The 57,671-nt window shown below is 41.4% G+C and carries 46 protein-coding genes, 1 tRNA gene and 4 rRNA genes (1 of these 51 only partly in view); 20 read left to right on the top strand and 31 right to left on the bottom strand.

Features of this window, described 5'->3' with window-relative positions:
- The 8 genes from PQO01_RS07595 to PQO01_RS07630 form a co-directional block, all read right to left on the bottom strand.
- A protein-coding gene (locus tag PQO01_RS07595; protein ID WP_274313424.1) for a YwbE family protein crosses the window boundary here: on the bottom strand, positions 1-134 show its 5' portion. It extends 61 nt beyond the left edge of the window; 134 of the gene's 195 nt are visible here — the first part of the coding sequence; it begins with the start codon at positions 132-134; its stop codon lies off the left edge, out of view.
- 3 nt (positions 135-137) lie between these two features.
- Positions 138-491 carry a DOPA 4,5-dioxygenase family protein gene (locus tag PQO01_RS07600; RefSeq protein WP_274313425.1) on the bottom strand — a complete coding sequence of 118 codons (354 nt, stop codon included), beginning with the start codon at positions 489-491 and terminating at the stop codon, positions 138-140.
- A gap of 82 nt (positions 492-573) precedes the next feature.
- Entirely contained in the window at positions 574-2,142 is a 1,569-nt protein-coding gene (locus tag PQO01_RS07605; RefSeq protein ID WP_274313426.1) for a PQQ-binding-like beta-propeller repeat protein, read from the bottom strand.
- 114 nt (positions 2,143-2,256) lie between these two features.
- Positions 2,257-3,585 carry a DUF1552 domain-containing protein gene (locus tag PQO01_RS07610; RefSeq protein WP_274313427.1) on the bottom strand — a complete coding sequence of 443 codons (1,329 nt, stop codon included), beginning with the start codon at positions 3,583-3,585 and terminating at the stop codon, positions 2,257-2,259.
- A gap of 12 nt (positions 3,586-3,597) precedes the next feature.
- A complete protein-coding gene (locus PQO01_RS07615) occupies positions 3,598-7,074 on the bottom strand; it encodes a DUF1592 domain-containing protein (RefSeq protein ID WP_274313428.1) in 3,477 nt (1,158 codons plus the stop codon).
- An 85-nt stretch (positions 7,075-7,159) separates the two neighbouring features.
- Positions 7,160-9,229 (bottom strand): serine/threonine-protein kinase, encoded by a 2,070-nt coding sequence (locus PQO01_RS07620; protein WP_274313429.1) that lies wholly within the window; start codon positions 9,227-9,229, stop codon positions 7,160-7,162.
- Complete coding sequence (locus PQO01_RS07625; RefSeq protein ID WP_274313430.1) at positions 9,226-9,813, bottom strand: RNA polymerase sigma factor; 588 nt, start codon at positions 9,811-9,813, stop codon at positions 9,226-9,228. Before PQO01_RS07625 ends, PQO01_RS07620 begins: the two co-directional genes overlap by 4 nt.
- Before the next feature lie 120 nt (positions 9,814-9,933).
- Positions 9,934-10,608 (bottom strand): DUF2314 domain-containing protein, encoded by a 675-nt coding sequence (locus PQO01_RS07630; protein WP_274313431.1) that lies wholly within the window; start codon positions 10,606-10,608, stop codon positions 9,934-9,936.
- A 323-nt stretch (positions 10,609-10,931) separates the two neighbouring features.
- Here PQO01_RS07630 and map point away from each other — a divergent pair, with 323 nt between their 5' ends.
- The 9 genes from map to PQO01_RS07675 all read left to right on the top strand — a co-directional run bounded on the left by map (position 10,932) and on the right by PQO01_RS07675 (position 19,754).
- Positions 10,932-11,702, top strand: a complete 771-nt coding sequence (map, locus tag PQO01_RS07635; RefSeq protein ID WP_274313432.1) for a type I methionyl aminopeptidase — start codon at positions 10,932-10,934, stop codon at positions 11,700-11,702.
- 20 nt (positions 11,703-11,722) lie between these two features.
- Positions 11,723-13,132: a signal recognition particle protein gene (gene ffh, locus PQO01_RS07640; RefSeq protein WP_274313433.1), complete on the top strand. Its 1,410-nt coding sequence runs from the start codon at positions 11,723-11,725 to the stop codon at positions 13,130-13,132.
- Between the two features lies 1 nt (position 13,133).
- Complete coding sequence (locus PQO01_RS07645; RefSeq protein WP_274313434.1) at positions 13,134-13,817, top strand: cell division cycle protein 123 family protein; 684 nt, start codon at positions 13,134-13,136, stop codon at positions 13,815-13,817.
- Positions 13,817-15,505 (top strand): AMP-dependent synthetase/ligase, encoded by a 1,689-nt coding sequence (locus PQO01_RS07650; RefSeq protein ID WP_274313435.1) that lies wholly within the window; start codon positions 13,817-13,819, stop codon positions 15,503-15,505. Before PQO01_RS07645 ends, PQO01_RS07650 begins: the two co-directional genes overlap by 1 nt.
- A 13-nt stretch (positions 15,506-15,518) precedes the next feature.
- Complete coding sequence (locus tag PQO01_RS07655; protein WP_274313436.1) at positions 15,519-16,235, top strand: pyridoxine 5'-phosphate synthase; 717 nt, start codon at positions 15,519-15,521, stop codon at positions 16,233-16,235.
- Positions 16,236-16,253: 18 nt separating this feature from the next.
- Complete coding sequence (locus PQO01_RS07660) at positions 16,254-16,688, top strand: hypothetical protein (RefSeq protein ID WP_274313437.1); 435 nt, start codon at positions 16,254-16,256, stop codon at positions 16,686-16,688.
- Positions 16,689-16,759: 71 nt separating this feature from the next.
- On the top strand, positions 16,760-17,422 hold the full coding sequence (locus tag PQO01_RS07665) for a TFIIB-type zinc ribbon-containing protein (RefSeq protein ID WP_274313438.1): 663 nt from the start codon (positions 16,760-16,762) through the stop codon (positions 17,420-17,422).
- Positions 17,423-17,483: 61 nt separating this feature from the next.
- A complete protein-coding gene (locus PQO01_RS07670) occupies positions 17,484-18,758 on the top strand; it encodes a DUF2851 family protein (RefSeq protein ID WP_274313439.1) in 1,275 nt (424 codons plus the stop codon).
- An 84-nt stretch (positions 18,759-18,842) separates the two neighbouring features.
- The gene (locus tag PQO01_RS07675) at positions 18,843-19,754 is read left to right on the top strand and encodes a bifunctional methionine sulfoxide reductase B/A protein (protein WP_274313440.1); all 912 of its coding nucleotides are present in this window, start codon (positions 18,843-18,845) and stop codon (positions 19,752-19,754) included.
- 11 nt (positions 19,755-19,765) lie between these two features.
- On the opposite strand, the gene PQO01_RS07680 is transcribed toward PQO01_RS07675, so the two are convergent.
- From PQO01_RS07680 to PQO01_RS07690, 3 genes are read right to left on the bottom strand one after another with little or no spacing between them, the layout of a single operon-like run.
- Positions 19,766-20,407, bottom strand: a complete 642-nt coding sequence (locus PQO01_RS07680) for an MBL fold metallo-hydrolase (RefSeq protein WP_274313441.1) — start codon at positions 20,405-20,407, stop codon at positions 19,766-19,768.
- Position 20,408: 1 nt separating this feature from the next.
- A complete protein-coding gene (locus tag PQO01_RS07685; protein ID WP_274313442.1) occupies positions 20,409-21,278 on the bottom strand; it encodes a S66 peptidase family protein in 870 nt (289 codons plus the stop codon).
- The gene (locus PQO01_RS07690) at positions 21,275-21,643 is read right to left on the bottom strand and encodes a DUF2237 family protein (protein WP_274313443.1); all 369 of its coding nucleotides are present in this window, start codon (positions 21,641-21,643) and stop codon (positions 21,275-21,277) included. Before PQO01_RS07690 ends, PQO01_RS07685 begins: the two co-directional genes overlap by 4 nt.
- Positions 21,644-21,764: 121 nt before the next feature.
- On the opposite strand from PQO01_RS07690, the gene PQO01_RS07695 reads away from it, so the two are divergent.
- Positions 21,765-22,298, top strand: a complete 534-nt coding sequence (locus PQO01_RS07695) for a shikimate kinase (protein ID WP_274313444.1) — start codon at positions 21,765-21,767, stop codon at positions 22,296-22,298.
- A 180-nt stretch (positions 22,299-22,478) separates the two neighbouring features.
- On the opposite strand, the gene hisD is transcribed toward PQO01_RS07695, so the two are convergent.
- From hisD to aroE, 10 genes are all read right to left on the bottom strand, one after another.
- A complete protein-coding gene (hisD, locus tag PQO01_RS07700; protein WP_274313445.1) occupies positions 22,479-23,765 on the bottom strand; it encodes a histidinol dehydrogenase in 1,287 nt (428 codons plus the stop codon).
- A 2-nt stretch (positions 23,766-23,767) separates the two neighbouring features.
- Positions 23,768-24,409 (bottom strand): IMP cyclohydrolase, encoded by a 642-nt coding sequence (locus PQO01_RS07705; protein ID WP_274313446.1) that lies wholly within the window; start codon positions 24,407-24,409, stop codon positions 23,768-23,770.
- A 123-nt stretch (positions 24,410-24,532) separates the two neighbouring features.
- Complete coding sequence (locus tag PQO01_RS07710; protein WP_274313447.1) at positions 24,533-25,846, bottom strand: DEAD/DEAH box helicase; 1,314 nt, start codon at positions 25,844-25,846, stop codon at positions 24,533-24,535.
- Positions 25,847-26,059: 213 nt separating this feature from the next.
- Complete coding sequence (locus PQO01_RS07715) at positions 26,060-26,470, bottom strand: hypothetical protein (RefSeq protein WP_274313448.1); 411 nt, start codon at positions 26,468-26,470, stop codon at positions 26,060-26,062.
- Positions 26,471-26,600: 130 nt separating this feature from the next.
- Positions 26,601-27,338 carry a biotin--[acetyl-CoA-carboxylase] ligase gene (locus PQO01_RS07720; RefSeq protein ID WP_274313449.1) on the bottom strand — a complete coding sequence of 246 codons (738 nt, stop codon included), beginning with the start codon at positions 27,336-27,338 and terminating at the stop codon, positions 26,601-26,603.
- Complete coding sequence (locus PQO01_RS07725) at positions 27,331-28,662, bottom strand: YihY/virulence factor BrkB family protein (RefSeq protein WP_274313450.1); 1,332 nt, start codon at positions 28,660-28,662, stop codon at positions 27,331-27,333. Before PQO01_RS07725 ends, PQO01_RS07720 begins: the two co-directional genes overlap by 8 nt.
- Positions 28,656-29,393: a methyltransferase domain-containing protein gene (locus PQO01_RS07730; protein ID WP_274313451.1), complete on the bottom strand. Its 738-nt coding sequence runs from the start codon at positions 29,391-29,393 to the stop codon at positions 28,656-28,658. Before PQO01_RS07730 ends, PQO01_RS07725 begins: the two co-directional genes overlap by 7 nt.
- Positions 29,386-30,021: an alpha/beta fold hydrolase gene (locus PQO01_RS07735; protein ID WP_274313452.1), complete on the bottom strand. Its 636-nt coding sequence runs from the start codon at positions 30,019-30,021 to the stop codon at positions 29,386-29,388. Before PQO01_RS07735 ends, PQO01_RS07730 begins: the two co-directional genes overlap by 8 nt.
- Positions 30,018-31,172: a prepilin peptidase gene (locus PQO01_RS07740; RefSeq protein ID WP_274313453.1), complete on the bottom strand. Its 1,155-nt coding sequence runs from the start codon at positions 31,170-31,172 to the stop codon at positions 30,018-30,020. Before PQO01_RS07740 ends, PQO01_RS07735 begins: the two co-directional genes overlap by 4 nt.
- Positions 31,165-32,013 carry a shikimate dehydrogenase gene (gene aroE / locus PQO01_RS07745; protein WP_274313454.1) on the bottom strand — a complete coding sequence of 283 codons (849 nt, stop codon included), beginning with the start codon at positions 32,011-32,013 and terminating at the stop codon, positions 31,165-31,167. Before aroE ends, PQO01_RS07740 begins: the two co-directional genes overlap by 8 nt.
- A gap of 502 nt (positions 32,014-32,515) precedes the next feature.
- On the opposite strand from aroE, the gene PQO01_RS07750 reads away from it, so the two are divergent.
- The 3 genes from PQO01_RS07750 to rrf all read left to right on the top strand — a co-directional run bounded on the left by PQO01_RS07750 (position 32,516) and on the right by rrf (position 37,512).
- Positions 32,516-34,031, top strand: a 16S ribosomal RNA gene (locus tag PQO01_RS07750).
- A gap of 321 nt (positions 34,032-34,352) precedes the next feature.
- Positions 34,353-37,269, top strand: a 23S ribosomal RNA gene (locus PQO01_RS07755).
- A gap of 128 nt (positions 37,270-37,397) precedes the next feature.
- A 5S ribosomal RNA gene (gene rrf / locus PQO01_RS07760) occupies positions 37,398-37,512 on the top strand.
- The 16S, 23S and 5S rRNA genes sit together here, the layout of an rRNA operon.
- A gap of 352 nt (positions 37,513-37,864) precedes the next feature.
- Here the strand turns inward: rrf and dnaG are convergent.
- From dnaG to PQO01_RS07780, 4 genes are read right to left on the bottom strand one after another with little or no spacing between them, the layout of a single operon-like run.
- On the bottom strand, positions 37,865-39,724 hold the full coding sequence (gene dnaG / locus PQO01_RS07765) for a DNA primase (RefSeq protein WP_274313455.1): 1,860 nt from the start codon (positions 39,722-39,724) through the stop codon (positions 37,865-37,867).
- Positions 39,725-39,727: 3 nt separating this feature from the next.
- Complete coding sequence (locus tag PQO01_RS07770; RefSeq protein WP_274313456.1) at positions 39,728-40,585, bottom strand: tetratricopeptide repeat protein; 858 nt, start codon at positions 40,583-40,585, stop codon at positions 39,728-39,730.
- The gene (gene rsmI / locus PQO01_RS07775) at positions 40,554-41,294 is read right to left on the bottom strand and encodes a 16S rRNA (cytidine(1402)-2'-O)-methyltransferase (RefSeq protein WP_274313457.1); all 741 of its coding nucleotides are present in this window, start codon (positions 41,292-41,294) and stop codon (positions 40,554-40,556) included. The genes PQO01_RS07770 and rsmI overlap by 32 nt, the downstream gene beginning before the upstream one ends.
- The gene (locus PQO01_RS07780) at positions 41,291-42,943 is read right to left on the bottom strand and encodes an FHA domain-containing protein (RefSeq protein WP_274313458.1); all 1,653 of its coding nucleotides are present in this window, start codon (positions 42,941-42,943) and stop codon (positions 41,291-41,293) included. Before PQO01_RS07780 ends, rsmI begins: the two co-directional genes overlap by 4 nt.
- A gap of 178 nt (positions 42,944-43,121) precedes the next feature.
- Here PQO01_RS07780 and PQO01_RS07785 point away from each other — a divergent pair, with 178 nt between their 5' ends.
- Positions 43,122-44,513: a S1 RNA-binding domain-containing protein gene (locus tag PQO01_RS07785; RefSeq protein WP_274313459.1), complete on the top strand. Its 1,392-nt coding sequence runs from the start codon at positions 43,122-43,124 to the stop codon at positions 44,511-44,513.
- A gap of 117 nt (positions 44,514-44,630) precedes the next feature.
- Here the strand turns inward: PQO01_RS07785 and PQO01_RS07790 are convergent, their stop codons facing one another.
- A complete protein-coding gene (locus tag PQO01_RS07790) occupies positions 44,631-45,182 on the bottom strand; it encodes a TetR/AcrR family transcriptional regulator (protein WP_274313460.1) in 552 nt (183 codons plus the stop codon).
- Between the two features lie 186 nt (positions 45,183-45,368).
- Here PQO01_RS07790 and typA point away from each other — a divergent pair, with 186 nt between their 5' ends.
- A complete protein-coding gene (gene typA / locus PQO01_RS07795) occupies positions 45,369-47,168 on the top strand; it encodes a translational GTPase TypA (protein ID WP_274313461.1) in 1,800 nt (599 codons plus the stop codon).
- Between the two features lie 136 nt (positions 47,169-47,304).
- On the opposite strand, the gene PQO01_RS07800 is transcribed toward typA, so the two are convergent.
- On the bottom strand, positions 47,305-47,661 hold the full coding sequence (locus tag PQO01_RS07800) for a group I truncated hemoglobin (RefSeq protein ID WP_274313462.1): 357 nt from the start codon (positions 47,659-47,661) through the stop codon (positions 47,305-47,307).
- A 65-nt stretch (positions 47,662-47,726) separates the two neighbouring features.
- Positions 47,727-48,695, bottom strand: a complete 969-nt coding sequence (locus PQO01_RS07805; protein WP_274313463.1) for a bile acid:sodium symporter family protein — start codon at positions 48,693-48,695, stop codon at positions 47,727-47,729.
- A 458-nt stretch (positions 48,696-49,153) separates the two neighbouring features.
- On the opposite strand from PQO01_RS07805, the gene PQO01_RS07810 reads away from it, so the two are divergent.
- The 4 genes from PQO01_RS07810 (at position 49,154) to PQO01_RS07825 (ending at position 54,099) form a co-directional block, all read left to right on the top strand.
- Positions 49,154-50,669: ribosomal RNA gene (locus tag PQO01_RS07810) — 16S ribosomal RNA — on the top strand.
- A gap of 300 nt (positions 50,670-50,969) precedes the next feature.
- A complete protein-coding gene (locus PQO01_RS07815; RefSeq protein WP_274313464.1) occupies positions 50,970-52,418 on the top strand; it encodes a TrkH family potassium uptake protein in 1,449 nt (482 codons plus the stop codon).
- A 2-nt stretch (positions 52,419-52,420) separates the two neighbouring features.
- A complete protein-coding gene (locus PQO01_RS07820) occupies positions 52,421-52,693 on the top strand; it encodes a DUF1294 domain-containing protein (RefSeq protein WP_274313465.1) in 273 nt (90 codons plus the stop codon).
- A 179-nt stretch (positions 52,694-52,872) separates the two neighbouring features.
- Complete coding sequence (locus PQO01_RS07825; protein ID WP_274313466.1) at positions 52,873-54,099, top strand: pyrophosphate--fructose-6-phosphate 1-phosphotransferase; 1,227 nt, start codon at positions 52,873-52,875, stop codon at positions 54,097-54,099.
- A gap of 530 nt (positions 54,100-54,629) precedes the next feature.
- Here PQO01_RS07825 and PQO01_RS07830 read toward each other — a convergent pair.
- The 3 genes from PQO01_RS07830 to aroB all read right to left on the bottom strand — a co-directional run bounded on the left by PQO01_RS07830 (position 54,630) and on the right by aroB (position 57,241).
- On the bottom strand, positions 54,630-55,709 hold the full coding sequence (locus PQO01_RS07830; RefSeq protein WP_274312724.1) for an IS110 family RNA-guided transposase: 1,080 nt from the start codon (positions 55,707-55,709) through the stop codon (positions 54,630-54,632).
- 276 nt (positions 55,710-55,985) lie between these two features.
- Positions 55,986-56,059 (bottom strand) — tRNA-Arg (locus tag PQO01_RS07835).
- Between the two features lie 45 nt (positions 56,060-56,104).
- On the bottom strand, positions 56,105-57,241 hold the full coding sequence (aroB, locus tag PQO01_RS07840; protein ID WP_274313467.1) for a 3-dehydroquinate synthase: 1,137 nt from the start codon (positions 57,239-57,241) through the stop codon (positions 56,105-56,107).
- 218 nt (positions 57,242-57,459) lie between these two features.
- On the opposite strand from aroB, the gene PQO01_RS07845 reads away from it, so the two are divergent.
- Positions 57,460-57,660: a hypothetical protein gene (locus PQO01_RS07845; protein WP_274313468.1), complete on the top strand. Its 201-nt coding sequence runs from the start codon at positions 57,460-57,462 to the stop codon at positions 57,658-57,660.
- The last annotated feature ends 11 nt before the right edge of the window (positions 57,661-57,671 follow it).

Below are 57,671 nucleotides of genomic sequence, written 5' to 3' on the forward strand. Positions count from 1 at the left end.
TGTGGATGTGTGGGAGATTTAGTTAAGATGTTTTTGACGACACCTTCGCAGGTTCTTCCACTAGCTTGGTCTTTTTTTAGAACAAGTTTAATATTTGTACCTATGGAGATATGTGATCGTTTTGTGGGATCCATTTTTTAGTCCTTATTATTTCTGAAAATTCCGAGTTCTAGTTTTAAGGGTGTTCCGAGCCAAGAGGCGAATTCACTATGGTCTTTAAGATTATTTCCCGACAAAGGGTGAATTAAGACAGATAAACCTTTTCTATGCAGTTCTAAGTAAGCTATGAAATCATCATAGTCAGATTTTGTGAAGGCAACCTGAAACATCCACTTTGTATGAGGGCCAAGGAGTTTTTTGTGAAGACGTCCTAGTTGAAGCTCAAATTTCTCATCGATCTGTACATAAAGTTCCGAGGCTACTTTAAGTGTAGGCTTATCAAAATATATATGGGCGTGATATTCATTATGGGGATTTAGAGCAGGTTTCATTATCTAGCCAATTGATTTATAAGTATTAAAAAACCCCTTCAGTTAACTGAAGGGGTTTGAGAAGATCATTTAATAAATGGTACTATTTATTTTCTTCAATACAAATAAGCTCTTTCAAGTTGCGGTGATAGAGTTTGCCATTGGCAAATGAAGGAGTGTTCAGTGACCAAGTTTTACCGGCAGCCCCCAAGTCACTAATACTCAAGAGGGCAGATTGATTAAATTTTTCTGCTTTGGCATCAATCACGTAAACACGACCATTTTGTAGAGTGAAATAAATTTTATCATTAACACTTATGGGATTGCCATTAAAAACCCAGCTCCAACCATCGCGTTGAGACCTTTTGTCACCTGCAATATCGAGGCCACGTGAATTAATTGTACTAGAAGAAATTTTTTCTAACCAAGTTTTCTTATTGCCTTCTAAGCTAGTAGGGAATTGAACATACTCGACTTTATCAGTCTTAAGATCAACGCGAGCAAAGGCATTGATAGGGCCAGCTTTTTTGACGGGGCCATAACGTTCAGGACCAAAGCACATGAAATAGAGCTTATCTTCAATTAGAATAGTACTAAACCAAGCTGGAAAAATAGTGATACCTAAAGATTTAGTAATATCAAAATCTTTGTGTTGAATTAATTTTCTTTGATCTTTGTCGTAGACTTCGGCATCGACATTTTGCGTTATAGAGATCTTTTTAATAAGCTCGCCATTTGTTGAATCTAAGAGGTGGATTACACCATCGTATGTCATCCATATGGCATACTTATCATTCCAAGAAGCTTGGTAGAGGCACATTCCAGCATCTGCCTTGTATTCCCAAATGGATTTACCTGAGGCTGCATCAACCATGCTATAACCACGAGGTGCTTCTGGTACTTTGTGATGACCACCACGGCCAATGAGAATAGCGTCTTTGCCTTCAGGAGTTTTTGAGAGGAAAGGAGTGTTGTAATGAGTAAGAGCACCTTCGGATATCCAAGCTTGTTCACCAGTCAACTTATTGTAAGCAAAAAGGTAGTTCCATCCGTATTTACGAGCGCCATCTTTTTTGTAGTAGGGTTCCACATTGATGATGAGATCACCAGAGATAATGGGTTCATACTGTTTATTGAAGGGGAAATTTACTTTATCTAATTTTTCGATTGGAGCCCAAGTATAATCCCAAACCTTTTTACCTTTTACGGTGTAGCATGCTATCTGACCTGATGCATTAAAAAACCAAACATGTTTACCGTCTGTTATCGGTGTGGGAGTAGTGCTGTCACTAAAACCATAGAGGTAGATTGCTTCACTTTTGCCAGGGAGGGCACAATCCCAAAGAATTTTTTGACTTGAGAGGTCGATGCAAAGGCCTCGTATATTCGCCCCTTTTTTGGTGTGGTTTTCTTTGGTGACGGGCTCGATAATTGTGAGGAAGGCTTTGTTGCCATTTATGGCAATCCCACTCTGGCCAGCTTCAGGAAGCGTCATTTTCCACTTGATATTTTTATTTTTACTCATGCTAAAGTGACTAGGAGCATCTGAATTTTCAGAATTGACTACGTATGAATTGTTAGGCCCTCCAGCTTGTTGCCATTGAGTTGCATTGGAGGAAGAGGCACAAGAAAAACAGAATGCAGCAGCTAAAGGGAAAAGGAGTTTTTTCATATTGGAGCTAAGAAGCCTTATATAATTAATAATGAATTTGTTAAAGAACTAATAAAAAAACTCAGACTCTAAAAGTAAAGCTTTTAGAGTCTGAGAGAGGAATTAAGTCGTGAATTAGCTGAAGATTTCGCCTGGAAGTTTACCAGTGCTGTCAGAGAATTTACTTCTTTGGACACCCGCAGAATTAAGCATGCTAACAAAGAGGTTCGTCATTGGGGTCTTATTTTCAAATCTTTGGTAAGATCCATGTTTGATACCCATGTTTTTACCACCAGCAAGAACGAGAGGTAAGTTACGTGCATTATGTGTATGTGCTTGTGAACTACCGTATAGTACTTGGGTATTATCCAGAATTGAACCGTGTTCATCCTTAACTTCTTTCATACGACCTAAGAAGTAAGCGTATTGCTGTACGAGCCAGTTGTCGTAAGTGGACCAAAGCTTTGGGTCATTTGAGTGCGATATACCGTGATGACCTTTTTTAGCACCAATGGCAAGTTTAGGATAGTTTTCACCAAAGCCCATACCATCTTCACGAGCAATTTGATAAGTCACAACGCGAGTTAAATCCATTTCATAAGCGAGTACGATGAGGTCATACATGGAACGAATATAAGTCTCGGCGTTCTTTGCGGGATCTAAATCGAAGTTCAATTTACTGTAATCAGCTTTCTTGAGTGGTATGTCGAGCCATTCTTCATTTTTTCTAATTTGCTTTTCAACAGAATTAAGTGAAGTGAGATATTGATCCATCTTCTCTTTATCGCTCTTGCCAAGTTTTCTCTGTAGGTCTTTACTATTGCCAAAAACGAGGTCGACAATTTTACGGCCGCGTTGAAGTTCTTTTCGACGTGCCTCTGTCGAACCAGTACCATTGGGATTAAAGTAGCGCTCAAAGATCTCTCTGTGGCGGTGCTCAGTTGGGATTGCGTTACCCATTGAGTCGAATGAGAGTGAAGTAACACGCGATTTGTAGCCGACGCCACCATCTGCGGAAAGCGCAAAAGAGGGATAACGTGTACTTTTACCAATATGTCCTGCAGCGACTTGGTCGATGGAAATATTGTTTTTATAAGTATTACGAACATCGCCACCAGTTAACCAAGTATCACCAGCAATATGACCAAGTAGTTGACGAGAACGCGGGTGAGAGAGTCCACCGAGAATTGTCATATCATCTCTGAAACCATTGAGAGGTTCCAAAGAAAAATTATTTTTATAATCGCGACCCTCTTGGTCAGGGAAAAAACGATACTGTTTGGTTTCTTCTTTGATCTTACCTGGTTCACAAGCACCATTAGGGAAGTAAAGGAAGCACATGCGTTTTGGTGCTTCACCTTTGTTCTGGCTTGCTCCCATTGCTTCCAAGTAAGGAAGTGCGCAAGCTACGCCTGTTCCGCGGAGAAATGTACGTCTATCTAAATGCCATGATTTTTTGCTCATTTGTCAGTTTCCTTATCTTCTAGTAAAAATATCGTGAGAAATAATGTTTTTAACAAGGTCTTTAAAGCCATAGTTTTGCTCCATTGTCTTGTTGACGATTTGATCGATGTCCTCGTTGTCCATGTAGGAGAGGTCGCGACCGAGAGAGTAAGCTAAGAGGTGTTTTGTAACCGACCGAGTTACATTCTCTTGTTTGTTTTCTTTAATGTATTTTTTGAGTTCATTAATGCCATTGAGTTTAGTTCCATCAATGAGTTCAGTTTTTGCATCAGCTTTTGTTTGGAATTTACCAACCGCATCGTAATTCTCGAAAACTACTCCCCAAGGGTCGATTTTTAAGTGGCAGTCAACGCACGATGATTTTTCACGGTGTAGCTCGAGTTGTTGTTTAATAGTTAAACCCTTGAAGCTAGGTTCTTCTGAATCGAGAGCAGGTACATTTGGTGGTGGGGGTGGTGGCTCGTCATCAAGAAGTTTTTCCATGAGCCATACACCACGCTTAATGGGGTGAGCTTGAACGCCATCAGAGTGACCTGTAAGGAAACTGGCTTGAGTAATGAGGCCTCCACGATTGTATTCAGGTTTTAGTGGCACTGGACGGAAGTTAGTACCTTGAACTCCCTGGATACCATAGAATTCTGCTAAGTTTTGATTCAGCATAGCGAAGTCAGAATCGACGAAGTTTTGAAGACTCATATTGTTTTTGAGGATATGACTGATGAAAGCACGAGTTTCTTTAGCCATGTCGTCTTTAACAAAACGTGTGTAATCAGCGTATTTTTTGACGTCAATTGTCATGTCTTCAAGACGATCCATACGTAACCATTCGCGAGAGAACGTGTCGATAAATTTATCACTTTTTGGATCTTGGATCATACGATCAATTTCTTTATCCAAATTAGTAGATAGACGGAATGAATAAGCTAAGTCAAGAAGACGTTTATCTGGAGGTTGGTTCCACAAGAAGTAAGAGAGGCGGTTAGCTAACTGAAATTCGTTAACACGTGGAGTTCCTTGCTGCTTTTCTTGTCCTGGTTCAGCCAAGAAAAGGAATTCTGGTGAACAGAGTACAGCAACAAGAGCTTCTTTAACGCCATCTTCATAACGAGGGAAGTCACCCTTAACCGATTTCCAGAAGTTATAATAGATATTTACGGTTTGTGCATCAACCTTTTTGCGGAAAGCCTTGTTGATGAAGCTTGTTAACACTTCTTTTGTATAGAGTTCTTTGTTGTTTTTATTCTTAGAATCAAAGAAAATGCTTTTGTAAGAAGCCATGGGCCATGCAGGGATATAGGGAGCTTCAAACTCAATACGTTCAATCTTGATTGGCGGACCAGAAAGGTTTGCATCTTTCACAAGGTGATCGTTATAGATCCCAACAATCATGATGTTGGCGAGTGGATTTTTTGTGTTGGGGTTGATTACCGGTACCGGCAGATTTTCTAAACGTCCCTTAAATACTTTTGTTTCTGATTTGCCTATAGGAGTATTGAAACTCTTTGATTCGTCAAAGAGTTTGTGGTCCATGCCATCATCGGCACGAGTTCCAAGGAAAGCTCGTAGTGATGCCGGTACAGTTTTATACTTTTCTTTACTTGCAAGGTATTTGTTATAAGCGTTTTCTTTTATTCGAATATCGCCTGTTTTATCACTAGCAGGAATAATACTTAATTCATAAAAATCTATAAATTCATTTGACTTGAGGTTAAGTGAGTAATCTCCAGCCTTTAATTTACCGAAAGCTACAGTTGTTTTAATGGTAGTCGCTTTCTCATTTTGTTGGTTGTTGCTATTTAATGATTGTTTCGCAATTACTTTCTCCCCCTGAGAATAAGAAAGTTCAGCACCATTAATACGATCTTCATAACCTACGCGATTATATATCTTTATAGATTCAATAATCTGAGGAGATTTAAACTCTACCTTAATCCAAGGATTATCTTCGAACTTTGTATGGCCAAAGTTATTTATGTCGCCGTCCATGAAGGCTTTAGGTCCCATGCTGCTATTGTATTGCGAGCTCATTGTAATCTTAAAATCTTTAATTTTCTGTTTTTTAGGACCGTAGATTTCCAATTCGGATAAGTTGATTGCCTTATGTTTACCAGGGATTTTAATCAAGAATGAATTTACTTTTTTATTAGCCGATCCCTTAACAAGAATGGGGCCTTTAGTTACAGGTTCCTTTTTGTGTTCAAACTGTTGTTTGATATGGTAGTTGTTAAGGGTAAAAGCAAATTTACTTTTTTTATCTTTATAACTAACGGCACTACGAGTAACACCGATGTGATAATAACCATCTTTTGGGATTTTGAATTTTACATTAGCTGTAGAAACGGAACCTTTGTCGTCAGCAACTAATTTATCACCTTCAAGCTTGAAGTTGTTAATCATTTTAAAGTCTTTTGCTTTAAATGTTTGCGTGCCATCTAGGGTCTTAGATTTTTTAACTGGTAAAACTTCGTTATTTACTCTTTTAATATTATTAAGGTAGAACTCACTGACAGGAAGGGGAAGAGAGTTACTCGCCGTGATACGGAAAACAAAATCGCCTTCGCTTGGGAAATGTTTACGGATGAGCATTTTGAGGTTTGGGTTAGCTCCTTGCCAAGATTTAGGAGCCGTTTCTTTGTGTGGTTTAGAGCCATGTAAAACCATGCCATCTTTTACCATGCCCCAACGACTACGATCGTCAGAACCACGGAAACCAACCATTATGTTTTGTTTTAATTCTTCAACTTTTAAACCATTAGGTGCAATTTCGTTATCGGCCAATTCCTTATTGTTTTCATCAAGAATAGAAATTTTGTAGTTTTTACCATCGAGATTTATGGACTGAAAGCCTGCTGCTTTAGCATAGACTTTTTTACTTGAATTTTGTGCAAAATCGAGACGGTACTTACTCACCGCAGGTTTTTCTTTGGGACCAATAGCTTTGTCGAGTGCTTCATGGGCAATCTGTTGGTAGTATTCAATATGAAGTGGTGAGATCGTCATGCTTTCACCAGCATTAGTGAACCCCATATGAGATTTAGCTTCAGGTGGAAGCGTTTTCGCAAAATCGATATCGAGCCCAAGTAATTTTTGAAGTGAATTACTGTATTGATCGCGAGTTAAACGACGAACAACAGTTTTTGCTTCGCCGCGCTTCTTCTCTTTAGCGAGCTTAAGGTTGACAGTCATCCAATCAACGATTTTTCTACGCTCATCATCGCTAGGCTGCTTGACGTCATCGGGTGGCATATCGGCTGTATTGATAACGTCGAGAGCAGCGTGCCATTTTTCAGCATCTTTACCATTGATGATATCTGGGTCAAGCATGTCTAAACGAACTTCGCCTTTCTGTTTGCGCTCGCCATGACAGCGGATACAAAATTTTTCTAGGAGGGGTTTGATTTCTTTGTCGTAGTTGTGAGGGGATTCAGCTGCAGATAGACTAGGTAGTGTCATCATTGCGGCAAAAAGGCTGTAGATTTTTTTCTTCATCAAAACTTCCATGCTTCTTTAATAATTAAATATATGAAGGTTTATGAAGCTAAAGAGCTGGGGTTAACAGCTAGTTTAAAAAAAATTAAAAATGATTAATAGAGAGATTTAGACTAGAAGGGACTGTTAACTTTTGGGCCTCATTAAACTGTGTTTCTGAGAGTATGAGGTTTTTAAGTTGGTTCATGTTTAAAATATCTTGCGTGATTTTGATGGGAGAAAGGCTTAAGTCAAGATTGGGGACACTGATGGATGTGAAGTGTTGAGGTAGATTAGTCATATCCATGATTTTTAAATAATTAATAGGAAGAAAATTAAAATAAGTTTGAGTGACGCGCATGTTCGTAATGCGGTTGCCAAATGTATAGCCGATTTCTTTCAACTTTTCACCACTTATTTCAAGGGCCTTGACTTCGGGGTGGTATTTAAAGTTTGTACTATCCCATTTCGGGTTGGAGGCCTGGATGAGGTTCTGGATGAAGCTTAATTTATCATTAAGGCTAGGTTTGGTGATAAGGTAGCAATTCAATACTTTAAATTTAACATACTGGTCTTTGAGTGAAACGAGGTCTTTGGTGAATTCGTTGATTAGATTTTCAGGAACACTTTCTCCTTCAGGGATGAGCTTAGAATACTTTTCGCTGAGTTTTTGTATTTCAGTGTTTTTTAAATCAGTCGCTTGAGCAACATCAAAGTCTCGCTTTGATTGATGAAAGTTTTGCATCATGAAATGAGCTCGGGCACGTTTAGAATATAGATTTTTATTATTGGGGTCAGCCTCGATGAGTCGATCTAAATAAAGAAAAGTCCTAGACATATGCTCAGTCGGGTCCTTATCCAATGATGAATAGAATAGGTAACTCAAGACATCACTTTCTAGACGGTTTGAATGATCTTGGATGACGTGGTTTCGCCATTCTCTTTCTTTCTCTAAAAGGGCTAAAGCTTTATCAGTACGTTCTTTTTCTGTTTGGATCTCCAGCTGTTTTTTCTCTGCCAAGTCTCTAGCGACTTCAGCTTCTTTACGACGCTGTTCAATATTGAGGAAATAGACTGTCGTTAAAATCGCAATAATAATGATGAACGCGAGGACTATGTGGCACTGAGCTTTATTGCGTTTGTATAAGAGCTTAGATTGCCTCCAAAAATTGGGCTTGTCTGATGAGGGGGAAAAACCTAAAAGGTATTTTTGAATGTCTTCTCGGATAAGGTCAACTTTTTGATAGCGCTTGTATGTTTTTCCTTGCATAGCTTTGGTGATGATTGACTTTAAACCATCAGAAACCGTTTTGTCATCGGGGAAAGAGAATTCGCCTCTTAGATTATTTTTTATGACTTCATCATCATCATCAGTATCAAAGGGGGAGTTCAAATAGAGTAAGCTATATAGCAGGCAGCCGAGAGAGTAGATATCAGATGCTTCATTGATTTCATCCTCTTTATGGATTTGTTCAGGAGCCATAAATCCTGGAGTTCCTTTTATCTCGCCTCGACTTGTGACATTGTTGAGGAAGTCAGGATTAAAGAGCAAGCCATCAAAACTATCATAATCTTTAGTTCCCACAATTTTCCCTAGTCCCCAATCGCAAACTAAGACTTCACCGAAACTACCAATCTGTATATTATCGGGTTTTAAATCAAGGTGAATGACTTTGTGTGAATGTGAGTAGGCAATGGCGTCACAAATTTTTAAGAAAATATTGAGTAGGGTATCTTGGGTGAATTTCTTTTGGTATTCTGTATTGCCCTTTTTAAGCTCTTGGATGATTTTTTTGAGTGAATCACCTTCTTTTAATTCCATGGTGAAAAATGGAGCACCCATCGGTCCAATTCCAACGTCGTAAACGGGGATGATATTGGGGTGGGTGAGTAGGGCAGTGAGGTGTGCTTCTCTAATAAAGGGATCGTAGAGTTCCTGTGAAGCTCGTTTAATAAGGCGAGCCATGGCAACTTGGCGTTTGGTAAGATGGTCGTAAACCTGAGAAATGCGTTTCATCCCTCCTTCTGCGACAAAACTTTCATCTGTGTAGCGTTGGTTATTCTCTAAGAGCTCTTGGTATAGGGGGGGGAGCTCACCGTCGATAACTTCGTCTTCGTTATCTTCAAATAGATCGATCAGTTTACGTGCACGATCAGCAATATGTTCGGAACTCATTTGCGTTCCATGTTTCGAGTTAGGTTGCGCATTTCGCTAATAAAGCAGGACTTGACTCGAGCCTTTAAGACTTTTACTGAAGCCAAGGCAATATCAAGTTTTTCAGCAATTTGGGAATTGGTGAAGCCGTCTAGACTCATCAAGAAGGCGTCGACAGCTTTGCCAGAAAAAACTTCTTTAACATGTTTTATGGCTTCCTCGGTGAGGTAGTTTTCCCATTCGTGTTGGATCATTAAATCGATATCATTTGTTTCTGTAACTCGATTTTCTTCACCTTCGAAAAAAGCATTTTCTTGTCGGCGATTTTCTTTGCGATAATGCTCATTTACTGAGTTGCGAATTACGGTGCTTAGCCAAGGGCGGAAACTGCCTCGTGAGCTATCGTAAGTGTTGATTTTTTTCCATAATTTAATGAGGATTTGTTGGGCTACGTCATCCGAAGTTGTGCCCTTTATGCCCATTTTTAGTATGATGTGGTAGATGAATCTGCCGTAGTAATCAACAAATTCTTTCCAGGCACTTTCGTCATCAGGATCGACTGCTCTGAGAAGGAGTGTTTTTCTTGTAATCCACTGATCAGTCATTTTTCATCCTAAAATTTATTGAGATAAAGTTCCTATAATACAAAGCTCAAGGAAAACTTTTTTCAAATGATTAAAAAGGCGATTTTAGGGAAAAGGTGTAAACTTAAGGATAATGATGTTTTAATCCATGTACTGCAGGACGCCTAGACGTTTGTCAAAATCTATCTTCTCCTGTTCGTTCATGGATTGGCGTAATTCCTTCAGTGAATAGGCTCCGTAGATATAGCCATCTATGTTTACCATCCAGTCTAGAACCTCGGAGTCACGAAGCGAAATGGTTTCTCCAATTTGATGATCATGAAAATCTGTGGGAAGGTCAATAACTTGTGCTCTAAATCCAGTATCTGAAACGCTTACGAGAGAAAGCCATGTATGTGTTTTTGATTCATGGTCACTCAAAGTGTATTTGAGGATACCCTTGGCTCGTGGTTCAGATTTTATGAGTTCCCTTAGTTCGTAGAGGTTTTTCTGAGCGGTGTGGATAGTGGCCTGCATGTGAAGGTCTTCGTAACTCAAGTTAAATGAATTGTTAAAATAGGGGTCTATATCTGGTTTTCTCCCAAGGGATTGACGCAAAATCTGCCAGTCATGCCAGCAGTTTTCGGGATCAATATCATGCTCGTTTTGATCTCCGGGAATAGCTTGGTGAAGTCCTTTTTTGATGATAACAACAACAGCACTGTTTTTGATTGATAGCACTTCATCTAAACTTAGTGGAGCGCCTTTTTTGTTTTCAGCATTGATGAGCACTTGCGAGAGGGGGGGCATGAAAATGGATTTAAATTTGTCAGTCATGATAAAACTCTCCTAAATGGTTTACGGTAGTCTCTGTTTTTTAATTTATATTTTAAGCACTTGTAAAACAATGTTTTGTGAGATTTTTGTGGCTTTGAGAGAAGGAATTAATTACTTTTTTATATTGCTGAGGCTAGGTAGTTTATCATTGAGTTTTTGAGTGTAAATGAAGTGCTCCATAGAAGCTTGAACGCACAAGTACTAAAAAGGGGAGGTTTTTTAGCACGATTCACGAGTGCTTGAATGGAAAAAAAGCACGAGTGGGTATAACCTACAAACTTTCATAAAATATTTTAAATCACAGAATACCAGGAGTTTTTCTTTTGAGTAGAAAACCCAAAAAAATGACATTAGACGAAATCAAGAAGATGGAAGCTGTTTGTCGTTTAGCTGCAGAGGCCTTGCAGTTGGCAGGGAAAATGGTTAAGCCCGGTGTGACGAGTCAAGAAATTAATGACGCGGTTCACGAGTTTACTTTATCCAAAGGATGCCTTAGTGCTCCCCTCAATTATCACGGCTTTCCGAAGTCGATCTGTACGAGTATTAACGATGTCGTTTGCCATGGTGTACCTCAAGAAGGAGAAACTCTTGTCGATGGAGACATTATCAACGTCGACGTCACCCTCATCAAAGAAGGTTTCTTTGGCGATACATCGAGAACATTCTTTGTGGGAGATGTCAGTGACGAAGCGAAGCGTATCACTCAGGCAGCTCAGGAGTCTATGTACGCAGGCATTGATCAAGTTAAAGCGAAAGCTCGCACACATGACATTGGTTTTGCATCCGAGAAAGTCGCAAAATCATACGGCTACTTCCCAGTAAGAGATATCGGCGGACATGGAATTGGTAAAGCTTTTCACCTCGACCCCTTTGTCCCGGCAATTGGACCAAAAGGTACAGGCCCTCGCATCATGGAAAATACTTGTTTGACTGTAGAACCCATGATCAATGCGACCAGCCACCGTTATGAAACTTTCCAAATCCCCAATTCTAATATCACTTATTTTAGAACTTTAGATGGAAGCCTCTCAGCTCAATTTGAACACACAATTTTAGTCACCTCAGATGGACGCCACGTCCTCACCGAGTGGTAAGTAAATTTTAAGGAGATTCAATGTTTAACAATCTTAGCGATGCCCTCTCAAATACATTTAAGACAATTACGGGCAAATCTGTTTTAACAGAAAATAATATTAAAGAAGCAATGGAACAGGTGCGTTTAGCACTTCTTTCTGCTGACGTACACTACGACACAGTTAATGATTTTGTTGGTGAAGTAAGTCGTCAATGCTTAGGTGAAAAAGTACTTAAAAGTGTTAAGCCTAGCGAACAAGTAGTTAAAGTTGTTCACGAAGAACTAACTCGTCTCATGGGTACGGAAGAAGCCGAGGTTAATACTTCAGGTGATCCGGCGATTATCATGATGGTAGGTTTGCATGGTGCTGGTAAAACGACAACATGTGCGAAGCTCGCAAACTATTACACGGGTCAAAAGAAAAAAGTTCTCTTAGCAGCTTGTGACGTCTACCGTCCAGCGGCAATCGATCAGTTAGAAGCTCTAGGCCAAAGCATCAAAGTTCCCGTTTTCTCCGATCGCAGTACACCTGATGTAGTTCAAATCGCTCAAAACGCTTTAAATACCGCTAAGTCAGAAGGTAAAGATTTAGTCATTCTGGATATGGCTGGTCGCCTACAAATTGACGAAGACATGGTGCAAGAATTAATCCGCGTTAAAGAGCGTTTTAATCCTGGCGAAATTCTTTTAACTGCGGACTCAGCCCTAGGTCAAGAAGCGGTTTCAGTAGCCACTCACTTTGATAAGGCTTTAAACATTACTGGTATCGTCCTGACAAAACTCGACGGTGATGCTCGTGGTGGTGCTGCACTTTCCATGAGAAAAGTGACTGGCAAGCCAATTAAATTTATCACTTCCGGTGAAAAAGTATCTGACCTCGAAAAATTCCGTCCGGAAGGTATGGCTTCTCGTATTCTCGGTATGGGTGACATTGTTCAGCTCGTTCGTGAAGCGGAAATGCATATCGAAGAAGAAGAGTCAGCTCGCATTGAAGAGAAAATGCGGAAGAACACTTTTGACCTTGACGACTTTGTCGGTCAGTTAAGTATGCTCAAGAAAATGGGTGGTTTTGGTCGTATCTTAGACTTTATCCCTGGTGGTAAAGCAATGAAAGATATGGTCAACTTCGACGAAAAACAGGTTGGAAAAATTGAAGCTTTAATATCTTCGATGACTCCTTTAGAGAAACAACAGCCTGAACTTATCAATATGTCTCGCCGCAATCGTATCGCCAAGGGGGCTGGTGCGGATGCCGCAGATGTATCTCAGCTCTTGAAGCGCTTCCAAATGGCGCGTGAAATGATGGGTAAAGTAACTCGTGGCGAACAAGCTTTTGTACCAGGTGTACCTGGAATGAGTGCTACTCGTGCCAAGGGCCCGAGCAAGGAAGATCGTAAGAAAAAGAAGAAACAGCAAAAAGCTGCTCGCAAGAAAAACAAACGCAAATAAAATGAACAAAATCTCCGAGTGGTACCCATTTCTAGGGCATCTAACTTTCCCCACGGTTTTTTTGGCCCTGAATAAGGAGGAGTGTACGGCACTTCAAGCTGGTCAATCCTTGGCAAGCCTTGAAGAACGTATCACTCGTGCAATTGCATCTTTGCCAGGTTCATGTGTCCTTGGTGTGGATAGCTGTATGCCAACTGACTCTACTTCCTTCAAAAAAAGCAAAGCTCTTAAGAGTGGCAAATTAGCTTTTAAAATGCTGGCGGAGAGTGAGAAGGTAAAAGCAGCCATTGCTGCTGGGGACAAAACTCTTACAGTTAGACCTTATCGACGTATGGACAAAACCAGAGAGTTTCGACTCTTTGTCAAAGACGGTGACTTAAAGGCGATGACTCAGCGTAATTTGGAACGTCACTTTAAACGTTTGGAAGCGAGACAAGATTTGTATTGGCAAAAGGGCTTAGATTTTGTTGATGAGATCAAGAAATACATCAATGAACAGGATTACGTTGTCGATATTTACTTCACTTCAACTGCTGATGTGATGATTGTCGATTTCAATACTTGGGGCGAACCCACTTTACCTTTACTAATGAAGACTTGGGACCGTGATTGGAGCCAAGTAGATGGATTAAAACTTATGGCCGAGCCCATTCAGCTCGGAGGTGATATTAAGGTTTCTTTCTAATGAATAACCTCTACGACATACTTAAATTTTCAGCTAATGAAGCTGGTGAACATACTTTTCTAGATATCCCACATGGTGACGAGGGTAGAACAACTCTAAGTTACCAGTCGACCCTAGATAAGTTGAATCAACAAGCCCAAGTTTTACGCTTGGAATATAATATAAATCGCGGTGATCGCATTGCGATAATTGCTCCCAAATGTTACGAGCAAATAGTTTTATATTATGCTATATGGCAACTTGGAGCCATTATTGTCCCAGTGAGTGAGGGCTTGGGAAGTGATGAAATTACTTTTATTCTTGCCGATGCTGAGGCAAAAGTCATTTTTGCACATGAGCAATTCATAGAGAAAGTTTCCAATTGTACTGAAGTAGAAATCCAAAGCTTTTCAAAACTTGAGCAGGAGCTAGGCTTATATACTGAAGAAGCTCCCGATGCCTATGATGAAACGGCGGCCTTAATTTACACTTCAGGTTCAACAGGTCGGCCTAAAGGGGTTATGCTTAGCCATAGGAACCTAATGGTGAATGGTATTTCCTCTGCCGACAAGCTGCCTGTGACTCCAGAAGATAGAGTTGCATCCTTATTGCCTTACTGGCATAGTTTTGCACTTTCAACCGAAGTTGTCATGAGCTGCTTCTTAAAAGCCACACTTGTCTTTGCACGTGATATGAGAGATTTTTCAAAGAACTTAGCATCTTGGAAACCCACCATCGTCATGGCCGTGCCTCGCATGCTCGCCATGTATAGAGATCAAATTTTCAAAGGAATTGAAAGTAAGGGAGAAACGGTCTCCTCTATCTTTAACGATTGCCTAGTGACAGGTGAACAGTTCTTTAATTCAAATGGCTTAAAGAACCCGGATCCCATCTTGCGCTTGAAGCGCTTGAAGCAAGAAAATTCAATTCTCAAACAAATTGGTCTTATGATGGGAGGCGAATTGCGTTTCTTTGTTTCTGGCGGAGCACCAATCGCAGCTGACCTACAAGATTTTTTCCGCGACATCAATATACCCGTTTATCAGGGCTATGGTTTAAGTGAATCTTCACCAGTTATATCTTGTAATACTCCTGGTTTTTCTCGTACGGGGAGTTCAGGAACCATGCTTTCTTGGTTAGACCCTGCTTATGGTGGTGATTGGACTTTCCTCAATTCAGCAGGTGAGAAAAGCAAAGACTTTGAAGGCGAGTTACTCGTTAAAGGCGATTGTGTCATGCAGGGCTACTGGAAGTATTCAGATACAAGTGCCAAAACTCTTGAGAATGGATGGTTGCACACGGGAGATATGGGCAAAGTAGTCGATGGCTTTCTTTACTTGAATGGGCGCGCCTCAAATCTAATTGTTTTACGAGGTGGTGAAAAAGTTCATCCAGAACATATTGAAGATTTAATTTGTGAATTGGATGAAATCGCAGAAGTTATGATAATAGGCGATGACTGTAAAAATATCTATGCCTTGATCAATAAAGCGGATGAAGAAATTGACGATAAATTGATTGCCAAGAAAATTTCTGAAGCCTGCTGTGATTTAGCAATTTTTCAAAAACCTAAGGGGATCTTATCTCTTGCACCCTTCAGTCCAGAAGATGGTACCCTAACACCCACTTTAAAGATTCGTCGTAAAAATATTTGGAAGCGATCGGAAAATGAAATCAATGCCTTTTTGAAAGCGCATAAAGAAATATAATTTTAAGGAAAATATGACTGCTCTAAGCGTGAATATTAACAAAGTTGCCTTATTGCGAAATTCGCGAGGCTGTGATGAACCTAATGTACTTAAGTTCAGTCAAGATCTCATTAACTTGGGTGCTCAGGGGATTACTCTTCATCCTCGCCCCGATGGTCGTCATGCTTTGTATAGTGATGTTCTTGAATTGAAGAAGAATATTGACGTGGAGTTGAACGTAGAGGGTTACCCTACAGAAGATTTTCTACAGATGGTTTGTGAAACAAAGCCCGATCAATGTACGCTCGTTCCAGATCCCCCAGATGCACTAACTTCTGATTCAGGTTGGGATTGCGAGAAGAATATGGAGTTTTTACAAAAGGTAGTAGCTCGACTGAAAGCTGAGGGTATTCGCGTTAGTATTTTCTTAAACCCCGATCCCGTACAAGTGAATTTTGCCATGAAGACAGGTACAGATCGTATCGAGCTTTACACGCAGGCTTATGCAGAGGCTTATGGAACAGATGACTTTGATAAGGTCTTTGCCGGCTATTTTGCGACGGCCGCAAGAGCTGTTGAACTTGGTGTAGGAGTTAATGCGGGACATGATTTAAATCAAGAGAACTTAACGTATTTAAAAAAGAACTTGCCAGGTTTGGCAGAAGTGTCTATTGGACATGCTTTGATTGCGGAAATGCTTTACCAGGGAATGTCCACAACAGTAAAAAATTATCTTGATTGCCTAAAGTAATCAGTCTATAATACCTTAATGAAGAAATTTTTTACACGAACTAATACGACTTCCTTAAAAGTGGATATCCCTATTAAACCTTTGACAATTGGCATCGATTTTGATGGGACTTGTGTCGAACACAAATATCCAGATATAGGCAGAGAAATGCCAGGAGCGAGCCAAACTCTTAGGTCCTTAGCTTTGCGTGAACATCGACTCATATTGTGGACCTGCCGTGAAGATATAGAGGGTGACCCTGAGGCCCAGTACTTAACAGAAGCGGTCAATTGGTTTAAAGAACGAGAAATCCCTTTAACTGGTATTAACGAAGTTCCCACGGAATTTGATTTTCGTGGTAAGAAGAGCGGTAGAAAACCTGTTTTTGATATGGTAATTGATGATACCAATTTTGCAGGTTTTCCTGGCTGGCCAATGATCCATTATACTTTAACTGGTATGCCTCTAATCTAATTTTTTGACTTTAAATTTCATGAAAATTATCTATTAGTATATAAGTGTTTATATAAGAGAGGAGGTTTTTTATGTCAAATTGTCAAAATTGTGGTGCAGTATTACCAGTCAACAGTTCCGTATGTGAATACTGTGACACCCGAAATTTTGTAGATTTTAAGTCGTCCACAGCAAGTTCTACTCTAGGACCAAGTCAGCGCAAGTGTGCCTTGTGTAGTACGCTGATGGAAACCATTAACGTAGGCTCGGAGAGCAAACAACTTCCCATAGAGAAATGTAATCATTGTCATAGTCTATTTTTCGATAATGGTGAAGTAGAATTGATGCTTGAAATGCATAGCGGAGATCCCACATCGATCAATCGTCAACGTTTGCATGAATTATGTGAGTTGGCAATGGAGAGTGGAGAACGCAAAGCTTATATTCCTTGCCCCGTTTGTGCTCAATTGATGAATCGCCAGTTATTTGGCGTAAAGAGTTCAGTAGTCGTAGATATATGCCATGATCACGGACTGTTTTTTGAGCCCGGTGAAATTCGTCATCTCATAGAATGGAAAAGAGCAGGGGGACAAATCCTCGATAAAAATACCAAAGCCAGTGCACCAAAAGAAAGACCGCGAAAAACTTCTTCATCCCATGAATTTGAGGATTACGATGAGGGCGGTTTTTCAGGTGGCCGCAATGGGGGCTTTTTGGGTATGGCATTAGAAATGTTTTTTGATATTTTAGATTAAAAAATTTGCTTAGCATTTTTTCGTCTCTTACTTTTTATCTAGATGGTATAAGGAGAGAAAGATGCAATTACGCGAAGTCGAGATTAAAGAAGTTTACCTTCAGGCGCTATGGAATGAACAAGAGTTTAGTCGCAAATTAATTAGTGAACAGGGTCAGGAAATCGAGGTCTTATTTCCCGGAAAATGGAATACGGGTGCAGGACCTGATTTCCTCAATGCTCACTTAAAAATTGATGAGAAAGAAATTTCTGGAGATGTTGAAATTCATTTTTCTCCTAGTGATTGGCTTCATCATGGTCATCAAAATGACCCGCGATATGAAAATGTGATTCTTCATGCAGTTTGGCAAAATAGCAGTCAAGAAGACCCCAGCGGGAAAAGCTTATTGCTCATGAGTCAAGCTTGTGCAATGAGCCTTAATGAATTAGAAGAGCGTTATCAAAATTACTCTCAACAGGCCAAGTTTAAGCCTATAGAAGGCATCGTGGAATTTTCATCTTTGTCAGACAGCAAAATGCAGAAGTTTTTAGAGAAGATGGCATTTTTGCGATTGGCGCAAAAATGTTCACGTTTGGATAAGCACATAAAATTATTTGGTGCTGATCAAGCCTTGTATCAAGATCTTATGGAGGCCTATGGTTATAGTCAAAATCGCCAAGCATTTTTAACTTTAGCAAAATCAGTAAGTTTAGCGAGCTTACAATCCTCAACTGATCCAGAAGCCCTTCTATGGGGAGAGTCGGGCTTATTAAAGGATGCTAGTCAAAATGTCATTCACCCCGGACTATTGAATTGGCATCAAGAAAAATGTCATGCTTGGGCGAATATGCGCAGTTCTTATAGTCCAGAAATTAATTGGAATAGAAAAAATCGTCCTCAAAATACACCGGAGCGGCGTTTGGCGGGAGCCATTCTCTTCCTCAGGAATATTAATTGGGATATGAAAAGTTTTCTTCAACAACTAGGGAGTGGCTTTCGCGACTTACATATCCATTTTCAGGGTGATGATCCCATGATTAGCTTCTGTCATTTTTCGAAAAAATTAAGTAAAGCCGTTAATTTAGTTGGGGAATCGCGACAAAGAGAAATACGACTAAATGTCTTTTATCCTTATTTATTCTTAACGATAAAAGAGGAAGCCTTAAAAGAAGAGATTAAACAATTCTACTTAAAGGAAAAGAAAGGGGATGATACTTCTGTTTTGAAAGAAGCCTCCTGTAGGTTGTTTTTGCCTCCGTCTCGCATGAAAACTGTAGTTAAAAAATTTGTGCATCAACAAGGCTTATATTTCTTACTTCAAAACCCTGAATGGCTTAAGGAGAGTATCGATTTTTAATCTAGCTTATGCTTCTTTATCTAAATAAAGTTGAGTCAGACTCAGACGGGAATAAACTCTTAGAATAACAAGCTAGGGTAGAATGTGAAGTATCTAATATTATTGAGTTTATTATTTTTCTCCTGTACAGACACAGTGAAACAGACCCATTTGAAGTACAATGAGCTCACGAGTGCAGAAGCAGAAATACTTTTGCATAAAGGGACTGAAAAACCTTTTTCAGGTGAGTATGATAAACATTATGAAGAGGGCGATTATGCCTGCCGCCAGTGCAATACGCTTTTGTTTAGTTCAAGTGCTAAATTCGATTCAAATACGGGGTGGCCAAGTTTTGACGATAATTTTTCCGGAGCAATAGAAATAAGAGATGATTTTAGTCGTGAAGAAATAGTCTGTTCCACCTGTAAAGGTCACTTAGGTCATGTATTCAGGGGTGAAGGTTTCACTCCCAAAGACACTCGTCATTGCGTTAATTCTCTAGCGATTAAGTTTGTCGCTAAATCTCATATTAAGAAAGCGATTTTTGCTTCAGGTTGTTTTTGGGGTACTGATTATTGGTTGAGAAGTGTTCAGGGAGTTTTAGATACTAAGAGTGGCTACATAGGTGGCTCGGAAAAGAACCCAAGTTATGAAGATGTTTGCACGGGAACTACCGGACATTATGAAGCGGTAGAAATTACTTATGATACCAATTTAGTAGATTACGAAACTTTAGCTCGCATGTATTTTAATACGCACAATCCCGAACAAGCGAATGGCCAAGGCAATGATATAGGTTCCCAATACCTACCAGCAATTTTTTATCTAGATGAAAAGCAGAAAAGTATTGCCGAATCACTACTTAATAACTTACGAGCTAAAGGTTTAAAGCCTGCAACTGAACTTATTCCCGCATCTCACTTTTGGCCTGCGGAGGAGTATCATCAAGATTACTACCTAAAGAATGGAAAAAAGCCTTACTGTCATTTTTATCGACCACTTTTTGACGAGGAATAAGGCTGTATTGTTTAGGCAGTTATAAAGGGGTTTTGTCTTTTCTCTTCGCCAATGATTGTATTGGGGCCATGGCCAGGAATGACTTGAGTATCAATATCGAGTGTATACAGCCTTTCTTTAATAGACTTGGTAATTTCTCTTGAATCACCTGTGGGTAAATCGGTTCGACCGACGCCACGTTTGAATAAGGTGTCACCACTAAAAAGTAACTGCTCATCGGAATTTTCAATTTTAAAGCAAGTGCTACCAGCAGAATGGCCGGGTGTGTGAATGGCTTCCAAGTTAAACTCGCCAAATTCAAAGCTTTGCGAATCTTCGATGAAATGATCGATGTTGGAATGAGGGCATTTGGGGAGGCCGAGCATTTCTGCTTGTAAGTCGGCGATATCCCAAAGTTGCTTATCATCGGCGTGAAGGTACACAGGAGCTTTTGTTTCCTCACTCACTTCAGAGGTCGCGCCAAAATGATCCAAGTGAGCGTGAGTGTGAATGACTGCTTTTACATTGAGACCCTGATCATTAATTTTCTTTAGGATCGTTTCAGCTTCAGAGCCGGGATCAATTAAGATGGCCTCTTTACTTTCGGGGCAGTAAACAATACTACAATTACATTGATAGAGTCCGACGGGGAAAGTTACTACTTTTGCTTTCATACTAATACCTAAGAATTTTGAGTGTTGCAGTGGAATGGAAAGTGAGCTCAGCTTCCGCACCCACAGGTAAATTGAGACGTGGTAAACAGTGACCAAATTGGAGTCCACCAATTACTGGGGTTTGACTTTGTTTTGCGAAATCTGCAAAAATTTTATGAATCTCACTTACATCGCCACAGTTATTAAAATCTCCCATAATGATAGCTTCGCATACTTGGGGGATACCAGCTAAGAGAAGTTGTGTGAGCATGCGATCAATTTTGTAAGGAGCTTCATTAATGTCTTCGAGCACTAAGATGCTACCAGTAAAGTCGGGGAGATGTTGGCTACCAATTAGGGAACATAAAACTGAAAGGGTGACAGGGATCAGTTGACCACTAGCTTTAAAGCTAACATTTGAATAGTAATTAGGAAGCCATTCCTGCTGAAATAACTCTTCGTTTAAACATTTATCAAAACTAGATAAAGTAACTTGTTTATCAGGCGAGCGAGTGAATTCTGCCGCGGCCATAATGCCTGAAATACTTCTCTTCATACCATGTTTAAGAAAGGCCAAGTGAAGAGTACTAATATCGCTGTGACCAATAAGAATATTTTGCGTCTTTCGCAATTTTTTCCAATCAATTAAATCGAGTAAACGAGCACAACCATAACCCCCACGCAAGCAGATGATTGGTTCTTCCGCTAACCAAGCTCGGGTCAAAGATTGCGCACGTTGTTCATCACTGGCGGCTAAATAGCTAAGGGGTTCATAAGAGAAATAGTCTTTTTTTAAACTGTAGCCGAGCTTCCCCATACATGGAGTGGCGAGGTCTAAGTTCTCTTCGGAACTTTTACCTGCGGGCGCAATAAGCTGAAAGTTATTGTTCATTCCTTATGTGCGTAAAGTTTGAGTGTATCTAATGGAATGACTTCTAGGCAACGTGCGTTACAGGCTTCTAAAATCACCGGAGCTGCTTTTTCTTTTTCTTCTGCCTGAAGCCAACGAAGAGCACAGACACACCATTTATCACCGGGTTTTAAACCAGGGAAATTATACTCGGGAACTGGGGTCGAAAGATCGTTGCCAGCGCGTTTGGAGAATTCCAGGAATTCTTGTGTAATGAAGCAGCATACTGTATGCGAACCTAAATCCATTGCCCCTGTGTGGCAGAATCCGTCACGATAAAAACCCGTTTGGCTTTTTGTACAACAGACTTCTAGGGCTGTGCCTAAAACGTTTAATTGATTACTCATAGTAGTCCTTATTTATTATAAGAAAACTAAGCAAAACTATGAGAAAGTCAAAGGGATATGAACATTGAAAAAGCAGGTGGGGGATTTACTTTGTGAAAAAAGTTTATAGAAAGGCTGAAAAATGAAAATTTGTCCGAAGAAATACTCTGGGAAATCAAATATTGTTATGGTGGGTATGCCTGGAGCTGGCAAAAGTACCATTGGGGTTCTACTTGCAAAAGAAACGAGTTTCGATTTTTTAGACGTAGACGTTTATATACAAGGACAAGAACATAGACGCCTCCAAGAAATTATAGACCTTGAAGGAATTGATGTCTTCAAGGGCTTAGAAGAAAAATACCTCTGCCAAATCGATGTGGATGGAGTCGTAGTTTCAACTGGTGGTAGCGCTATTTATTCTCAGAAAGGTATTTCAGCACTTTCCCAAAAAGGTCTCGTCATTTTTCTCAAAATTAACATGCAAACACTCGAAGAGCGTTTGGGAGACTTCAGTACCCGTGGTGTTGTAATTGCTCCTGGACAAACTTTTGAAGACCTTTTTGCTGAGCGTAATAAGCTCTATAGTGAGGCAGCTGATCTTGTTATTGAGTGCGATGGTAAAACCCAAGATGAGTTAGTAGACGAAATTGTGGCTAGAGTCTTTATTGGCAAGTAATTAGGAAACTAGCCAGCTCAATCGACTTATGATTGATGAAGCTGATAAAGAAAACGCGAATTATACTTCATCGAGAAAAAGTCTAAGTGACTTAAATCAACAAAAAAGCCTCGATCATCGATCGAGGCTTTTTGGATTTCTATCAGATGGACTTAAAAGTAGGTGTCCGCCTGGTAGAACTTATTCGAAGCGAATTGTTCCACTGCGTCCGTGAGCGCCTAAGCCTTCGGCTTTTGCCATGGCCGCAACGGCACCAACTTCTTTTTGTAGAGCTTCTTTACTGTACTTAATTAAGCTTGTTCTACGGAAGAATTGATCAACTGTGAGGCCTGAGAAGTGATGGCCAGCACCGCCAGTAGGAAGTACGTGGCTTGGACCAGCGACAAAATCACCCACGGGTTCAGGAGTCCAAGGACCGAGGAAGATAGCACCGGCATTGGAAATTTGTGCAGCTACATCATCGGCATCTTCAGTGATAATCTCCAAATGTTCAGGAGCATAGAGGTCGGCAACTTCTGCAGCAGCTTCCATGTCATTAACTTTGATGAAGAAAATCCCGTTGTCTAATACCTTATCGACGCATTCGACACGGCCGAGAAGTTCTTTTTGTTCAAGAAGTTCTTTTTCAACCTCATCAATGAGCTCAGCACAATCAGTAACCATGACTGCTTGCTCGTAGCCAGAGCCGTGTTCAGCTTGAGAGAGTAGATCGGCGGCAATAAATTTAGCTGGAGCTGTTTTATCTGCAATGACCATGACTTCAGAAGGGCCAGCCACTAAGTCTAAAGAGCAGTAACCGTAGACTTGGCGTTTTGCAGCTGTTACATAAGCATTTCCGGGACCGCAAATTTTACGAGCGCGTTTAATACTTTCTGTACCGTAAGCAAGGGCGCCAATTGCATAAACACCACCAAGCTTCAGGACTTCAGTGGCACCTGCTTTTTTAGCAGCGTAAAGAATAGCCGGATTAACTGTACCATCTTTTTGTGGAGGAGTCGTAATGACGATGTCTGGAACGCCTGCGGCTTTCGCAATCGCCGCCGTATGAAGAACAGTAGAAACTAATGGAGCCGTTCCACCGGGTACATAGCAGGCAATACGAGAGAGAGGTGCATACTTTTCTCCGAGCTGAACACCTTCGCGAGGGGAGTAATCCCAAGCTTGAGGCAGCTTTTGGCTAGAAAAATCAATGATGTTTGCGGCGGCAAGGTCGATGGCATCTTTGATGTCTTGATCAACTTTTGCATCGGCCGCATCAAGCTCTTCTTGGCAAACTTGGAATTGACCAGCAATAAGCTCGACACCATCGAATTTCTTTGCGTAATCAGAAATAGCTTCATCGCCACGTTTGCGAATATCGCAAAGGATTTCGTTTACACTAGAAGCTATATCTTCGGGAAAAGCATTGCGTTCAAAGAGGGGGTCAAAGTCAGCCGTGCAGCGGCCAGTAAATTCCAAGCGTATCATGCTTATTTATCCTTGAAAGCAACCTGGAATTTATCGCCGTCAGCAATAGCACAAACAGCGGAAATTGGTTTTTCTAAATCAGCAAAGACACCTTCACCTAAAATGTAATCACATGCGCCTTCCGCAGATTCAACGTGGAAATCAGCATCTTTCAAGTGAACACTTGGAGTATTGTGATTGTAAGTTGCAACGTAGAAAGCTTGACCGGGCTCAAGTTTGATTTTGGTAACGTGAAGAGCGTCTTCGCGAACAGTACCGAGAGCAGCTTCGCCAGTTTTGATGTTGATGACTGAAGCAATACGAGGAGTACCGAGATGGTCGTGCTCATAGTCCATACCAAAAAGACCACTTACAAGTGCGTCGCGCATGTTCATGCCAGCATCAATTTTTTCAGTAATTGGGTCAGTGTGTGAACCATTTGTGGCAATTGCGTATTGACCATCTTGGCTGATACGTAGGCAGTTATAGGCAATGTAAGGGTTCTTCATGATATCGTCTTCATGACCAGGCTTAGGAACGATAGCAATGCCGCGCTCTACTTCAACAGCGTGACGGTTCGGGAATGAGTTAGAAGATACGCGATACATGGCACAAAGTTTGCCATCTTTAGTTTTTCCTACGGAAACAATACGACCTACGTACATGAGGTGTCCTTTGGTTTATATAATGATAAGTTTAAAGGCGACTAATAAAGTCCAAAGAAGCTTTTTTTCAAAGCTTCTTTGAGGATAAATTATGACAGATGGAATCCTTCTGTCAAAACAAGTTTATTTATCGGTGTTTGGCTTTCTTGGGCGTCTTTTGGGCTTAAACTTTTTATCTTTACCAAATTCTTTTTTCTTTGGTGAATTAGAATTTTTATTACGACTCTGAGAACGGTTTTGACGATTGTCATTTCGACGTTTCTTCGTATCTTTTTCAGCTTCTTTTGCTTGGCTAAAACTTGGAGCCTTAACCGTGATTCCAGGGACTTCCTTAACCGTGATATCTTTTTTGATGAGTTTCTCAATAGCAAAAAGTAATGAAGCTTCATCAACAGATACTAAAGAAATAGCTTCACCAGAACAACCTGCACGACCTGTACGGCCTATGCGGTGAACATAATCTTCCGCAACTTGGGGGAGCTCGTAATTGACCACGTGGGGAAGTCTATCAATATCAATACCTCGGGCTGCAATATCAGTAGCGACGAGAACGCGAACTTTGATAGCTTTAAAATCGGCAAGCGCACGAGTTCGGGCATTTTGACTTTTATTGCCATGGATTGCTGCAGAAGTAATACCATCGGCTTCGAGCATTTGAGAGAGTTTATTAGCGCCATGCTTTGTACGGGTGAAAACGAGCACCTGATTCCATTCACCATCGCGAATTAAAGAGGAGAGTAGTTGGCGTTTTTTCGTTTTGGGAAGGTGATAGACGCTTTGATCAACAGTCTCGGCAGAAGTGTTTTCACGTGCGACTTCAACCAAGCTTGGATTCCTGAGAATACTCTCAGATAAAGTTTTAATTTCTTTTGAATAAGTAGCCGAAAAGAAAAGTGTCTGACGCTTGTCAGGGACGAGCTTGATGATTTTCTTTATATCATGAATGAAACCCATGTCGAGCATGCGGTCAGCTTCATCTAAAATGAGGTATTCAATTCTTGAAAGATCGAGAGCTTTTTGACCGGCTAAGTCGAGCAGACGACCAGGAGTTCCCACAACAATATCAACGCCCTTTCGGAGTTTTTGTTTTTGGGGATTTATACCAACACCGCCAAAAATGACTGTTGAGCGAATATCGAGTCCTTTGCCGTAGAGGTCAACACTTTCCCCAACTTGTGCTGCTAGTTCACGTGTGGGAGTTAATACCAAGGCACGAGGACGGTGGCCACCACGATTGGTGCCAGTACTTAATAGGTGAAGAATGGGTAAAGTAAAAGCCGCGGTTTTTCCTGTGCCTGTTTGAGCACCAGCTAAGATATCACCACCTTTAAGGACGATGGGAATAGCTTGTTCTTGAATAGGAGTCGGCTCGGTGTAGCCCTGGAATTTTATTCCTGTGAGTATTTCGGTTCTTAAACCAAGTTTTTCGAATGACATATGTATCCTGCGTTATTGTCCGAAAAAAGCATTGTTGACCGATTCCTTCATGCGGAATAAATATTAGGAAGATGTGGGATACAGAATCGGTGTATATCCATTTTTCATCAGTGTAGTGCATTTATGGGATAATACTTTCAGAGCTGAAGAATATAAGTGCATAAAAAAGGCGTAGACAGAATCTACGCCAAAATTTAACTATGTATCAAATACTTATTGAAATTTTCTTGTGTAGGTCGCTTTGTTGTTGGGCGAGATGATCGATTGAACTTCGATGTTCTTCCAATCAAGATACTTCACATTATAGATGGGACGGTGATCGATTGAGTATAAAAGGTATTCATTATCGCTGACTTTTTCATAGGGGAGCGCGAAATTAAGGGTTTCGCAAGTTCCGTCGGGATTAAAAGAAAAGGCTGTGAATACCTTTTCAGAGTTGACCCATTCGCCAATGACATTTTCGTTACTATATTTAACAGATTCTTCTTCTAGTTTTTGAGTATTCCAAGAAATGAGTGAAAACTGCACCAATAAAATTAAGAGAATCCCAAGTAGAGTTAAACGGCGTTGATCTTTCTTTTCTGGGACGACGGGTAAGTTAGCTAATGTTTTTCTTTTCGGCATAGGATGACTCCAGTCTTTGTTAAAATTTGGTTAATCTTAATCGCGATTCGTAAAAAATCAAATGCTCTTTTGACTCTTACAAATGTTTACGGAATTCAAAAGAACTATCTTACAGCACTAAACGAATAAATTAGTTTTTTATTGTGAGCTCACCGGTATGAAAAACTAATATTGTTCCACTAGAGTCAATCATTATAGCGCCATCTTGACTAAAACCATGGACTTTACCTAAGTAAGAATGCCCTTTGTCATCGGTGAATAATACAGTCTTGTCCCTGACTTGAGCCGCATTAATCCACGCTTCGCTTATATCTTTAGCATTACGATGATACAAATCATAAAATCTTTTAAAATGGCCTAAAACTTCTTCTTTTAAGGAACTGCGATTCCACGGGATGGAGGTTTCTAGTAGAAGGGATGTGGCGGGGCGTCCTAAATTTTTGAGGTCGCCATAGGTCATGTTGATGTTGAGCCCCGCACCAATAATTAATGCAGTCATTTTATTTTGCTCAAAGATTCCTTCACAGAGGATTCCGGCAATTTTAGCATCACCTACTAAGACATCATTAGGCCACTTAATTCTAAGGTCTTGTATCTGATGTTGCTTTAGCGTTTCATAAATTGCGAGTGAGGCAATTTGCACGTAGGAGTTAACGCAATGCGGAGATAAGTCATCATTTTTGATAACAATACTCATATAAATGTTTTTATCGGGGGGGGAAGTCCATGTGCGACCTAAGCGTCCTTTGCCTGCAGTCTGGGTATTGGTATATAAAACCGTGCCATGTGGGTATTGAGCTATGTTTCGCTTGGCTTCCTCATTTGTTGAATCAATTGATTCAAAATCAATTTCAGTGAGTTTAATCATTCTTCTGATTCACTAAGTCAAATAAATTAACTTTAGCTAATTCTTGTTGATAGACTTCAAAGTTTAGATTTTTCTTTTGAATGCCTAATTCAATAGTTTTGTCTTTATTAAATTTTTTGTCACCAGCGCCCATAACTGAATTATGGATATCAAGTAGAGATATGTTATGTAGATCACGACTAGCTTTAAAAATCTCATTTCGTGCTCCTACGGGAGTAACAATGCCCGATTCGCTGAGCTGATTGAGGATTTTTTGCCCTAGTAAGACAGGGACCTGCAACTCTTGAAGGCGAATGTGCGCTTCCCACTTATCGCCGCTTAAAAATTTTCTAGAGATCGAAGTACAAATGACTATAGCGGCATTAAAGAGGTCTTCACCTTTTAATTGTGAAGATTCATCTTCGTCTTCATAGGTAGCATGATTTTGTAAAGCAAAGCAGAGTTGCGCACCTAAGAGGATGATTAACCAGGCAATGAATAACCAGACTAAAAAGAAGGGGATGATCGCAAAGGTTCCATACAGAGGATAAGAAGAAACACCAATCTGTAGGTTTACATAGATATATTGAGTGATTGACCAGCCAATGGTAACCATGAAGCTTGCTATGAAAGCAGGGCGAAAATTAACTTTGGTATTGGGAAGGAAACGATAGAGGAATGTAAAACCAAAAGCAATGATTAGCGGGCTTATGACTTTGACTAAAAGGCTGTAGAATTCAAAAATTCCTTCACCAAGGAAGAGGTTGCTAGTGAGGTACTCTTGGACTCGATTACTGGACAAAAAAGCATTGGCGGAGGCTGTAGCAATTAGAATGGGAGGCAATGTGACAAAGATAAAGAGATACTCTTTAACTTTAGTCATCATGTCGCGATTTTTTTTGATCCCCCAAATCATATTAAAGGAATGTTCAATCTTACTCATCATACTTATTGCGGTAAACATCGAGATAGCCACCCCGACTAAGCCAATCGCTTTTAAATTAGCTTGATCAATTAAAACAAAGATTTGTATAAGGATATCACGTATTTGTTCGGGCAGCTCTCCGAAGAAAAACTCTTGTTGATCTTTGATCATGTCGGCTAAGCCCATCGCTTTTGAGAAGGCAAAAACGAAAGCCAAAGTAGGTAACATAGATAAAACGGTGATATTCGTTAATGCTGAAGCCTGCAGGGGCAAATTATTTTTATTAAAGTCATTAATTAATACTTTGAGACTGCGCAAAGCAATGATTTTGATCTTTTGAAGAAATTTTAAATCTTCTACATCATCCTCCCAAATGTTGAGAAAGATTTTGTCGTGAATATTTTTTAGAACTTTTAACATAATTTCTGTGCTTGTAGAAAGGTTACCTCATATCGAGCTTCTAATATATTATCTGTTTTAAGTTTTTCGCATTCTTTTATGAGTTTCCTTAGCTGACTTGGGCTTAAGGGTTCTTCTTCGACATTAGCACCAATGCGATGGATTTTTTTAAAAAAATCTACAGAGGAATCGAAGCTCTCAGAAAAGGGCAAAGTAAATTTACTGACCTTTGAAAATTTTTGTTCAGCCGCATGCTTTAATGATTTAGCATCACGATAAGCAAGTCCCCTATAATCAAGTTGAGCTAATTCAAAAGCTCTGGGCAAGAAATTTAGTGTGCCTAAGGTTGGAGTGGCGATTAGAATGGTCGCGTTTTTATTTGCGAACTTCGCAATTTTTTTCATCCACAGTTCCCAGTCATTAACCCATTGAATAGCCATACTCGTGATGATTAAATCAAAGCCATCACATTTTGAGGGAATTTCACAAACTTGAAATTCTACTTCTTTTCCCAGTTTTTCTTGAGCAACTTTAATCATATTGGGCGCTGGATCACAAACTAGGAGTTTACACTCGGGAAATCTTTCTTGAAGCTTTTGACTTATGTAGGCAGTGCCAGCACCGATTTCTAGGATTCGTTTGGGAGCAATTTGTCGAGGAACTTCCTCCAATAGAGTGTTAGCAATGCGTCTCTGTATGTGAGCATATTGGTCATAATCTTTTGCATGCGCGTTGAAGTGTCCTTTAGACATTGTGAACCTCAAGGAATTTATTGATGAGTGCGTGCACTTCTGTAGATTGGCTTAAGTCGTGTTTTTCATTTCTTAAGCAATGTTGTTCAGCATTAGGAAAGCGCCGTGCTAATTGCATAGCGACTTTAGGATGTAGAACTCTGTCTTGTCTTCCCCTTATTAATAATATGGGTAAATGACTAAGTTCAGTCTGTGTTATTTTACTTTTTAAAATATCTAAACCTTGAGCCAAATGAGCGATGTTGTATGAATTGTGCTCAAGAACAGGGCTTCCGGCGACTGTTTGGAATTCTGCAATGACTTTGGCAGGCTTGGATTTTAAATTAAGGTTCATTTCTTGGATACTATCGAGAATTTTTTGATCCTCATTATTTTGCCCACAAAACGAATTGAAGCCACTGAGAATGATGAGACCTTTACAAAATGGTGAAGAAGAAGCCTCGTCGATATAGAGGCTGCCAAGAGAGTAGGCAATGAAAATAAAGTCTTCCGTCATTTCACTCTGTAGAAATGCTTCTGGCTTCTGAGAACCTTTAGAATAGAAGTTCCAATCGAAGCATTTTACTCCAGGGATGAAATCAAAGTAACTTTGCTCGCAAGCCCAACCGGGAATAGCAATGAGTTTCATGACTGCAGTGCTTTAACAATATTTCGAATTTGTTCTATATAGTGGGGCCAAAGAAGAAACCATGACCACACAAAGATGGCAATAAAAGGAGCAAAGGGGATGGCCCGTTGAGTCATTTTTGCTTCTCTTTTGCTGATCATTAAATAAATCATTCCAAAAAAACTTGCGAGACCCAAGGAAACCAAGGAGCCTTGGATGCCAACAAATGCGGCACATAAAGTAATTAAAGTCAGGTCACCTCCACCGATAACGGCACTTGGGAAAGCTAGCTTGTCTATCAAGACTTTTTGTTCTTCGTCAAGTTTGTAGTCTAAGCCATCTCTAGTGGCATGGCCTTTTCTATTAACTTCAATGACCTGCTTGTCACAAGTGAAGAAACGTATTTTTTCATCTTTTTCACTGAGTATTTCTTTCCATGCTAGAGCTTTATCATCTTCAGCCTGACAATTGTCTTTTCTGAGTTTAACTAGGACAGGTGGATCACATTCAATTGTGTGTGATCCAAAGATTTTGCGACCAAGCTTCGCACATAGATACATGAAACTATAGGCAATGCTGACATTAAAGAGGCAATGAAAAAGTGAGCGTAAGCGTGGATGGAAATCACTTAACATTGAGTAAACGGGTTGAGTTTCATAGAGTGGGTGGGTAGAACGTAGAATCTGACTCTCAGGAAATGCTAGAGCTAGAATGAAGGCAACTGCGAGACCAAAATAAACTAATTGAATGGGTACAGTGCGAGTCTCTATGTCAGTTAAACTTGCAGCAATTAGAATTGATGTGGCGATAAGCCCCAACAAAACTTGACTCAAGGGGAGGTCGTAATGCCGACCCGCATACATGACGGCTAACCACATGAAACCGGTGACAGCTTCAATAACCAGATAGCGTGGTGATATAGAAACTTTACATGCGCGGCATTTTCCCTTGAGGACTAGCCAGCCTAAAATGGGAACATTATCGTAGAGTTTAATTTCAGTTTGGCATTTAGGGCAATGAGACCCCGGTACACTTAAACTCATTCCCAAAGGCAAGCGCCATATAACAACATTGAGAAAACTTCCCACACAGCAACCAACAACAAAGGTGAAAAATGCACCAACAAAAAAGTAGTGAGTATAGAATAAGTTGATGAGTTGTTTTTCAATCATTTGGATAGGCAGCTTTGATTAGGCTTTTACGCATGTTCTCGACAGGGGCTTTTAACTTAGTCCACATTTCCCAAGATTTCACTCCTTGGTGTAAAAGCATGCCTAAGCCACCAGCTGTTTTACAGCCCGCATTTTTTGCCGCTATTTGAAAAGGAGTTTCTTTATAAATCATATCCATGACTAAGATTGAAGGTTTTAATAAGTCACTAGGGAAGGGTTGTGGGTCGCCTTCTTTTAGTCCGAGACTCGTACATTGAATCATGATGTCGTGATCTTCGCATATATAAGGATAAGAAGAAAGCTCATTAGAAGGGATGTATTTTGTCTCGCATTCGGGGTTCATTGTGGATGCCGTCTCTAAAAGTAATTGTGCATTAGCTTCACTTCTATTTATAACAGTTATGCCTTTAGCACCCGATTTTGCGATTCTCGCAGCAGCTGCACGGGCAGCACCACCTGCACCAACAAATAAGATTTTTTTATTTTTAACTTCAACACCAAACTCTTCTTTGATGGCAGTTTCAATTCCATAGCCATCGGTACTGAAACCATGTAGTTCTCCATTTTCTTGGACAACGACAGTATTGACACTTTGGCAAGCTAGCGCCTCTTTATCAACCCAGTCCAATAAAGGGATGATGTCAGCTTTAAGTGGTACGGTACAATTCCAGCCTTTGTAGGATTGAGATTTCAAGCCATCTATTATAGAAGATATATCTTCCGGTGGGCATTCAATGAGATTATAATTCGCATCTAGATCCATTTCTTTAAAGGCGGGGTTGTGAATACTAGGTGAGAGTGAGTGGTTGACCGGCCATCCGATCAGTCCGTATTTTTGCATCTTAAATAAATCCTGTGATATAATATTGATCTTAGATTAACTAAGATAATTTCTAATTCAATCATTTTAGGCTCATTATATGATGGAGAAATCGACTTTACTTTGGTCGTCTTAAGCCCATTGCTCTAGGAGTTTCTTCTCAAATCACTATTAAATGACTTTTTTCTAAAAACTTCTAATCTCCCTAAGTTATTGCTAATCAACAAAAGGCTCTAAGTAGGCTTGTTGAAGAAGCGCTAAAAACAAGAAAAAGTTAAGAAAAGATTCAAAAGCGGTTTGCGGAAAAAAGAACTGGGGATAACCTAAGGGCCTCGTCAGAAACGACGGGGACAAAACGAAGCCGAAAGCGCGCTTTACGAGCAAGAAAAAGAAGATGTTTGATAGTTGAATTATATGATAGTAACGGGCTCCTAAATCATTTATGATTTAAGAGTTAATTTTTTCGAGAGAAAACTCAATAGAAATATTTTAAGTAATTAAGTCGGATACAAACACAATCAATTGATTGGAGAGTTTGATCCTGGCTCAGAATGAATGCTGGCGGCATGGATTAGGCATGCAAGTTGAACGAGAAATTCACTTCGGTGAATGGAAAGTGGCGAAAGGGTGAGTAACGCGTGAATAATCTGCCCCTAAGTTTGGAACAACAGTTGGAAACGACTGCTAAAACCGGATGTGAATATAAGATCGCATGATCTAATATTTAAAGGTTACGCTTAGGGATGAGTTCGCGTGCCATTATGCTAGTTGGTAAGGTAAAAGCTTACCAAGGCTATGACGGCTAGGTGGTCTGAGAGGACGATCACCCACACTGGGACTGAGACACTGCCCAGACTCCTGCGGGAGGCTGCAGTCGAGAATCTTCCGCAATGCGCGAAAGCGTGACGGAGCAATGCCGCGTGATCGAAGACGGCCTTCGGGTTGTAAAGATCTGTCAGGGGGGAAAAACGATGATGGTACCCCCAGAGGAAGCCACGGCTAACTACGTGCCAGCAGCCGCGGTAATACGTAGGTGGCGAGCATTATTCGGAATTACTGGGCGTAAAGGGTCCGCAGGTGGTTTACTAAGTCAGATGTGAAATTTCAGTGCTTAACACTGAACCTGCATTTGAAACTGGTAGACTAGAGTATGTGAGAGGTAAGCGGAATTTGTGGTGTAGCGGTGGAATGCGTAGATATCACAAGGAAGACCAAAGGCGAAGGCAGCTTACTGGCACAATACTGACACTCATGGACGAAGGCTAAGGTAGCGAAAAGGATTAGATACCCTTGTAGTCTTAGCAGTAAACGTTGTACACTCGATGTTGGTCTGGTTAGTCGGATCAGTGTCTAAGCTAACGCGATAAGTGTACCGCCTGGGAAGTACGGTCGCAAGACTAAAACTCAAAGGAATTGACGGGGGCCCGCACAAGCGGTGGAGCATGTGGCTTAATTCGAGGCAACGCGAAGAACCTTACCCGGGTTTGACATTGAGCGACGTTCGGTGAAAGTCGAATTCCCTTCGGGGCGCAAAAACAGGTGCTGCATGGCTGTCGTCAGCTCGTGCTGTGAAGTGTTCGGTTAAGTCCGGCAACGAGCGCAACCCATATCCTTACTTGCTAACAGGTAATGCTGAGAACCTTAAGGAGACTGCCCGTGTTAAGCGGGAGGAAGGTGTGGACGACGTCAAGTCAGTATGGCCCTTACACCCGGGGCTGCACACGTGCTACAATGGCCGGTACAAAGGGCAGCGACCTAGTGATAGGAAGCGAATCCCCAAAACCGGTCTCAGTACGGATTGGAGTCTGCAACTCGACTCCATGAAGATGGAATCGCTAGTAAATGGGCATCAGCTACGGCTCATTGAATACGTTCCCGGGCCTTGTACACACCGCCCGTCACATCATGGGAGCTGAGTTCACCCGAAGTCGTTGCGCCAACCTGCTTGCAGGAGGCAGACGCCGAAGGTGGGCTTAGTGACTGGGATGAAGTCGTAACAAGGTAGCCGTTGGGGAACCAGCGGCTGGATCACCTCCTTTTTAAGGAATGAAAAAGACTAACCTCGACTCAAGATTTACTTCTTGATTAGAGTACTTTTTTACAAGACTTATTACCCCGTTACTATCGTATAATTCAAATATCAAGCGGCGAGAACGCCACTTCGATATAAGATCTTTGAAAGGAAGAAAACAATAGAATGAAAGAGTCAAAGTATAATTGAGGTCTTTTAACTTTTTAAGTTGAAAGAACAAACCAAAAACAATTTATACCAAGATCGCAAACCAAAAGAATACAAGACAAAGAAAGACTTAGTAAGAATTAGGTGTGTCGCTGAAGATATTATTTTTAATATTTTTGGTGGACAAGCTAGTAAGGGTGTATGATGGATGCCTTGGCACTAACAGGCGATGAAGGACGCGTTAAGCTGCGAAAATCCTCGGGGAGCTGCAAAAGAGCTTTGATCCGGGGGTATCCGAATGGGGAAACCCAGCTGGAGTTATGTCCAGTTATCCCTGACTGAATAAATAGGTCAGGGAGGCGAACCTAGGGAAGTGAAACATCTCAGTACCTAGAGGAAAAGAAATCAACCGAGATTGCGCTAGTAGCGGCGAGCGAACGCGCAAGAGCCTAAACCTAAAAGCATGCTTTTAGGGGTTGCGGGACCTGCAACATTGTATTGAAGAGATAGTAGAATCGTTTGGAAAATCGAACCACAGAGGGTGATAGTCCCGTAGATGAAATTTCTTTAATATATAGCGGGTATCCCAAGTAGGGCCGGACACGTGAAACCCGGTCTGAATCAGGGAGGGCCACCTTCCAAGGCTAAATACTCGTTAGTGACCGATAGTGAACCAGTACCGTGAGGGAAAGGCGAAAAGAACCCCGTAAGGGGAGTGAAATAGAACCTGAAATCATACATCTACAAAGTGTGGGTCATCTTTATATGATGTACCGCATGCCTTTTGCATAATGAGTCTGCGACTTACTGTATACGGCAAGGTTAAGTTATTAAACGGAGCCGAAGCGAAAGCGAGTACGAATAGTGCGATTTAAGTCGTATGCAGTAGACCCGAAACTGAGTGATCTATCCATGAGCAGGTTGAAGCCCGAGTAACATCGGGTGGAGGACCGAACCATTGCGTGCTGAAAAACGCTTGGATGACTTGTGGATAGGGGTGAAAGGCCAATCAAACTCAGTGATAGCTGGTTCTCTCCGAAATAGCTTTAGGGCTAGCCTTGAGTGCTTCTTTACGGGGGTAGAGCTACTGATTTTTCGCGGGCCCTTACCGGGGTACCAACAAATATCAAACTCCGAATACCGTAAATTTATGAGCTCAGGAGTCAGTCTATGTGGGACAAGCCGCATAGACAAAAGGGAAACAGCCCAGATCGCCGTCTAAGGCCCCCAAGATGGGCTAAGTGGAATTAAGGATGTGGAGTTGCTTGGACAATCAGGATGTTGGCTTAGAGGCAGCCACCATTTAAAGAGTGCGTAATAGCTCACTGATCGAGTGATTCTGCGCCGAAAATAATCGGGACTAAAGCCCATTGCCGAAGACGCGACCCAGCTTGCTGGGGGTAGGAGAGCGTTCTATGCAGGAGTGAAGCTTGATGGAAACAACAGGTGGACCGCATAGAAGTGAGAATGCAGACATAAGTAACGAAAAACCAGGTGAGAATCCTGGTCACCGAAATCCGAAGGTTTCCTGGGCAAGGTTCGTCCCCCCAGGGTTAGTCGGACCCTAAGGCGAGGCCCAACGGCGTAGTCGATGGACAACAGGTTAATATTCCTGTACTAGCTAAGTTTAGTGATGAAGGGACGCGGAAGGAAAATGTTAATGACTGATGGATTAGTCATACCAAGCAGGCAATTCGTAGAGTAGGAAAATCCGCTCTACATAAGAACCAACTGTGATGGGGCGAAGAAACCCTCGGGTGGAACCGTCTAACATGGAACCATGCTGCCAAGAAAAGCTTCTAAGCGTTTGAAGCTTAGTTATCCGTACTAAAACCGACACAGGTAGGAAGGTCGAGTAGACTAAGGTGCGCGAGAGAAACCACGTTAAGGAACTCGGCAAATTAGCCCCGTAACTTCGGGAGAAGGGGTGCCCCCTCAGGGGGGCCGCAGTTAAGAGGTCTGGGCGACTGTTTAGCAAAAACATAGCACTCTGCAAACTCGAAAGAGGAAGTATAGGGTGTGACACGTGACCAATGCCAAAAGGTCAAATGGAGAGGTTAGCCTTCGGGCAAAGCTTCGAAATGAAGCCCTGGTGAATGTCGGCCGTAACTATAACGGTCCTAAGGTAGCGAAATTCCTTGTCGGGTAAGTTCCGACCTGCACGAATCGTGTAACGATCCAGACACTGTCTCAACGTGGATCTCGGTGAAATTGTAGTTCCGGTGAAAATGCCGGATACCCGCAGATGGACGGAAAGACCCCATGAACCTTTACTGTAATCTGATATTGTTGTTCGGGCAGATATGTGTAGCATAAGTGGGAGACTGTGAACTTGCGTCGTCAGGCGTTTGTGAGTCGTCAGTGAAATACCACCCTTATCTGTCTGGGCATCTAACCCCACGTCCGTGAATCCGGATGGAGGACAGTTTCAGAGGGTCAGTTTGACTGGGGCGGTTTCCTCCTAAAATGTAACGGAGGAGCTCGAAGGTCTACTCAGTATGGTCGGCAATCATACGTAGAGCGTAAGGGTAGAAGTAGGCTTTACTGTAACACCGACAGGTGGAGCAGTTGCGAAAGCAGGACCTAGTGATCCAGCGGTGGAAAGTGGTATCGCCGTTGCTCATCGGATAAAAGGTACTCTGGGGATAACAGGCTTATCGCACCCAAGCGTCCATAGCGACGGTGCGGTTTGGCACCTCGATGTCGGCTCATCACATCCTGGGGCTGAAGAAGGTCCCAAGGGTCCGGCTGTTCGCCGGTTAAAGTGGTACGCGAGCTGGGTTCAGAACGTCGTGAGACAGTTCGGTCCTTATCCTCTGCGGGCGTAGGATATTTGATAGGAGCATTCCCTAGTACGAGAGGACCGGGAATGAGTGACCTCTGGTGTTCCAGTTGTACCGCCAGGTGCATTGCTGGGTAGCTAAGTCGCGAAAGGATAAGCGCTGAAAGCATCTAAGCGCCAAGCCCCCCTAAAGATGAGATATCCCAGGATTTATCCTCTAAAGGCTACAGGAAGACTACCTGTTCGATAGGCTGGAGATGTAAGCATAGCAATATGTTCAGTTGACCAGTACTAATCAGCCGTGAGGCTTGTCCACCTCTTTTTTAGTTGTCATCAAATCGATGCCACCTAAAAAAGATAATAAGCACACAAGAAACTAACTCTACTAAGTTAGGTCTTGCGATCTTATCTTTCACAACTAAGTTTTCTTCCCAACATTTTCCGGCTGGTAACCACAGCGGAGGAGCCACACCCGATCCCATCCCGAACTCGGTAGTTAAGACCTCCAGCGCCGATGGTACTGCAGTTAAGACTGTGGGAGAGCAGGTCGTTGCCAGCCTTTTTTCTACTGCCGTAGGGGCGGTAAGTTATTATACTTACTAACCTATAGCAATCTGGCTAAGTCCGGAACATTTTTAAGCACTGAATAATTTTTTATTCAGTGCTTTTTTTTTGTGTTGCCGCACTGGTGCATGTACCATGTTCGTAGTAATTATAAAGGGCTCACTTGTGAGTCCGACATAAAGTGTCGGACCCAAGTTTGGGCCCTAGATTAATTTGAATCCATTTTCATGCCCCTGACGGAGCATACTACATTCTAGCGGACTCACTCGTGAGTCCTGACTATATAGATGTTCTTGGCGATGCAGATTTAGATACAAAAAAGCCACTGAGATTTCATTAGATATTTTTTAAATCTTAGATGCCTGGATTTCCTGATGTAATTTATAGTTTTCTATAAATAGTCTATTCTTCTCTTCGTCAGAAATACTCGAATCTTTCATTTTTTCTACGTTGAGATCATATTGCTCTTTTAATGATAATGACGGATTGGTAGCAGGATCAATTTTGTTTAAACAGTCATCCAATAATTGTTTCATTTCGTCAAAATCATTGCCGTCGGAAGTTCGTTCAATGTATTTTGCGAGTTTCGCACTAGATACGGCAAGTTCATATACATTTGGATAAGATTGAGCTAAGTCATTTGCACAGTTCTTCCAGTTCCCCATTTCGATATGAGTATTGATGAAATTTAAGGATATAGAAGTTTCAGTAGTTACAGGAATGATATCTAAGGTATGCTCAAAGATGTAATTAGCATAAAACTCGTTGTGAATAGCCAATGCGATTAGCTCTATCTCAGCTTTTGATCTAGGCGTTACACGATTTAAACTCAAAGGGGGTGGAGCAACTTGTTGTGGCGCTTGCTTAAATTCATCCTGAGGTTTTAGGTATTGCTTGTGATCGCGTTTGTTGTAAACGAGGTAACGTAATTGTTCACTTATGGCTTGGGCATCCAGTTGTAGTGTGGAGGCTAAGCGTAAATGCCAATCACCCATTAGTACATTGGGCATTTTCGAGAGTATGTCGAGGACGAATTCACTGATCTTAACTTTCTCTTGAGATGGACTGGAGGGGCCATAGTCAGATAAGATGAAATCGACAAAATTCATTCCGCCAGAAAGTTTTTTACGTAATACATCAGCACCTTGTTCACTTAGGACAGTGTCAGGATCTTCACCTTCAGCAAGAGAAATGATTTCGGGGATTACGCCTTTCGGCAAAAGGATGTTGAGGCATTTTACAGCCGCTTTTTTACCAGCACTATCAGCATCAAAGCAGAGCTTTACGTGTTTAGCGTAACGTGCAATCATTGAGGCGTGTTGATCTGTGAAAGCAGTGCCTTGTGCGGCTATCGCATTTTTAACACCGGCTCGGTGGCAGGCAATTACATCTAATTGGCCTTCACAAATGACAAAGTGTTCAGTTTCTTTTAAGTGTTTATGAGCAATGTGTAATCCATAGAGGACATTGCCTTTATGAAATACAGGAGTCTCTGGACTATTGATGTACTTTGCAGCCTTACTATCCTTTTCCAAGACACGAGCAGAGAAGGCAATAACCTTGCCATTGATATCTTGAATGGGAAACATGAGGCGATTGCGAAAACGATCGTAAACTTTGCCTTGTTCATTCTGTTTTGTTAGGCCCGCTTGTGCTAAGGTTTCATCAGAAATACTATGCTGTTTAGCCCATTTCATTAAGGCATCCCAAGAGTTTGGAGCGTAACCTAAGCGATAGTCATTAATAACTTTTTGATCAAGTCCTCGGTTTTGAGCATATTTTAGTGCTTCAGAACCCTGAGGTAAGAGTAATTGCTGCTTGAAAAAGTTTGTCGCTTTATCTAAGACGTCGTAAAGAGCTTCTTTCTCATTGCGTTGTTTTAGACGTTCTTCGGGGCTTTGTCCCTTGCCCCATTCAGGTAAAATGACATTGGCTCGCGAAGCGAGTTTCTCTAGGGCATCGCGAAAGTCAAGACTCTCGTATTCTTGAACAAATTTGAGCACATCGCCACTTGCGCCACAACCAAAGCAGTGATAGAACTGATCATTTTGATTGACGTTAAAGGAGGGCGTTTTTTCATTGTGAAAGGGGCACAAACCGATGAAAGTCGGTCCATTCTTCTTCAGTTTGACGTGAGTACCAATGATGTCGACTATATCATTGCGGTCTTTAACTTGCTGTTTAGCCCTTTCGAAATCTTGGGACATGTTTTACTGTAGGCCTTGTAGTTGTCTAAGGCGACGTTCAACTTCAGGGATTTGTGGATCCTTTGTGCCCTCAGTCATCTTTAGGAACTTAGCATAGCGAATTCTCGCTAATTTTGGTGATTTATAAATGATGTCTAAAGCAATGGCTGCGTTAAGTGTGGTGCTTGGGTTTCCAGGCGCCAGACTATCTGCTTTCTGAAGAAAAGGCATGATGAAGTTTTTGTTTCCATCTTTGCTGATTTCTTTAATGGCTAGGTGATTGTAAAAGACTTGGTCACGCAACTGTTTTCTACCCATGAGGTATTTAAGCCCTTTGGCTGACTTGATATACTTATTGATGTCGTAGCTACCATCGGCTTTTTTACAATGGCTAATTTCTGCGAGCATAAGTAAACGTAAAGGAGTGGGATTATCTAGATCCTTACGGTACGCTAGATCAAGTGCTTTGATGGCCTCGGGGTATTCACCACGTTCTAAGTAAATGCGTCCAATCATTGTCATTATTTGGGGATCGACATCTGAATTGGTGGGATTGGCTTTGAGAATAAACTTTTCAACTTCTTGTCCCAAACCGCGGCGGTTTTGTACGTAGGCATACAGTGCATAAATTCGTGGGTGGTCTTCTCCCAAAGGTAGCATTTTTTTAAGTTCATACGCTGCATTTTCCCAGTCGTTTTGCTCAAATAGAGCTTCGACTTTGTATAATGCTTCGGAAGCATCGGGTTGTTTGCATGAAAACAAAACAAAACTTAGGCAGAAGAGGAATAAGAATTTTATCTTGAGCCCTAACTTCAGAGATGGGAGCAAGTGACCAGTGTGCATGCTCAAATCACCTTTTTCTACGATTCTGTTTGTAGCCATTACCACGTACAGCTTGTTTCAGTTGACCCTTTTCTTTTTTACCTTCGACAATGATGACAAAATTGAGCTTTGGTTTTAGCTTTTCTTGTTCAGCTAAAATCTCTGTGGCGTTGTTGTAGAAATAAGCTTCGTGTTCGCCGCTAATATCAACAGCAAGAACAAATTTCTTTTGAGGATCTAAAACAGTCTGTAAACTTTCGAGGATATGTCGAATTCTATAGGGGGTGTCCATGACTAAAAATGGGTGACCCGAACCAGAGAGTTTACGAAGTTCTTTTTCGCGTAGTTCTTGGTCGCGAGAAAGGAAACCGGCAACGACAATGCCTTTGACGGAAAAGGGGCAAGCCGAGATAGCCGCGGTTACGGAGCTCGGGCCGGGAATAACTTGGATTTGCGCTTTTACGGACCAAGCTGATTTGAGGACAGGTGAACCTGGATCTTCTAGAGTCGGGCAGCCTTGATCACTCATGTAGCATACTGTTTCGCCACGTTTAAGAGCCTTTTCAACTTCGCGAAGTGTATGGACTTCATCTTGCTCGGAGTATTTCCAGTATTCGCGGTGAACTTTTGCAGCTTTTAAAACGGCACGAGCGGGTCGGTCTTCTTCAAAAACGAGCATATCACTATCTCTTACGGCATCGAGGGTGCGCTTAGGTATATCTTCAGTATTTCCTATGGCGCCGGAAGCCATAATTAGTTTTCCTTTCAAATGAAATTCTCCAGTTGTTCTTTAGTGATTATGTTAGTTTTAGCTTTCATGGCGGCAAATTTTAGAATAAAGGCAATCTCTAATTCATTTCCTTGGCAATCATAGAAAGCCAGGTGAGCACCTTGTTCAAGCTCTAGATCTTTTTTACTCGATTGCTTGCAAGCTTCTTGGAAATAGTGTTCTACAATATCGGCAATATCCTCATGGTGTTGAAGAACGGGCAGTAGTTGCAGAGTGCTATTTTGGAAAATGTTGCGGAACATGGGGTGAAGCATGCCCTGTGATAAGGCATCTTCTAAAGCAATTTTCGACGTGCAAATCAAGCGGGTGTCAACAGTGCTCTCATCATGTTCGTTGAGTTTTCCTGAAGCAATAAACTCGTAGATTTTTTTCTGGCTAGATAAATCGAGTTTATCAATGTTTTCAATGAGTAGAGTTCCTTGTCTTGCTTGCAGGATTTTACTACTGGCACCAAAAAGCTGTTCGTAAATGGGCAAGCCACTATTGTCTTCACAGTTAAGAGTCACAAGTCTCATATTACTGCGGTTGCTATTTTCATGTAAGATTCTTGCGACTTCCGCAAAGTCATTACCTTCGTGGCCTTCGATGAGGATAGGGGAGTCAAGGCTAGAGAAAATTTCAATTTTCTTCATTAAGCGTTGTACGTATTCTGAGTGTCCAGGCAGTGCTAGAGTTTTTGCGTTACTATCATTATTAGTCACTGTAGTGTTGAGTAATTTACAAAGCAATAATCCAGCATGCATGCAAATTAATCTAGCAAAGGCAAATTCAGTGTTGGTAATGGCCTGATCCAGTTTACTATCGATGTAAATGAAGCCAATGGGTTTTTTCTGGGAGTTGAACAGGGGTGCTGTTAAGATTGAACGGACGCCATGGCGTACGAGCTGGTTACTGTCGACAAGTTTGCTATTTGATGTGTCGCGGATCATGAAAGAACAACCTTCGTTCAAGGTTTTTCTCATTAAATCAGAACTCATACGTAGACTATCATCGTCACCAGTTGCAAGTGCGATGTTACCTTCGTTATCTTCTTTAATCACTGTCAGATAAATTTGGCTACATTGAATGGAGGATTGAAGCGCGTCATTCAAAGCCTCATAAACTTCCATCTCATTTTTCGCTGCGTTAACGGCAAGGTTGGTTAAGACGACTTTTTTAAGCCACTCACTACTAAAGTCGTCGTAGATTGCAGAGTTTATCGAAGCGCTTGGTGTGAGTTGGATAAAATCTTCAACTGAAGTTGTGGTACGATTAGAACTGGATGAGGCGTGTGTTTGAGAAGAAGTACCTCCGCCTATAGATAGGGTTTTGTTACCAGCAGAAGAGCTCGGCCGTGGACTTCCACCTTGTGAATCATCAGAGAAAATGAGGTCAATTTTGCCGATGGTAATTTTGTCGCCAGTGCGCACTAGACCCTTAGAGACTTTGGAGCCATTAATAGCTATGCCATTGCAACTGGCCATGTCGACCAGTTGATATTGACCACTTCCATGGAGGTTAATTTGTGCGTGATGACGTGAAACACTGACATCGTCAACAGATATGTCGGCCGCAGATAAGCGACCAATAACATTTTCTTTTTTGAGTGTGTAAGTCTGTCCATTGTCGAGTCGAATTAAGTTCGCCATTGGTACTCCATAGAATTTAAAAAGTTTGATAATTATCGTTTGCTAATTTAGATGAGTATAACCTACGATCAAGCTGAGAAACTTTTATCTAAGGAGTTTTGTTTGCCGACTTTAAAAATATAAGCCTTAGGTGATAGTAAGAGCCGAAAATAATTTTAATTAAACAAAAGTATATGAAATGAACGAGATACCTGATTTTATTAGTGTTGATGAAGATTTTGCTTCTTTATTCGAAGAGAAATCTGGAAGTATGAAAATTGATTTTAAATCGGGTGATGCCGTTAAGGGAAAAATCACTCTAATTGATAAAAACTCTTTGTTCGTCGATATCGGTGCTCGTTGTGAAGGGATTATTCCCATTGGTGAAGTTCTCGATAATAAAGGTGAGATCGAATTTAGTGTTGGCGATGAAATCGAAGCATGGGTAGTAAATGACCGTGGTGGAGAAATTAGTCTTACGGTTAAGCTTTCTGGCGATGCGCTCAATGAAACCTTCGAGGCAGCTTATACTGAAAAAATTCCTGTAGAAGGTAAAGTTATTGAAGAGCGTAAAGGTGGCTATTCAGTTAATTTAAGTGGAAACATGGCTTTTTGCCCATACTCACAAATGGATTCTCGGCCAGGTGATGCTTCTCTTTACCTTGGTCAAACTTTTAGTTTTTTAATTACAAAAATTGATGACCGTGGTGCCGTAGTGTCGCGTCGTGATTACTTAAATATTTTAGCTGAAAAGCAAAGAGAAAAACTCCAAGAAGAACTTGTAGAAGGCGACGAAATTGAAGGTGTGATTCGTCGCATTGAACGATTTGGTTTCTTTGTGGACTTAGGCGGAGTTGATGGTTTAGTTCCTGCTTCAGAAGTTTCTTGGAAACGCAATGTTGATCTAAATGAATTTGTTTCAGTTGGCGATCAAGTTAGCTGCAAGATTTTAGCCCTAGATTGGGAGAAAGGCCGTATCACTCTATCTCTCCGCGCTTGTCTCCAAGACCCTTGGGATTCTGATGACTTATTCAATGGTGCAACTTTTGAGGCAAAGGTAAGTTCTGTTCAAGATTTTGGTGCTTTTGTTGAACTCATTGAGGGTGTAGATGGTCTTTTACATATTTCTCAGTTTAAGGGCATTCAGCCACAAGTTGGCGAAGAGATCAAAGTAAAAATTGATTCAGTTGATTTTGATCAGCATAGAATTTCGCTTAGTTTACACAAAGGTGAAGTTGGCGAAGCAGTGGAAATTGTCGAAGCCAAAGAGTTAACCGGAACAGTTGAGAATATAAAACCTTACGGCGTGTTCATGGGACTCTCTGATGGTCGTAGTGGTTTACTCCACGTCAGTCAACTGGATGTTCCCAAAAGTGGTGATTCTACTAAGTTTTTCGAAATCAATTATCCTAAGGGTTCTGAGCATAAGATCGAGGTTCAAAAAGTTGAGAACGGCAAGATCTCCCTCTGCTTACCTGGTAATGCTGCAGCTGCAGAAAATACTTCTAAACTCCTCAATGACTTGCACAAGAAAAGTGCATCGGGAAGTTTTGGTAGCTTAGGTGGTTTATTTGATGGTCTCGACCTCTAAATAATACTAAACCACTGATGGTATTAGGAGTGAAGCGAAATGCCTCACTCCTTTTTTTTTGTACAAAAAAAAGTCCGCACAAAGGCGGACTTAAGAAATCATCATATAAAAGTTCTACTATAGGAAAGCTAGGGCTTGTTGCTTGGCTAATTCTAAAGGTTCACTCGTCTTGTTAATGTAGGCAGACACAACTGCACCTTGATAAAGACTCATAATTAACTTTGAAGTTGATTCCGCACTAGGGTGCTGGAAGTCGTAAAGTTTCATGTCAATAGAATGACGAATGTTTTCATAAGTTTCGCGAATAATCTTGACGAACTCCGGGTGCTCATTGCCAAGTTCTAAAGACGCGCAGATGAGAGGGCAGGCACGATTATTTTCGATTTTACTTTTTTCGATTGCGAGAGTGAAGAAATTATTGATGCATTCTTGTGTTTCGCGAGAAGCGCAGATTTCATTAAAGCGATCGACTGCTTGTTTAGAAATGAAATCTAAATAGGCCTTAATGAGTCCATTCTTTGATTCAAAGTATTTATATAGAGTCATTTTCGCCACGCCAGATCGCGCACTAATGAGATCCACACCACTAATGTTGATGCCCTGTTCATTGAAGAGAGCAATAGTTGTATGAAGAACTTTGTCGTACTTCAACTTACTGTTTTTGCGCATAATATAACTCTGTCGTTAGTTTAAGTTTTATAGATTTAAACTTAATTTTAAAAGGAAAAAATTGATTTTCAATAGCTTACGACGAAAAGGCAGTCTTTTTTTACCTTGGTTTGATTTGATTATTGGCTTGAGGTGACTAATCTAGCCACGATTTTTAACAACTATATATAATTAATGAGAAATTAAATGAGCAAAATTAGAAATGTTGCCATCATTGCACACGTTGACCACGGTAAGACAACACTCGTAGACGAGATCCTCAAGCAGGCACAGGTTTTTCGCGAAAATGAAGAGACAGAAACTTGCGTACTTGACTCTAATGATCAAGAGCGCGAACGCGGTATTACAATCCTTTCAAAAATCATTTCCGTCAACTACGGTGGGTGTAAATTAAATATTATTGACACACCTGGTCACGCCGACTTCGGTGGTCAAGTTGAGCGCGTACTCAAAAAAGCTGACTGTGTATTACTTCTTGTTGATGCTGCAGAGGGGCCAATGCCTCAAACGCGTTTTGTTTTGAATAAAGCAATTCAGCTCAATCTTCAGCCTATTGTGGTCATTAATAAAGTTGATAAAGATGATGCACGCTGTGACGAAGTTTTAGACGAAGTTCACGATTTATTCTTCGAGCTTGGTGCAACTGAAGAGCAAGTCTTCTGTCCTGTTTTCTACGGTTCAGGCCGCGATGGTTGGTTTGCTGAATCGCCAGATGGTTCACAAGAAGATATTAAGCCACTTCTTAACTGTATCGTAAACGATATTAAGCCTCCAGCTCAAATCGAAGGTCCTGTACAGCTTCAGATTACTACAATTGACTATAGTTCGTATGTAGGTCGTATTGGTATTGGTCGCGTTTACCGCGGAACACTCGATAAAAATAAGCCAGTAATGACAATTGCTGATGACGGTACTGAAATACGTGCAAGTATCAAACAACTCTTCGTTTTTGATGGTCTTGGTCGTCGTGAAGTTGAGTCAGTAGAGTGTGGCGATATTTGTGCTATCGTAGGTTTAACTAACTGTGATATTGGTCTCACAGTATGTGATGCAGAAGAGCCTGAGGCGCTTCCTAAGCTTGAGCTTGATAAGCCGACCTTATCTATGCTTTTCCGTGTTAATGATTCCCCTCTATTTGGTCAAGAAGGTGAACTTGTTACAAGTCGCCAAGTTGCCGACCGTCTTTTTAAAGAAGTTGAAAAAGATGTTGCTCTCGAAGTAGAAGATGTAAATGGCGAAGCTTTCCGTGTTTCAGGACGTGGTATTCTCCACCTTTCAATCCTTATCGAAAGCATGCGTCGCGAAGGTTATGAACTCTCAGTTTCTCAGCCGCAAGTAATTACTCGTGAAATTGATGGTGTAAAACATGAACCAATTGAAAACCTTTCAGTAGAAGTTCCGGAAGAATCGGGCGGTAAAGTTATTGAGATCGTTGGCGGCCGTCGCGGTGAGATGAAAACTATGGAAACTCGCTCAGGCAGAACAATGCTTAACTTCTCTATTCCTACACGTGGTATTATCGGGCTTCGTAGCCGTCTTCTTACAGCCACTCAAGGTGAAGCTATTATTGGTCACTCATTCGAAGCTTACGAGCCGATGAAAGGTGATTTTCCTCACCGCCGTAATGGTGTTCTTATCTCCATGGCTCAGGGTGAGTCAACAGCTTTTGCTATTGATGCACTTCAGCAACGCGGTATCTTCTTCATTGATCCTAATACAGCCGTTTACGAAGGTATGGTTGTTGGTGAAAATAGCCGTGAAGGCGATCTAATGGTGAATGTGCTTAAAAATAAGCAGCTCACAAACGTTCGTTCAAGTGGTACAGATAAAGCTATCAAAATTACTCCTGCAAGCGTAAAAAGCCTCGAAGAGTACCTCGAGTACGTAGGAGCAGATGAGCTCGTTGAATGTACACCAAAGAATATTCGTCTGCGTAAGAGACTTCTTAAAGAAGTTGAACGTAAACGTGGTTCTAAGCTTCCTTAAGCAAGTAAGCATGTATTATAAAGAAGCCTCTGATTGTTATCAGGGGCTTTTTTGCGTACATTATAAATAGATGTAATATACCGAGAGGAGGGTTTACTGGTTATTGTAGTTATACTGATTTTTTTGTACATAAGTACTATTTTGAGACTAGGTCGCCTCGAGTAGTTTCCAGTATGCTCATCACTGCAATGATGGTTTGAGTATCTAGGCCAATGGTTTTGAGCGCCTCAAGCATGTGGTTTAAAACTATGTCAAAAGCTTCATCTGTTATTTTGATGTGTTCATGTGATTCACGTAAAGATTTTCTTGTGTATTCAGGAACTCCACCAAATACGTAGGACAGAAAAAAGCTTTGATGAGATTTTAAGTCTTTAATATTAATTCCATCAAAAAAATGTTTAACTCGTTTGTCATTGAGTATTAGTGGATAGAATTGATCAAGGAAATTTTCAATTCCCTTTACACCTCCGATTTTTTGAAAAAGCTCTTGCATAATATGTCCTTTAGCATTCTTAGCTTAATGTAAGTTGTCAAATTAAGATAAACAAAGAATTCGCGTTAGGATAACTTTTTTTTCTTCGCCCATTTTTGAGCGATAAAGCTGTCGAGGTAAATTTGCACTAAATGATAGATCATTGTGGCGATAAGAGCAGTTGGGAAACTTTGTGCAAAATGAGCCGACCAAATAGCAATGGCAAGGGGGAGGGTTTTTTGACTGCAGCAAATAGAAAAGGATCGGTTTTGAGGGTCGGACATCGAGGTCTGTTTACCGAAAGACTTAAATAGATAGAGTGCAATGAGGTGAATGATTGCTGATAGGAGAGCAATGTAGACGACATCATTTAAAGAACTCTTTAATATTTGATCTTTTTGACCACCAGTGTTAACAAAAATAACTGTGCCTAAAAATAGGACGGGGAGGTATTTGATGCTTAAATTAAAACCATTTCGACTGAGTTTTATTTTTTTTCTTATTCCCCAGCCGCAAAGTGCTGGTATAAATACAGTAAGAGTTAGTTTTTGAATAAGAGAAAGAGTGTCGACTTCTGCTGTAGAAGAAAGGTAAAAACTTATCAGTAGTGGGGATATAATCACAGCGCTACAGTTTAGGGCAATTGTGATGAAAAGAGCCGAAGCTCGATCACCACCAGCTAAGTCTGAAATGACAATGCCAGAAACAAGAGTGCATGGCATACAGCATATGAGCATGAGGCCAAAGTAATTGTCTGTACTCAGTTGAGCAAAGTGCAGTGTGGCATAAGCGATCAAAGGAAAGATAATAAATGAAGCTACCATGCTGAAGAATATAATTTTTAGGTTGTGCGATAGATCAATTTTATCCTTGGGGTTTAAGCCAAGGCCTTGGCAAAGGAAGACGCCAGCAATCAACCACGGTGTCAAGCCTGCTTGACGCCAGGTTTCAGATGTCTCGGGGAAGATTAAAGCAGGGATCGTCCCCGCAATTACAGCGAGTATAATAATTTGTGAATTCACAAATTTAATGATTTTGGCTTTTAGTTGACCCACATTGGTTCTCTATAATTGTTAATCGATCTTTTTTGATAGTAATAGATCAAATGTTTAATTAAAGAGTTTAAGAGCAATATGAGTCATTTTTTAATAGTCGTATTAATGCTTAAGACAATAAAGCCAACTTAGTCTTATGTTGTAATTGAGGTCTAATTTAACTGGGAAAGTGCTTTTTTGATTAAATAGACTCAAAAAAGCATTTTTTTTGAAAATGCGGGTTGCAGAAAAATGAGCTTGGGGTATTATCACCACCGTCGCTGAAATAAAGCGTCCAAATTTAAGTCATCGAAAGTGAATGACAAGCGATCAGAAATGATCCCGAAAAGATGTTTGATAGTTGAATTATATGATAGTAACGGGCTCCTAAATCAGAGATGGTTTAAGAGTTAATTTTTTCGAGAGAAAACTCAATAGAAATATTTTAAGTAATTAAGTCGGATACAAACACAATCAATTGATTGGAGAGTTTGATCCTGGCTCAGAATGAATGCTGGCGGCATGGATTAGGCATGCAAGTTGAACGAGAAATTCACTTCGGTGAATGGAAAGTGGCGAAAGGGTGAGTAACGCGTGAATAATCTGCCCCTAAGTTTGGAACAACAGTTGGAAACGACTGCTAAAACCGGATGTGAATATAAGATCGCATGATCTAATATTTAAAGGTTACGCTTAGGGATGAGTTCGCGTGCCATTATGCTAGTTGGTAAGGTAAAAGCTTACCAAGGCTATGACGGCTAGGTGGTCTGAGAGGACGATCACCCACACTGGGACTGAGACACTGCCCAGACTCCTGCGGGAGGCTGCAGTCGAGAATCTTCCGCAATGCGCGAAAGCGTGACGGAGCAATGCCGCGTGATCGAAGACGGCCTTCGGGTTGTAAAGATCTGTCAGGGGGGAAAAACGATGATGGTACCCCCAGAGGAAGCCACGGCTAACTACGTGCCAGCAGCCGCGGTAATACGTAGGTGGCGAGCATTATTCGGAATTACTGGGCGTAAAGGGTCCGCAGGTGGTTTACTAAGTCAGATGTGAAATTTCAGTGCTTAACACTGAACCTGCATTTGAAACTGGTAGACTAGAGTATGTGAGAGGTAAGCGGAATTTGTGGTGTAGCGGTGGAATGCGTAGATATCACAAGGAAGACCAAAGGCGAAGGCAGCTTACTGGCACAATACTGACACTCATGGACGAAGGCTAAGGTAGCGAAAAGGATTAGATACCCTTGTAGTCTTAGCAGTAAACGTTGTACACTCGATGTTGGTCTGGTTAGTCGGATCAGTGTCTAAGCTAACGCGATAAGTGTACCGCCTGGGAAGTACGGTCGCAAGACTAAAACTCAAAGGAATTGACGGGGGCCCGCACAAGCGGTGGAGCATGTGGCTTAATTCGAGGCAACGCGAAGAACCTTACCCGGGTTTGACATTGAGCGACGTTCGGTGAAAGTCGAATTCCCTTCGGGGCGCAAAAACAGGTGCTGCATGGCTGTCGTCAGCTCGTGCTGTGAAGTGTTCGGTTAAGTCCGGCAACGAGCGCAACCCATATCCTTACTTGCTAACAGGTAATGCTGAGAACCTTAAGGAGACTGCCCGTGTTAAGCGGGAGGAAGGTGTGGACGACGTCAAGTCAGTATGGCCCTTACACCCGGGGCTGCACACGTGCTACAATGGCCGGTACAAAGGGCAGCGACCTAGTGATAGGAAGCGAATCCCCAAAACCGGTCTCAGTACGGATTGGAGTCTGCAACTCGACTCCATGAAGATGGAATCGCTAGTAAATGGGCATCAGCTACGGCTCATTGAATACGTTCCCGGGCCTTGTACACACCGCCCGTCACATCATGGGAGCTGAGTTCACCCGAAGTCGTTGCGCCAACCTGCTTGCAGGAGGCAGACGCCGAAGGTGGGCTTAGTGACTGGGATGAAGTCGTAACAAGGTAGCCGTTGGGGAACCAGCGGCTGGATCACCTCCTTTTTAAGGAATGAAAAAGACTAACCTCGACTCAAGATTTACTTCTTGATTAGAGTACTTTTTTACAAGACTTATTACCCCGTTACTATCGTATAATTCAGCAATTAAGCATCTAGACGTCCATTGAGACGTCTTTTTTTTTGTAGGGATTTATACGAATGAAAACTTTTAAAGTTAAAAATATGATTAGAAATTTTCATTTGAGCTATCGACTGTAGTCGAAAGAACAGAGAAGAATCGCGTAAATACTAGCTTATTAAAGGGGAGCAAGTATATTCTTGGCTAAATTTTAAGGATGTGTAGATGAAAGTCACGGCAGTTATCAGTGTGGTCTCAGTACTGATTATGGTAATGGGGGCGGCAGTTTCCTTGGCGGGCGGGGCTTCCTGGATAATGCAGGATAGTTTAGCGGATACTCGAGGAATCTTTCAGTGTTCAGCTTTCTCAATTTTGGGTGGGCTCATTTTACACCTTAAAACTCGCAACCGCAATCATGAAGTTAACCCTCGAGAAGTCTATGCGATTGTGACCGTAGGTTGGCTCTCAGTATGTTTAATTGCAGCCATCCCTTTTGTCGCTTTAACAGATTTAACTTTTACAGATAGTTATTTCGAAGTCATGAGTGGTCTAACCACCACAGGTGCGACGATCCTAACCGACATAGAATCACTTCCAAAAGGTTTGCTTTTTTGGCGTTGTTTTTGTAACTGGCTTGGTGGTTTAGGTATCGTGATTTTATCCATGGCTATTTTGCCTTTTTTGGGCTCAGGAGCCTACCAACTCTTTAAGGCAGAAGCCACCGGACCACAATCGGAACAGGTTACATCTCGTGCCATAGACACGGCGAAGATTCTTTGGGCCATATATGTGGGCTTAACCATACTCTGTATAATGATATATCGCTATTTAGAGATGCCGATGTTTGAGGCGGTTTGCCATGGTTTGAGTACTCTATCAACAGGTGGTTATTCACCCTTGAGTTCAAGTTTTGTAGGCATGTCTTACCCCATTCTTTATGTCAGCACCTTTTTTATGATGATGGCAGCAACGAACTTTACGCTACATATCAAAGCTTTGAAAGGGGATATATTTTGCTACTTTCGTGACGAAGAGTTTCGTTGGTATTTAGCGACTTTTATTTTTGCACTCACAATCATTGCCTTCTTTTTAAATACGAAATCGGGTTATGATTGGGCCCAGAGTTTTGCTCATTCAACGTTTCAAGTAGCTAGCCTCGAGACCTCATGTGGCTTTGCTTCAGATAATTTTGACCTCTGGTCAACACCGTCAAAAATCATCTTGTTTTTAATAATGTTCATGGGTGGTTGTGGTGGTTCAACAACGGGGGGCTTAAAGGTGGCTCGTATCGTATTACTTGTGAAGTATACCTTTATAAAAATCAAGCAAATGATTTTACCTCATAGTTTGATCAATCTACATTTCAACGGCAAGCGTGTTAACGATGATATGATTCAGAAATCATTAGCCTTCTTTTTTGCCTTTATTTTCCTTTATGCACTAACAGCTTTTTCCTTGAGTTTTGCGCCGGGAATTGATATAACGACTGCCTTGAGTGGTGCTATTGCGTGTTTGGGCAATATGGGACCAGGCTTTGCTATGTTGGGACCTGCCGAGACCTTTGCTTGGTTACCAGATTGGAATAAATGGATTCTTTGTATGGCCATGTTTCTTGGACGCTTAGAGATTTTTACGGTGATCATTGTTTTTGTCCCCAATTTCTGGAGAAGATAAGCATGCAAGTCCCAGTATTTTTCGTCTATAATTATTTGGTGATGAGCCTCATAACCTTACTCTTATATGCTGTGGATAAATGGAAAGCCAAAAAATCATCGCAGCGAATTCCAGAAAAGGTTCTTCACCTAAGTGAACTCTTAGGCGGTTGGCCCGGAGGGATTTTAGGGCAACTCTTTTTTCGCCACAAATGTTCAAAACTATCGTATCAATTAGTTTTTTGGGCCATTGTAGCCATTCACTTATTTCTTTGGTACTTACAGTTAAGAAAATAGACTTCTCCTCTTCCAAAAGTGAACGTCGCTCAATTTTGAGCGCTTTTTATTAGGTCATAAATCGTCTTTGCAGGTCGGTGGCCTAGCTACTTAGTCTTGATTTATTTCTCCCTTGATTTAGTCTGACAGACAGAATTTGCGTACCTCGCAAAATATTAACGAAATACAGGAAAATTAAGATGTCAGTAAAAAGAGTTGGTATTTTAACAGCAGGTGGTTTAGCACCATGTTTATCAACGGCTATTGGTCGTTTAATCGAGCGTTATACTGAAGTAGCGCCGGAAATTGAAATTGTTTGTTACACAAGTGGCTACAAAGGCCTTCTTCTTGGAGACAAAATTGTCGTCGATGCAGATATGCGTGCTAATGCCGCAGTACTCTATGAGCATGGCGGTAGCCCCATTGGCAATAGCCGTGTAAAACTCACTAATGTTGCAGATTGCGAAAAGCGCGGGCTTGTTCAAGTAGGTCAAAACCCACTCGAAGTAGCTGCAAATCAGCTCGTAAAAGACCAAGTAGATGTACTTCACACAATTGGTGGTGACGATACGAATACAACCGCAGCAGATTTAGCCGCATACCTCGCAGAAAATGACTATCAGCTCATTGTTGTGGGTCTTCCAAAAACAATTGATAACGATGTTTTCCCAATCAAACAATCTTTAGGTGCTTTCACAGCAGCAGAAGAGGGTGCTGAGTACTTTGAAAACGTTGTATCCGAGCACAATGCTAACCCACGTATGTTGATTGTTCACGAAGTTATGGGCCGTAGCTGCGGTTGGTTGACTGCTTACACGGCAAAAGTCTACCGTGAACGTTTAGCAAAACGCAACTTTTTACCTGCTCTAGGTTTAAGCAAAGAACGTTTAGACGTTCATGGTATTTACGTTCCAGAAATGGCCGTTGATATTAAAGCTGAAGCAGCGCGTTTAAGTAAAATTATGGATGAACAAGATAACGTAAATATCTTTATTTCTGAAGGTGCAGGCCTCGAAGAAATTATTGCTGAAATGGAAGCTGCTGGTGAAGAAGTTCCTCGCGATGCTTTTGGCCATGCAAAACTCGATGCCGTGAATCCAGGCAAGTGGTTTGGTAGTCAATTTGCTAAGCTTCTCAATGCTGAAAAAGTTCTTATCCAAAAATCTGGTTACTACGCGAGAGCAGCAGCCTCAAATAATGAAGATTTAGCTTTGATTAAAGAATGTGCTGATAAGGCAGTTGAAGCTGCACTTGCAGGTATTGGTGGTGTTGTTGGTCACGATGAAGATCAAAACGATGAATTACGTGCTATTGAATTCCCTCGTATTGCTGGCGGCAAGCCATTTAATATTGACGAAGCTTGGTTTGACGAAGTCTTAGCAGGTATAGGTCAAACAAAGGGTACAAAAGTCGAAGTAGCTCACTAAAGCTTTATCCCTCACTAAGTCAGAGCTTTAAGCTCTGATTTAATACTTTCAGCCTACTATTAATTTATTGATAGTAGGCTTTTTTGTGATCCGATCATCTGCTCACTCTCACCTGTAAGAGCGTGTATACCACGTGCATTTCTTTCACCTTGGGAGCGCAGGCGTCCCGCCTGCATCTATTATCCTCGATGATCGCCAAGCAGCAGCTTCCATGAGAAGGCATTTGCAAGTTACGGTTTGCATTAAAGTTATATTTTTCTGAGAATTGAGAAAACCAGTTTTCAAATGCCATCAAATTGTCTTGCTTCCATTCGCATTCTTTTATGGACTGCCTAGTCCGATGCATGATTGTATCCTATTTGATGCTGCAATCTTGGCAACGAACTTTCAACAAGGTCTGGCAAACCTATCATTCTGCTGGTGCTCCGCAGTCATCGCATAAGACATTTGATAAACTCTTTTCTTTTTAAATTTCTTCCTTAATTGTGATTATAAGAAATATTGGGGAGGTTGGCTGGATTGGTGGATAATCATGATGCTTTTTTTAAAGCCTGTTTGTGGAGTGGTTCATAATTATCGCCACTGACCCAAAGTCGATGCATTAAAACAGCTAGCTTCCTAGCTATGGCTACTTTTGCTTTTTTTCTCCCCGCGCCACCACCTCGTGAGGCAATTCGATGTCCGTACCTCTTCAAATCAGAATCCGGGGATCTATCGCTAAAAATATGTTGAGCACAAATAACCAGTAATGATCTCAAGTACCTATCTCCATGCTTTGTTATTCTTAGTTGTTTATCTTTTTCTCCCGATTGGTCCCGCTTTGGAGTTAGGCCTAAAAAAGCACCTATATCACGACTCTTATTAAAACGGCTTGGATCATCAATAGTTAAAACAAATGCCAAGGCAGTAACTGGTCCCACTCCAGGAATCTGCCGCAGGTGCTGAGCCTCGGGACAAGACTCTTCACTAATCAGTTCAATTCGATCATCCAACCTCTCTATTCGATCAGTCAGTTCTTGACATTCGTATAGCATCTCACCTAAAGTTGGCAATAAATCATCACTTACATATTCATACATCTTTTCACTGAAACGATTAGCTTCGCACTTAGGGAGATCACTAACTCCTAAACTCTTTAGTATACCCCTTAATGAATTCATCGTTTGGGTTCGCATCTTCACAAAATGCTCACGAGCACGCAACACTGTAAGCATTTGCTGGGAGTCCATACTTCGGTGTTGAATGCCGTACAAAAGTGATGGATCCATTCGGGCTACCCGTGCTATTTTTTCAGCGTCTTTTTCATCGCACTTATTCGTGCTGTCCCATATCATTCGGAGCTTACGAGCATTTGCTACAATTACATTGAAGCCCATACTTTTGAGTTTGCTCGATATCCATAAAGAGTTACTTCCTACTTCTAGAGCTACTCGGATTTTATGAGGGCGTTCATAATTCGAAAAATATACACTTAACGATTCCAGATTATTTTCAATTTTTGCTTGTTCGACGATTTTACCTTCAGAATTTAAAACACAAATATCGTGTTTTTGATTTCCAAGATCCATTCCAATTGTTATTTCAGGTACAGTGATAGTAGTTTTAGACATGGCAGTTCTCCGTTAATTTTGGTCGTAACTTAATTAATGTCAGGCAAGGTCTGCTAGCAAGTGGACTTTGCCGAGGGCTGCCTTCTCATACTATCTTGGCATTTTTTTGTTTAGCTCTTAGTCTTTAGTTTCTAGTCAGCTAATGCTTAGACCCTGGGAGCACGGGCGTCCTGCCTGCTTAAAATTGTTCTTAGTAATCTCCTCGAACTGAGCACTGTTTTACTACTCTTATTCAAGGTAAAAGCCTCAGAGTCAATGACTCTTGAGGCTTTGAAGTGCACCCGGGCAGATTCGAACTGCCGACCTAAGGCTTCGGAGACCTTCGCTCTATCCAGCTGAGCTACGGGTGCGTAAATGGGATTGATAAGATTCAGTCCCGGTGTGAAAAATCAAGTTTAGCGAGCGCGATACTCGTCAATTGTGGAGATGAGGAATTCGTCTGTGAGTGCCTTGGTGTAGGAACCATTTTCGAAAGTTTTCATAGCGCCAATACCATCCATAAGTACGAAACGAATTTGGCCTGAGCGAACTTTCTTGTCGGTATACATTTTTTCGACGAGTTCTTCGGTGCTAATTTCTTCGGGAACTTCTGTGGGGAGGCCACAAAGTGCAATGAGCGCGTCAATGCGTTTGTGATCTTCATCGGAAATGAGTTCGAGCTTATTGGCGAGTAGGGCTTGGATTGAGAGGCCCACTGCAACGCATTCACCGTGAAGTAATTGATATTCGAAAAGGGTCTCCATGGCGCGACCAGCGGTGTGACCGAGATTGAGCACCTGGCGGAGGTTGGCTTCTTTTTCATCACGACTCACGACATCATATTTGATGCGGCAATTAGCCTCGGCAATAAATTCGCAGGCTTCGGCATCGAGTTTTGCGTCTTTCGCAGAGGCAATCTTGGTGATATTGCTTTCGAGCCAAGAGAAGAAGTCGGCATCAGCGAGGCAAGCATGCTTAATCGTTTCGGCGAGGCCCGCACGAACTTCGCGATCGGGAAGAGTGCTCCAAGTCGCAATATCGATGTAGACTTTTACCGGCTGATTAAAGAGGCCAATGAGGTTAGTGGCATGAGGTGTGTCGACGGCCGTTTTTCCACCTACAGAGGCATCGGCAGCTGAAAGTAGGGTGGTTGAGTAATTGGCAAAGGGAATGCCACGTCCAAAAGTGCCAGCAAGGAAGCCGGCCAAATCGGAAACAACTCCACCGCCGAGGGCAATGATGGCTGAGTCGCGGCCAAAGCCCTTGTCGAGCATTTCGTCTTCGATGCGAATTTTGGTTTCACGAGTCTTAGAGTGTTCACCGGCAGGCATGCTGAAGAGCTCCACATTAAAGCCTTCCTCCTTAATGGCGAGGATGAGGTTACTCGCGTAGAGGGGAAGGACATTTGAGTCAGTAATGAGGGCGAATTTATTAGCTTTTGCGAAGAGACCCTTTTTGAGGTCTGCAATCAAAGTTGAAAAGAGATTAAAACCAATTTGGATGTCGTAGGAATCATCCACAGTTTTCTTGAGGGGTACGTGAAAAGTAGCCATGATTTATTGCTCCGAAAATTATTTGCCTTAAGTAAAGCAAGAAGCGTATTTTTTCAAGTCGATTGAGCAACGGACTTCTAATCCGTCGGTCAAGTTTTCACTTCGCGGAGGTATTAAGAACATATGTTAGCATATAGAAGGAATCAACCAACAAAATGACTTAGGGTTTGACCAAATGGATGAGGGTGGCATTGTGAAGAAACGAAAAAGGAAATAGTATGAATTGTCCCCATTGCCAAAGCAAGAACTTAGAGCATTTAACTCCCATTACTGATAATAAAAATAAAACGAAGTTTTATCACGCGACTTGCGAAGACTGCAAAAAAGAAGTTCGCATAGATTTAGATGGTTCGGTGAAGAATTCAGTTGAGCATGATAAGTCTTGGCTCGAGGATTTGTCAAAAATGATTGATGAATGATTTAAATAGCA

Source organism: Lentisphaera marina (genome assembly GCF_028745505.1).
Classification (GTDB): Bacteria; Verrucomicrobiota; Lentisphaeria; order Lentisphaerales; family Lentisphaeraceae; genus Lentisphaera; species Lentisphaera marina.

What these genes read in the sequence shown, in the direction of transcription:
- PQO01_RS07600 (WP_274313425.1), bottom strand. Translation starts at nt 491, where the DNA reads ATGAAACCTGCTCTAAATCCCCATAATGAATATCACGCCCATATATAT.
- PQO01_RS07605 (WP_274313426.1), bottom strand. Translation starts at nt 2,142, where the DNA reads ATGAAAAAACTCCTTTTCCCTTTAGCTGCTGCATTCTGTTTTTCTTGT.
- PQO01_RS07610 (WP_274313427.1), bottom strand. Translation starts at nt 3,585, where the DNA reads ATGAGCAAAAAATCATGGCATTTAGATAGACGTACATTTCTCCGCGGA.
- PQO01_RS07615 (WP_274313428.1), bottom strand. Translation starts at nt 7,074, where the DNA reads ATGAAGAAAAAAATCTACAGCCTTTTTGCCGCAATGATGACACTACCT.
- PQO01_RS07620 (WP_274313429.1), bottom strand. Translation starts at nt 9,229, where the DNA reads ATGAGTTCCGAACATATTGCTGATCGTGCACGTAAACTGATCGATCTA.
- PQO01_RS07625 (WP_274313430.1), bottom strand. Translation starts at nt 9,813, where the DNA reads ATGACTGATCAGTGGATTACAAGAAAAACACTCCTTCTCAGAGCAGTC.
- PQO01_RS07630 (WP_274313431.1), bottom strand. Translation starts at nt 10,608, where the DNA reads ATGACTGACAAATTTAAATCCATTTTCATGCCCCCCCTCTCGCAAGTG.
- ffh (WP_274313433.1), top strand. Translation starts at nt 11,723, where the DNA reads ATGTTTAACAATCTTAGCGATGCCCTCTCAAATACATTTAAGACAATT.
- PQO01_RS07645 (WP_274313434.1), top strand. Translation starts at nt 13,134, where the DNA reads ATGAACAAAATCTCCGAGTGGTACCCATTTCTAGGGCATCTAACTTTC.
- PQO01_RS07650 (WP_274313435.1), top strand. Translation starts at nt 13,817, where the DNA reads ATGAATAACCTCTACGACATACTTAAATTTTCAGCTAATGAAGCTGGT.
- PQO01_RS07655 (WP_274313436.1), top strand. Translation starts at nt 15,519, where the DNA reads ATGACTGCTCTAAGCGTGAATATTAACAAAGTTGCCTTATTGCGAAAT.
- PQO01_RS07660 (WP_274313437.1), top strand. Translation starts at nt 16,254, where the DNA reads ATGAAGAAATTTTTTACACGAACTAATACGACTTCCTTAAAAGTGGAT.
- PQO01_RS07665 (WP_274313438.1), top strand. Translation starts at nt 16,760, where the DNA reads ATGTCAAATTGTCAAAATTGTGGTGCAGTATTACCAGTCAACAGTTCC.
- PQO01_RS07670 (WP_274313439.1), top strand. Translation starts at nt 17,484, where the DNA reads ATGCAATTACGCGAAGTCGAGATTAAAGAAGTTTACCTTCAGGCGCTA.
- PQO01_RS07680 (WP_274313441.1), bottom strand. Translation starts at nt 20,407, where the DNA reads ATGAAAGCAAAAGTAGTAACTTTCCCCGTCGGACTCTATCAATGTAAT.
- PQO01_RS07685 (WP_274313442.1), bottom strand. Translation starts at nt 21,278, where the DNA reads ATGAACAATAACTTTCAGCTTATTGCGCCCGCAGGTAAAAGTTCCGAA.
- PQO01_RS07690 (WP_274313443.1), bottom strand. Translation starts at nt 21,643, where the DNA reads ATGAGTAATCAATTAAACGTTTTAGGCACAGCCCTAGAAGTCTGTTGT.
- PQO01_RS07695 (WP_274313444.1), top strand. Translation starts at nt 21,765, where the DNA reads ATGAAAATTTGTCCGAAGAAATACTCTGGGAAATCAAATATTGTTATG.
- hisD (WP_274313445.1), bottom strand. Translation starts at nt 23,765, where the DNA reads ATGATACGCTTGGAATTTACTGGCCGCTGCACGGCTGACTTTGACCCC.
- PQO01_RS07705 (WP_274313446.1), bottom strand. Translation starts at nt 24,409, where the DNA reads ATGTACGTAGGTCGTATTGTTTCCGTAGGAAAAACTAAAGATGGCAAA.
- PQO01_RS07710 (WP_274313447.1), bottom strand. Translation starts at nt 25,846, where the DNA reads ATGTCATTCGAAAAACTTGGTTTAAGAACCGAAATACTCACAGGAATA.
- PQO01_RS07715 (WP_274313448.1), bottom strand. Translation starts at nt 26,470, where the DNA reads ATGCCGAAAAGAAAAACATTAGCTAACTTACCCGTCGTCCCAGAAAAG.
- PQO01_RS07720 (WP_274313449.1), bottom strand. Translation starts at nt 27,338, where the DNA reads ATGATTAAACTCACTGAAATTGATTTTGAATCAATTGATTCAACAAAT.
- PQO01_RS07725 (WP_274313450.1), bottom strand. Translation starts at nt 28,662, where the DNA reads ATGTTAAAAGTTCTAAAAAATATTCACGACAAAATCTTTCTCAACATT.
- PQO01_RS07730 (WP_274313451.1), bottom strand. Translation starts at nt 29,393, where the DNA reads ATGTCTAAAGGACACTTCAACGCGCATGCAAAAGATTATGACCAATAT.
- PQO01_RS07735 (WP_274313452.1), bottom strand. Translation starts at nt 30,021, where the DNA reads ATGAAACTCATTGCTATTCCCGGTTGGGCTTGCGAGCAAAGTTACTTT.
- PQO01_RS07740 (WP_274313453.1), bottom strand. Translation starts at nt 31,172, where the DNA reads ATGATTGAAAAACAACTCATCAACTTATTCTATACTCACTACTTTTTT.
- aroE (WP_274313454.1), bottom strand. Translation starts at nt 32,013, where the DNA reads ATGCAAAAATACGGACTGATCGGATGGCCGGTCAACCACTCACTCTCA.
- dnaG (WP_274313455.1), bottom strand. Translation starts at nt 39,724, where the DNA reads ATGTCCCAAGATTTCGAAAGGGCTAAACAGCAAGTTAAAGACCGCAAT.
- PQO01_RS07770 (WP_274313456.1), bottom strand. Translation starts at nt 40,585, where the DNA reads ATGGCTACAAACAGAATCGTAGAAAAAGGTGATTTGAGCATGCACACT.
- PQO01_RS07780 (WP_274313458.1), bottom strand. Translation starts at nt 42,943, where the DNA reads ATGGCGAACTTAATTCGACTCGACAATGGACAGACTTACACACTCAAA.
- PQO01_RS07785 (WP_274313459.1), top strand. Translation starts at nt 43,122, where the DNA reads ATGAACGAGATACCTGATTTTATTAGTGTTGATGAAGATTTTGCTTCT.
- PQO01_RS07790 (WP_274313460.1), bottom strand. Translation starts at nt 45,182, where the DNA reads ATGCGCAAAAACAGTAAGTTGAAGTACGACAAAGTTCTTCATACAACT.
- typA (WP_274313461.1), top strand. Translation starts at nt 45,369, where the DNA reads ATGAGCAAAATTAGAAATGTTGCCATCATTGCACACGTTGACCACGGT.
- PQO01_RS07800 (WP_274313462.1), bottom strand. Translation starts at nt 47,661, where the DNA reads ATGCAAGAGCTTTTTCAAAAAATCGGAGGTGTAAAGGGAATTGAAAAT.
- PQO01_RS07815 (WP_274313464.1), top strand. Translation starts at nt 50,970, where the DNA reads ATGAAAGTCACGGCAGTTATCAGTGTGGTCTCAGTACTGATTATGGTA.
- PQO01_RS07820 (WP_274313465.1), top strand. Translation starts at nt 52,421, where the DNA reads ATGCAAGTCCCAGTATTTTTCGTCTATAATTATTTGGTGATGAGCCTC.
- PQO01_RS07825 (WP_274313466.1), top strand. Translation starts at nt 52,873, where the DNA reads ATGTCAGTAAAAAGAGTTGGTATTTTAACAGCAGGTGGTTTAGCACCA.
- PQO01_RS07830 (WP_274312724.1), bottom strand. Translation starts at nt 55,709, where the DNA reads ATGTCTAAAACTACTATCACTGTACCTGAAATAACAATTGGAATGGAT.
- aroB (WP_274313467.1), bottom strand. Translation starts at nt 57,241, where the DNA reads ATGGCTACTTTTCACGTACCCCTCAAGAAAACTGTGGATGATTCCTAC.
- PQO01_RS07845 (WP_274313468.1), top strand. Translation starts at nt 57,460, where the DNA reads ATGAATTGTCCCCATTGCCAAAGCAAGAACTTAGAGCATTTAACTCCC.